67 protein-coding genes, 1 tRNA gene and 1 pseudogene (1 of these 69 cut by a window edge) are annotated in these 57,133 nt (G+C 32.8%); 58 read left to right on the top strand and 11 right to left on the bottom strand.

Annotation, left to right across the window (positions count from 1 at the left end):
• Positions 1 to 10, top strand: partial view of a helix-turn-helix transcriptional regulator gene (locus tag FOD82_RS08780; RefSeq protein ID WP_144356103.1) — the 3' end only. 230 nt of this gene lie to the left of the window's left edge; 10 of the gene's 240 nt are visible here — the last part of the coding sequence; its start codon lies off the left edge, out of view; the stop codon is at positions 8 to 10.
• Positions 11 to 333: 323 nt separating this feature from the next.
• Complete coding sequence (locus tag FOD82_RS08775; RefSeq protein ID WP_144356102.1) at positions 334 to 534, top strand: hypothetical protein; 201 nt, start codon at positions 334 to 336, stop codon at positions 532 to 534.
• A gap of 8 nt (positions 535 to 542) precedes the next feature.
• On the opposite strand, the gene FOD82_RS08770 is transcribed toward FOD82_RS08775, so the two are convergent.
• Positions 543 to 785, bottom strand: a complete 243-nt coding sequence (locus FOD82_RS08770) for a hypothetical protein (protein WP_144356101.1) — start codon at positions 783 to 785, stop codon at positions 543 to 545.
• A gap of 61 nt (positions 786 to 846) precedes the next feature.
• Here FOD82_RS08770 and FOD82_RS08765 point away from each other — a divergent pair, with 61 nt between their 5' ends.
• Entirely contained in the window at positions 847 to 1,074 is a 228-nt protein-coding gene (locus tag FOD82_RS08765; RefSeq protein WP_347337949.1) for a helix-turn-helix transcriptional regulator, read from the top strand.
• Here the strand turns inward: FOD82_RS08765 and FOD82_RS09835 are convergent.
• Positions 981 to 1,307 (bottom strand): hypothetical protein, encoded by a 327-nt coding sequence (locus tag FOD82_RS09835; RefSeq protein WP_186277757.1) that lies wholly within the window; start codon positions 1,305 to 1,307, stop codon positions 981 to 983. The genes FOD82_RS08765 and FOD82_RS09835 overlap by 94 nt on opposite strands.
• A 279-nt stretch (positions 1,308 to 1,586) precedes the next feature.
• Between FOD82_RS09835 and FOD82_RS08755 the strand changes: the two genes are divergently transcribed.
• Entirely contained in the window at positions 1,587 to 1,805 is a 219-nt protein-coding gene (locus FOD82_RS08755; RefSeq protein ID WP_144356099.1) for a helix-turn-helix transcriptional regulator, read from the top strand.
• Positions 1,783 to 2,535 carry a phage antirepressor KilAC domain-containing protein gene (locus FOD82_RS08750; protein ID WP_144356098.1) on the top strand — a complete coding sequence of 251 codons (753 nt, stop codon included), beginning with the start codon at positions 1,783 to 1,785 and terminating at the stop codon, positions 2,533 to 2,535. Before FOD82_RS08755 ends, FOD82_RS08750 begins: the two co-directional genes overlap by 23 nt.
• Before the next feature lie 184 nt (positions 2,536 to 2,719).
• Here the strand turns inward: FOD82_RS08750 and FOD82_RS08745 are convergent, their stop codons facing one another.
• Entirely contained in the window at positions 2,720 to 3,214 is a 495-nt protein-coding gene (locus tag FOD82_RS08745; protein ID WP_144356097.1) for a hypothetical protein, read from the bottom strand.
• Positions 3,215 to 3,331: 117 nt separating this feature from the next.
• Between FOD82_RS08745 and FOD82_RS08740 the strand changes: the two genes are divergently transcribed.
• The 15 genes from FOD82_RS08740 to FOD82_RS09820 all read left to right on the top strand — a co-directional run bounded on the left by FOD82_RS08740 (position 3,332) and on the right by FOD82_RS09820 (position 8,999).
• Positions 3,332 to 3,775 (top strand): hypothetical protein, encoded by a 444-nt coding sequence (locus FOD82_RS08740; protein ID WP_144356096.1) that lies wholly within the window; start codon positions 3,332 to 3,334, stop codon positions 3,773 to 3,775.
• Entirely contained in the window at positions 3,762 to 3,995 is a 234-nt protein-coding gene (locus FOD82_RS08735; protein ID WP_144356095.1) for a hypothetical protein, read from the top strand. The genes FOD82_RS08740 and FOD82_RS08735 overlap by 14 nt, the downstream gene beginning before the upstream one ends.
• Before the next feature lie 31 nt (positions 3,996 to 4,026).
• Positions 4,027 to 4,197 (top strand): hypothetical protein, encoded by a 171-nt coding sequence (locus FOD82_RS09830; RefSeq protein ID WP_186277743.1) that lies wholly within the window; start codon positions 4,027 to 4,029, stop codon positions 4,195 to 4,197.
• A gap of 233 nt (positions 4,198 to 4,430) precedes the next feature.
• Positions 4,431 to 5,408 (top strand): hypothetical protein, encoded by a 978-nt coding sequence (locus FOD82_RS08730; protein ID WP_144356094.1) that lies wholly within the window; start codon positions 4,431 to 4,433, stop codon positions 5,406 to 5,408.
• Positions 5,408 to 5,764 (top strand): hypothetical protein, encoded by a 357-nt coding sequence (locus FOD82_RS08725; RefSeq protein ID WP_144356093.1) that lies wholly within the window; start codon positions 5,408 to 5,410, stop codon positions 5,762 to 5,764. The genes FOD82_RS08730 and FOD82_RS08725 overlap by 1 nt, the downstream gene beginning before the upstream one ends.
• A complete protein-coding gene (locus FOD82_RS08720; protein ID WP_144356092.1) occupies positions 5,751 to 6,080 on the top strand; it encodes a hypothetical protein in 330 nt (109 codons plus the stop codon). The genes FOD82_RS08725 and FOD82_RS08720 overlap by 14 nt, the downstream gene beginning before the upstream one ends.
• Complete coding sequence (locus FOD82_RS08715) at positions 6,073 to 6,417, top strand: hypothetical protein (protein WP_144356091.1); 345 nt, start codon at positions 6,073 to 6,075, stop codon at positions 6,415 to 6,417. Before FOD82_RS08720 ends, FOD82_RS08715 begins: the two co-directional genes overlap by 8 nt.
• Complete coding sequence (locus tag FOD82_RS09825; RefSeq protein WP_186277742.1) at positions 6,411 to 6,581, top strand: hypothetical protein; 171 nt, start codon at positions 6,411 to 6,413, stop codon at positions 6,579 to 6,581. The genes FOD82_RS08715 and FOD82_RS09825 overlap by 7 nt, the downstream gene beginning before the upstream one ends.
• Before the next feature lie 3 nt (positions 6,582 to 6,584).
• Positions 6,585 to 6,839 carry a hypothetical protein gene (locus FOD82_RS08710; RefSeq protein WP_144356090.1) on the top strand — a complete coding sequence of 85 codons (255 nt, stop codon included), beginning with the start codon at positions 6,585 to 6,587 and terminating at the stop codon, positions 6,837 to 6,839.
• Positions 6,832 to 7,113 (top strand): hypothetical protein, encoded by a 282-nt coding sequence (locus FOD82_RS08705; RefSeq protein WP_242450222.1) that lies wholly within the window; start codon positions 6,832 to 6,834, stop codon positions 7,111 to 7,113. Before FOD82_RS08710 ends, FOD82_RS08705 begins: the two co-directional genes overlap by 8 nt.
• On the top strand, positions 7,100 to 7,396 hold the full coding sequence (locus FOD82_RS08700) for a hypothetical protein (protein ID WP_144356089.1): 297 nt from the start codon (positions 7,100 to 7,102) through the stop codon (positions 7,394 to 7,396). The genes FOD82_RS08705 and FOD82_RS08700 overlap by 14 nt, the downstream gene beginning before the upstream one ends.
• A gap of 5 nt (positions 7,397 to 7,401) precedes the next feature.
• Entirely contained in the window at positions 7,402 to 7,623 is a 222-nt protein-coding gene (locus tag FOD82_RS08695) for a hypothetical protein (RefSeq protein ID WP_144356088.1), read from the top strand.
• A gap of 8 nt (positions 7,624 to 7,631) precedes the next feature.
• The gene (locus tag FOD82_RS08690) at positions 7,632 to 8,183 is read left to right on the top strand and encodes a helix-turn-helix domain-containing protein (protein ID WP_144356087.1); all 552 of its coding nucleotides are present in this window, start codon (positions 7,632 to 7,634) and stop codon (positions 8,181 to 8,183) included.
• A 68-nt stretch (positions 8,184 to 8,251) separates the two neighbouring features.
• Positions 8,252 to 8,704, top strand: a complete 453-nt coding sequence (locus FOD82_RS08685) for a hypothetical protein (protein ID WP_144356086.1) — start codon at positions 8,252 to 8,254, stop codon at positions 8,702 to 8,704.
• Positions 8,705 to 8,931: 227 nt separating this feature from the next.
• Positions 8,932 to 8,999 (top strand) — tRNA-OTHER (locus FOD82_RS09820).
• Positions 9,000 to 9,152: 153 nt separating this feature from the next.
• On the opposite strand, the gene FOD82_RS08680 is transcribed toward FOD82_RS09820, so the two are convergent.
• Both FOD82_RS08680 and FOD82_RS08675 read right to left on the bottom strand, forming a co-directional pair.
• Entirely contained in the window at positions 9,153 to 9,551 is a 399-nt protein-coding gene (locus FOD82_RS08680) for a type II toxin-antitoxin system HicB family antitoxin (RefSeq protein WP_144356085.1), read from the bottom strand.
• Positions 9,552 to 9,615: 64 nt separating this feature from the next.
• On the bottom strand, positions 9,616 to 9,798 hold the full coding sequence (locus FOD82_RS08675; protein WP_144356084.1) for a type II toxin-antitoxin system HicA family toxin: 183 nt from the start codon (positions 9,796 to 9,798) through the stop codon (positions 9,616 to 9,618).
• Positions 9,799 to 9,940: 142 nt separating this feature from the next.
• On the opposite strand from FOD82_RS08675, the gene FOD82_RS08670 reads away from it, so the two are divergent.
• The 31 genes and pseudogenes from FOD82_RS08670 (at position 9,941) to FOD82_RS08525 (ending at position 41,017) form a co-directional block, all read left to right on the top strand.
• Positions 9,941 to 10,507 (top strand): HNH endonuclease signature motif containing protein, encoded by a 567-nt coding sequence (locus tag FOD82_RS08670; RefSeq protein WP_144356083.1) that lies wholly within the window; start codon positions 9,941 to 9,943, stop codon positions 10,505 to 10,507.
• A gap of 130 nt (positions 10,508 to 10,637) precedes the next feature.
• Entirely contained in the window at positions 10,638 to 11,096 is a 459-nt protein-coding gene (locus FOD82_RS08665) for a phage terminase small subunit P27 family (protein WP_144356082.1), read from the top strand.
• A 254-nt stretch (positions 11,097 to 11,350) separates the two neighbouring features.
• Complete coding sequence (locus FOD82_RS08660; protein ID WP_144356081.1) at positions 11,351 to 13,261, top strand: terminase TerL endonuclease subunit; 1,911 nt, start codon at positions 11,351 to 11,353, stop codon at positions 13,259 to 13,261.
• On the top strand, positions 13,242 to 13,430 hold the full coding sequence (locus FOD82_RS08655; RefSeq protein ID WP_144356080.1) for a DUF1056 family protein: 189 nt from the start codon (positions 13,242 to 13,244) through the stop codon (positions 13,428 to 13,430). The genes FOD82_RS08660 and FOD82_RS08655 overlap by 20 nt, the downstream gene beginning before the upstream one ends.
• A 2-nt stretch (positions 13,431 to 13,432) precedes the next feature.
• A complete protein-coding gene (locus tag FOD82_RS08650; RefSeq protein ID WP_144356079.1) occupies positions 13,433 to 14,593 on the top strand; it encodes a phage portal protein in 1,161 nt (386 codons plus the stop codon).
• Positions 14,574 to 15,281 carry a head maturation protease, ClpP-related gene (locus FOD82_RS08645; protein WP_144356078.1) on the top strand — a complete coding sequence of 236 codons (708 nt, stop codon included), beginning with the start codon at positions 14,574 to 14,576 and terminating at the stop codon, positions 15,279 to 15,281. The genes FOD82_RS08650 and FOD82_RS08645 overlap by 20 nt, the downstream gene beginning before the upstream one ends.
• 9 nt (positions 15,282 to 15,290) lie before the next feature.
• Positions 15,291 to 16,586 carry a phage major capsid protein gene (locus tag FOD82_RS08640; RefSeq protein ID WP_144356077.1) on the top strand — a complete coding sequence of 432 codons (1,296 nt, stop codon included), beginning with the start codon at positions 15,291 to 15,293 and terminating at the stop codon, positions 16,584 to 16,586.
• An 18-nt stretch (positions 16,587 to 16,604) separates the two neighbouring features.
• Complete coding sequence (locus FOD82_RS08635; RefSeq protein WP_144356076.1) at positions 16,605 to 16,949, top strand: head-tail connector protein; 345 nt, start codon at positions 16,605 to 16,607, stop codon at positions 16,947 to 16,949.
• Positions 16,927 to 17,280, top strand: a complete 354-nt coding sequence (locus FOD82_RS08630) for a phage head closure protein (RefSeq protein WP_144356075.1) — start codon at positions 16,927 to 16,929, stop codon at positions 17,278 to 17,280. The genes FOD82_RS08635 and FOD82_RS08630 overlap by 23 nt, the downstream gene beginning before the upstream one ends.
• Positions 17,273 to 17,719 (top strand): HK97 gp10 family phage protein, encoded by a 447-nt coding sequence (locus tag FOD82_RS08625; RefSeq protein WP_144356074.1) that lies wholly within the window; start codon positions 17,273 to 17,275, stop codon positions 17,717 to 17,719. The genes FOD82_RS08630 and FOD82_RS08625 overlap by 8 nt, the downstream gene beginning before the upstream one ends.
• Entirely contained in the window at positions 17,716 to 18,087 is a 372-nt protein-coding gene (locus FOD82_RS08620; protein WP_144356073.1) for a DUF806 family protein, read from the top strand. The genes FOD82_RS08625 and FOD82_RS08620 overlap by 4 nt, the downstream gene beginning before the upstream one ends.
• A gap of 8 nt (positions 18,088 to 18,095) precedes the next feature.
• Positions 18,096 to 18,746, top strand: a complete 651-nt coding sequence (locus tag FOD82_RS08615) for a phage tail protein (RefSeq protein ID WP_144356072.1) — start codon at positions 18,096 to 18,098, stop codon at positions 18,744 to 18,746.
• Between the two features lie 98 nt (positions 18,747 to 18,844).
• Positions 18,845 to 19,207, top strand: a complete 363-nt coding sequence (locus FOD82_RS08610) for a phage tail tube assembly chaperone (protein WP_144356071.1) — start codon at positions 18,845 to 18,847, stop codon at positions 19,205 to 19,207.
• Complete coding sequence (locus FOD82_RS08605; RefSeq protein WP_242450221.1) at positions 19,197 to 19,421, top strand: hypothetical protein; 225 nt, start codon at positions 19,197 to 19,199, stop codon at positions 19,419 to 19,421. The genes FOD82_RS08610 and FOD82_RS08605 overlap by 11 nt, the downstream gene beginning before the upstream one ends.
• A 4-nt stretch (positions 19,422 to 19,425) precedes the next feature.
• On the top strand, positions 19,426 to 20,850 hold the full coding sequence (locus FOD82_RS08600) for a phage tail tape measure protein (RefSeq protein WP_144356070.1): 1,425 nt from the start codon (positions 19,426 to 19,428) through the stop codon (positions 20,848 to 20,850).
• Positions 20,851 to 20,922: 72 nt separating this feature from the next.
• Positions 20,923 to 22,131, top strand: coding sequence for a hypothetical protein (locus tag FOD82_RS08595; RefSeq protein WP_144356069.1), 1,209 nt, complete (start codon positions 20,923 to 20,925; stop codon positions 22,129 to 22,131).
• A 145-nt stretch (positions 22,132 to 22,276) separates the two neighbouring features.
• A pseudogene (locus tag FOD82_RS09930) lies at positions 22,277 to 22,792 on the top strand (phage tail tape measure protein); the annotation flags it as partial.
• 60 nt (positions 22,793 to 22,852) lie between these two features.
• A complete protein-coding gene (locus tag FOD82_RS09955; protein WP_347337950.1) occupies positions 22,853 to 27,979 on the top strand; it encodes a phage tail tip lysozyme in 5,127 nt (1,708 codons plus the stop codon).
• Complete coding sequence (locus FOD82_RS08585; RefSeq protein ID WP_144356067.1) at positions 27,966 to 28,739, top strand: phage tail protein; 774 nt, start codon at positions 27,966 to 27,968, stop codon at positions 28,737 to 28,739. Before FOD82_RS09955 ends, FOD82_RS08585 begins: the two co-directional genes overlap by 14 nt.
• Positions 28,739 to 32,050 carry a phage tail spike protein gene (locus FOD82_RS08580; RefSeq protein ID WP_242450220.1) on the top strand — a complete coding sequence of 1,104 codons (3,312 nt, stop codon included), beginning with the start codon at positions 28,739 to 28,741 and terminating at the stop codon, positions 32,048 to 32,050. The genes FOD82_RS08585 and FOD82_RS08580 overlap by 1 nt, the downstream gene beginning before the upstream one ends.
• A 9-nt stretch (positions 32,051 to 32,059) precedes the next feature.
• Complete coding sequence (locus tag FOD82_RS08575) at positions 32,060 to 32,281, top strand: hypothetical protein (protein WP_144356065.1); 222 nt, start codon at positions 32,060 to 32,062, stop codon at positions 32,279 to 32,281.
• Positions 32,223 to 34,934 carry a BppU family phage baseplate upper protein gene (locus FOD82_RS08570; RefSeq protein ID WP_144356064.1) on the top strand — a complete coding sequence of 904 codons (2,712 nt, stop codon included), beginning with the start codon at positions 32,223 to 32,225 and terminating at the stop codon, positions 34,932 to 34,934. The genes FOD82_RS08575 and FOD82_RS08570 overlap by 59 nt, the downstream gene beginning before the upstream one ends.
• 11 nt (positions 34,935 to 34,945) lie before the next feature.
• The gene (locus FOD82_RS08565; RefSeq protein ID WP_144356063.1) at positions 34,946 to 35,209 is read left to right on the top strand and encodes a hypothetical protein; all 264 of its coding nucleotides are present in this window, start codon (positions 34,946 to 34,948) and stop codon (positions 35,207 to 35,209) included.
• 79 nt (positions 35,210 to 35,288) lie between these two features.
• Positions 35,289 to 35,903 carry a hypothetical protein gene (locus FOD82_RS08560; RefSeq protein WP_144356062.1) on the top strand — a complete coding sequence of 205 codons (615 nt, stop codon included), beginning with the start codon at positions 35,289 to 35,291 and terminating at the stop codon, positions 35,901 to 35,903.
• Positions 35,903 to 36,085: an XkdX family protein gene (locus tag FOD82_RS08555; RefSeq protein ID WP_144356061.1), complete on the top strand. Its 183-nt coding sequence runs from the start codon at positions 35,903 to 35,905 to the stop codon at positions 36,083 to 36,085. The genes FOD82_RS08560 and FOD82_RS08555 overlap by 1 nt, the downstream gene beginning before the upstream one ends.
• Positions 36,036 to 36,440, top strand: coding sequence for a hypothetical protein (locus FOD82_RS08550; protein WP_186277741.1), 405 nt, complete (start codon positions 36,036 to 36,038; stop codon positions 36,438 to 36,440). Before FOD82_RS08555 ends, FOD82_RS08550 begins: the two co-directional genes overlap by 50 nt.
• Before the next feature lie 12 nt (positions 36,441 to 36,452).
• Positions 36,453 to 36,671 (top strand): hypothetical protein, encoded by a 219-nt coding sequence (locus tag FOD82_RS08545; protein WP_144356059.1) that lies wholly within the window; start codon positions 36,453 to 36,455, stop codon positions 36,669 to 36,671.
• Complete coding sequence (locus FOD82_RS08540; RefSeq protein ID WP_144356058.1) at positions 36,655 to 37,047, top strand: phage holin, LLH family; 393 nt, start codon at positions 36,655 to 36,657, stop codon at positions 37,045 to 37,047. Before FOD82_RS08545 ends, FOD82_RS08540 begins: the two co-directional genes overlap by 17 nt.
• Before the next feature lie 35 nt (positions 37,048 to 37,082).
• On the top strand, positions 37,083 to 38,204 hold the full coding sequence (locus tag FOD82_RS08535; RefSeq protein WP_144356057.1) for a GH25 family lysozyme: 1,122 nt from the start codon (positions 37,083 to 37,085) through the stop codon (positions 38,202 to 38,204).
• Positions 38,205 to 38,983: 779 nt separating this feature from the next.
• A complete protein-coding gene (locus FOD82_RS08530; protein WP_144356056.1) occupies positions 38,984 to 39,631 on the top strand; it encodes an NAD(P)H-binding protein in 648 nt (215 codons plus the stop codon).
• Between the two features lie 18 nt (positions 39,632 to 39,649).
• Complete coding sequence (locus tag FOD82_RS08525) at positions 39,650 to 41,017, top strand: FAD-dependent oxidoreductase (protein ID WP_144356055.1); 1,368 nt, start codon at positions 39,650 to 39,652, stop codon at positions 41,015 to 41,017.
• An 80-nt stretch (positions 41,018 to 41,097) separates the two neighbouring features.
• Here the strand turns inward: FOD82_RS08525 and FOD82_RS08520 are convergent, their stop codons facing one another.
• Entirely contained in the window at positions 41,098 to 42,453 is a 1,356-nt protein-coding gene (locus tag FOD82_RS08520) for a hypothetical protein (RefSeq protein WP_144356054.1), read from the bottom strand.
• A gap of 354 nt (positions 42,454 to 42,807) precedes the next feature.
• On the opposite strand from FOD82_RS08520, the gene FOD82_RS08515 reads away from it, so the two are divergent.
• From FOD82_RS08515 to FOD82_RS08505, 3 genes are read left to right on the top strand one after another with little or no spacing between them, the layout of a single operon-like run.
• Positions 42,808 to 44,037 carry a DUF3800 domain-containing protein gene (locus tag FOD82_RS08515; protein WP_144356053.1) on the top strand — a complete coding sequence of 410 codons (1,230 nt, stop codon included), beginning with the start codon at positions 42,808 to 42,810 and terminating at the stop codon, positions 44,035 to 44,037.
• 15 nt (positions 44,038 to 44,052) lie between these two features.
• Positions 44,053 to 48,477 (top strand): hypothetical protein, encoded by a 4,425-nt coding sequence (locus tag FOD82_RS08510; protein ID WP_144356052.1) that lies wholly within the window; start codon positions 44,053 to 44,055, stop codon positions 48,475 to 48,477.
• Complete coding sequence (locus FOD82_RS08505; RefSeq protein WP_144356051.1) at positions 48,478 to 50,811, top strand: hypothetical protein; 2,334 nt, start codon at positions 48,478 to 48,480, stop codon at positions 50,809 to 50,811.
• An 85-nt stretch (positions 50,812 to 50,896) separates the two neighbouring features.
• On the opposite strand, the gene FOD82_RS08500 is transcribed toward FOD82_RS08505, so the two are convergent.
• The 4 genes from FOD82_RS08500 to FOD82_RS08485 form a co-directional block, all read right to left on the bottom strand.
• Positions 50,897 to 51,307 (bottom strand): hypothetical protein, encoded by a 411-nt coding sequence (locus FOD82_RS08500; RefSeq protein WP_144356050.1) that lies wholly within the window; start codon positions 51,305 to 51,307, stop codon positions 50,897 to 50,899.
• A gap of 114 nt (positions 51,308 to 51,421) precedes the next feature.
• Positions 51,422 to 51,919, bottom strand: coding sequence for a hypothetical protein (locus tag FOD82_RS08495; protein ID WP_144356049.1), 498 nt, complete (start codon positions 51,917 to 51,919; stop codon positions 51,422 to 51,424).
• Between the two features lie 91 nt (positions 51,920 to 52,010).
• The gene (locus FOD82_RS08490) at positions 52,011 to 53,117 is read right to left on the bottom strand and encodes a glycosyltransferase (RefSeq protein WP_144356048.1); all 1,107 of its coding nucleotides are present in this window, start codon (positions 53,115 to 53,117) and stop codon (positions 52,011 to 52,013) included.
• 10 nt (positions 53,118 to 53,127) lie between these two features.
• Positions 53,128 to 53,817, bottom strand: coding sequence for a hypothetical protein (locus FOD82_RS08485; protein WP_144356047.1), 690 nt, complete (start codon positions 53,815 to 53,817; stop codon positions 53,128 to 53,130).
• 122 nt (positions 53,818 to 53,939) lie between these two features.
• Here FOD82_RS08485 and FOD82_RS08480 point away from each other — a divergent pair, with 122 nt between their 5' ends.
• From FOD82_RS08480 to FOD82_RS08465, 4 genes are all read left to right on the top strand, one after another.
• A complete protein-coding gene (locus tag FOD82_RS08480) occupies positions 53,940 to 54,551 on the top strand; it encodes a sugar O-acetyltransferase (RefSeq protein WP_144356046.1) in 612 nt (203 codons plus the stop codon).
• Positions 54,552 to 54,702: 151 nt separating this feature from the next.
• On the top strand, positions 54,703 to 55,116 hold the full coding sequence (locus FOD82_RS08475; RefSeq protein ID WP_144356045.1) for a hypothetical protein: 414 nt from the start codon (positions 54,703 to 54,705) through the stop codon (positions 55,114 to 55,116).
• 123 nt (positions 55,117 to 55,239) lie between these two features.
• Positions 55,240 to 55,530, top strand: coding sequence for a hypothetical protein (locus FOD82_RS08470; protein ID WP_144356044.1), 291 nt, complete (start codon positions 55,240 to 55,242; stop codon positions 55,528 to 55,530).
• 116 nt (positions 55,531 to 55,646) lie between these two features.
• Entirely contained in the window at positions 55,647 to 56,327 is a 681-nt protein-coding gene (locus FOD82_RS08465; protein WP_144356043.1) for an LPXTG cell wall anchor domain-containing protein, read from the top strand.
• 235 nt (positions 56,328 to 56,562) lie between these two features.
• Here FOD82_RS08465 and FOD82_RS08460 read toward each other — a convergent pair.
• The coding region (locus FOD82_RS08460; protein WP_144356042.1) for an MFS transporter at positions 56,563 to 57,133 on the bottom strand (571 nt) is incomplete at its 5' end.

The raw sequence follows: 57,133 nt of genomic DNA, 5'->3' as shown, positions 1-57,133 counted from the left end.
ACAAGATTAACAAGGGCACTTTTAAGTGACCTTGTTATAAAGGTGAATGTAGTAGTCAGATAAACTTAATACAATTTTTTATTGAGAATAACTTATAAGTTCTCTCAATAAACAAAAAACATATCAGGGACTTGGAAGCCTTAAAGTTTCTAAGTGAAATTAAGTAACTGTTTAAATTATAAAAACTCCAAAGTGTTCAAGATTTGTCATTTACAAATTAAATCCTTAAAAAGGTTTAAAAAATTCAGAATCAATTGTCCGCAGAACTTAAAAAGACTTGGAAGCTTTAGGGTTTCCAAGTCCCTGATATAAAGATTATGAAAGGAGTAAGTGATGTATAGAGTAATTTTTGATGAAGAAGAAAATAAATATCAGCTTAATAAATTAATTGATGAAGATACTGATATTAAAGAGATGGTTACTGAAATTAAAAAACTTGCTATTAATAACTCCATGTCTTATTTAAAAGCAAAAAAAGCACTCGATTATGCAAATCAAGTGCTTTTGAAGAAAACAATGGATACAACATATTAAAAGTCATCTTATAAAAATTCATCCCATTGTTTTTTTCCATCTGCTAATTCAGCTTTATATTCTTCATATTGTTGTTGAGTAGCACCAACAACATAAGCTGTTTCATAATCTGCTTGGTCATCAGTGTTGTTAAGAGTTCCAACACATTTTGGACCGACAGAAAGTAATATCCAGCCTTTTTGAAGATATTCATTAGCAAGTTCATTAGAGTTTGTACCAGCAAATTCTAATGTAAATACAATTTTGCTCATATTATTCACCTCCAAATTGTGAGATGTTTTTGATTATATCACGCTTAGAAAGGCACAACAAATGCAAAAGATGTTTAATTGGAAGTCCATTCAGGTTGAATTGGATAAGCGAAAATGGTCATTAAAAAAGTTGGCTACTGAAGCAAATGTTTCAATGTCAACTTTGGAAAATTATAAATATGCAGGTGCAAGACCTTACTTTGATACGATTTGCAAAATTGCTGACGCATTGGGTGTTAGCTTAGATGATTTGAGAATAAAAAACAAGGCAACTAAAAAGTTGCCTTGAAATTGAAAAGTATTACCGATTTGGTCCGCTTGAGTTGCAACATTAAATGCTGAATTTGCGGAGTTGAGCTTCTTGGCCATTTCGTTAAATTGTGCCATAGCGTTACCAACTCCTTCTACATTAACTGATTTGTTTAACTTGTCAATTGTACCAGTAATCTTAAGTGGTGAAGTTACTGAAGCACCAATATTGTATGAGTTAGTATCAATCTTAGCTGCAGGGTCAAGTTTCAATTTTGTTATCGTTAAAGTTTTTTATCTTTAACTTCTACTAGTTTCCTAGTAGTTCAGCATATCTTTTCAACTCAGTGAGTTGCCGAGCGCTCGTGGGATGTGTGAGATCCTATGCGTTGCACCTTCAATTAAGCTTGGCTCAGGGTTGCCATATTACTACTGTAACTTAGGTTTTCCTTGAATTCACTCGGTGACAGTCAGTACATCACTGTACTGATGGGCAATACTTTTAAAGTATACCACATTTTGTATGAAATATCATGAATTGGAGTGAAACACATGTTTTCATGGGAAAAAGTTCAAAAAATTTTAGATAGTAAAAGTTGGTCGTTACATCATTTTTCTATAATTGCAGATGTTCCAGATGCGACTTTAAGAATGTATAAATTTAAAGAAACTATCCCAAGCTACAGTAATGCTTGCAAGATTGCTGACGCATTGGGTGTTAGCTTAGATGATTTGAGAGGTGATAAAAATGGAAGAATTAATAAACATTAAAGTACAAAATGACCAGCAATTGGTTTCAGCAAGGGAACTTCATAAGGGACTGGGCTTAAAGAAAAAATTTTCAGATTGGGTTGGACAAAACTTCAAAGAATTTGTAGAAAATCAAGATTTTACTAGTGTACCTAAAGGTACGGTTGTTCAAATTGGAAATGGTGCACATAGATATTACGATGACTACTACCTAACCTTAGACATGGCAAAACAACTCTGCTTAATGAGTCGAACCAAAAAGGGTAAAGAATATCGTAAATACCTAATTGAAGTAGAAAAGAAATGGAACAGCCCAGTTGAAATAATCAAGCGTGGTTATTCACTTCTACTTGAGCAGAATCAGCAACTTAAGATTGAGAATAAGAACTTAAACACTCAGCTTGATGAAGCAAATAAGCGAGCGACTTATCTAGATATTATCTTGAATACCAAAGATGCAATTGCAGTTACTCAGATTGCTGCAGACTACGGTTATAGTGCAGTAAGCTTTAACAAATTATTGCAAGAAATAGGTATTCAGCATCGTGTTCATGGTCAATGGATCTTATATAAGGTTTATATGAGTGATGGCTATACTACACCGATTACTCATACTTATTTTGATAATCATGGCGAAATGCATAGTCGTGTGGCAACCTATTGGACACAAAAAGGGCGCAAGTTAATCTACGATGTTCTGAAAGAACATAAAGGTATCTTGCCGCTGATCGAGCGCGAAGACGTTCAATAATTAAAAGAATCATGTTGGGGACCTGAAAGCCTTAAAGCTTCTGGTCGAATTATCTGACAAGCACAAAAATTCGTAACACATTAGAAAATCTTCTTACGTTCGGTTAAAATATCAGAATTTCTAGCCTCATAACAAAAAAAGACTTGGAAGTTTTAAGGTTTCCAAGTCCCTAACATGAAAGAAATTATTTTTGTCTATGCTCTAGTGCTGCTATGAAATTATTTTGTTTAAGTTGCTTAACGTTCTTGAAAGTTTTAGTAATAGTTCTTCTATTCATCTTAAGAGTAAGAGTAGTTTCAGGTAATTCCATATCATCCTCACTTAAGTTAGGAAATGCAATTATAAATGTTTTAGCATTTCTTGCAGGGATATTTAAAGGGATGCAATCCGAATATGAAATTTTATCCTCATTCATATTAGAAGTTAATCTTACTGGATAGTATGAAGATTTGCTATCGGAGTATACAGTGCGAAGTCGTAAATCAGTAATGTTTGCTGCTCTTGATGACATGTTAGTAATCATTAAGCAAACGTTATATTGCGACTTTTCACCAAAATTAACTGTATAGATCCATTGAATTTGGACTTTTGGTCTTATTAACCATTCATAGAACGAAAAGAAGAATGAAGCAGCAGACACTAGAAATGATAGTAATGCGATTATTACGGAAGGAGTCATAATTCACCTCATGGATTTTATTGATGTTATGCGAGTAGTTACAGCAGTAATAGCTGTTGTTCTCGCTATTGCAAGTATTATTTTAGCAGTAATGGGTTATTAATAGAAGGAGCTTATATGTCATTAGAAACAGATTCCATCTTCAAAGATGAAAATGGCAATATCATTAAGCTTGATAAAACTATTTTTGATGAAAAGTTAAAAGGTCGGCGCATTGTCGTTGAAGAGCATTGGTTTCCACCTAAAAGGGATGACTTAGGTCTAAAAGGGACGCATTGGTTTTGCGGATATGTTGAAGTAAAGCCTACTGATAAAGCTTATAAGTTTGCTAAGAATCTTGAAGACTATTATTCACTAGTAAATATGATATTTCCTAGTGCAATTGGTGAAATAGATTTTGCAGATTCTTTAGACTGGCTTGGGGATGATGAAACATTATTTGTGGGTTTTTCTACCTTACATCCCTTCTGTAATTTAACTAAAAACGAAGTAATTAATGCTACTAAGCTGATGGTTATTAGCTTAATGCAATATGAAAGAAGTGAGAATGATGCTAAATGATTGGCGAACTGCTAAAGAAATTCAAAAAGACTATAGCATTCAGCCAAAAACTTTTGCAAAATGGCGTGCTGAATGTGAGGCATCCCCTTACAAAGATGCAATCATTCGTGTATCTGAAAGAGTAACTTACGTTGTTGAACCTAAATGGCAACAATTTTTGAAATATAAAGCTCAAGAACATAAACAAAAAACACTAGATCCTCATTTGAGGGCGCTCTAGTGTTGAAAAAAGTATTACGGAGGAAAAGAAAATGACAAGACCAAAAAATGTTCAATTTAACCGTCCACCAAAAGAAACAATTGAAACTAAAGGAAAAGATTGGTTTGGATTACCTGAACTAATTGTATGTGTAGGCGTAAGTGCTTTGGTATTTATGCTTTTCAGCTACATGTTCATTGATTTCCTAATTAAAATTGCATAAGGAGAAGTAAATGCTACAAACAGAAGCACAGATTAAGCTATGGCTTAATAGCAATTCCTTGTTCGACCGTAATAACAAGATTTTTCCAAAAGAAAGTCTGCTAGACAAAATAAAAAAGAGCAAGATTCAATCATTAGAAGAATCAAGCTCTTTAGAATGTTTACACTAGAACAAGTATATCACATAAAGAAGAGAAATGTTAATTAAAGAGAAAAATATAAGGGTGACATCACATGGACCTTAATCGCTATAACAACAATATGCTGAGAATCTTAGTGCACGAAAAAAATGAAAAAGAACAATTAACAAGCCAAGAAATCCAATTTCTCGATGCTTTAGCTAAAGCTGCTGATATGTGGCACTGGCCAGAAGAGTTTACACCACGCAATCAGCTGCTGCTGAATCTCACTGCTTGGGGTTCAGAATCCAAAATCAAGCGAGTTCGTGCATCCCTTGTTAAGAAAGGCTTTATCTATTTTACTGCAAGAAAGCGTAAAGCTGGCATTTACAAATTTACTGAAAAAATCACTGGTAAAAATGTCAAAACAGTAAAAGATAAAAAGAAAGATACTCAGATGAGTTATAGCAGTAGTGATGATTCCAATATCATTCAGATAGTTAATCAAGAAATGGATGAAGCTGTTAATGATGTTCAGTTCGGGAAAGCTGAACAACACGAAGTAGCAGCTACTCCAAGTAAGCAAACAGTTGACCCACAAGAGCAAGACAAAGCAGACCATCGCGAATGGTGGCCAAGTTTTGCAGCGCCAATTATGCCAGCATTAGAAGTGGCAGATAAAACACAACTAGATCGTATTCAAAGTTATTATCAGCAATTGAATTATAAACACGTGAGGGATTTCATCAACAGATTTTGGGAAGTTGATTGGTCCTCTAAGAGGTCACCAGTTGCTTATGTGATTGCTGCACTAATGAATGAAGTGGAAGCTCAAGAAGTAGACTTATCGCTACAAAGAAAAGAATGGAGAAAAATAATGAAAATTGAAGATGATAAATTTCATGACTTAATTGTTGATGATATAGCTGCATGTTTTTGTTTAGCGGTTAGTTCGATTCCAGGAATGAATAAGGGGCAACAAGATACGATAATTTCAGCATTATTTGGAAAGCTTGCTGAAGATTTAGGCATAGATCCAAATAATGTTTATGAAAGAGTTATCGAAAAATATGGTATTGAGGAGAATGATTAATGAGTACAAGATGGCACTTTAATAGTCACAAAACTAACAATGCATCCCATTTCAGCAATTATAAGAAGCTGGATACTAATCCAGATCACTATAAGAGTTTGGATAAGCAAGCATACAAGCTTAAGCCGGAGAAAAATCAGGATGATTATGTTGAAGGAACACAATTCAAAATGATTGATGGTTCTGTGTTTAGAACTAAAGATTATACAGTCAATGATGTTTATTCAGCATTACATGAATCTGGTGAGCGCTGGTTGGAATTAACAGGTGGCGGAGAAATAAATTTAGGGTATGTCACTTATTACAAGCCTTTTAGATTTTATAAAAATGGAGGTGCAGTTTATGAGAATCGCTAAAAAAGTTGACTTTGACTTAGACACCATTGATGGTGAAAAGCTGTTAAAGTCTTTGAATTGGGTGAAAGTTGCTGAACTTAAAAAGATTTTTCGTTCAACAATTCTTGAAGAGAACGGTTGGTATGAAAATGATTATGTTACGGCCGTTCAGAATGCAGAAGGCACTTTTACTACTTTACAGCTGAAATATGAGGGAATTTTTGGTAAGCAATCATATTCGGCAATAAAAAAATCAAATTTTGCTGTTAGATATTTGGGCAATCGCAGATGGGATGTGAAAGTTATAAGTCAGGAGGAAGATAAAAAGGATGACTAGTATTTTTGAAACACTTGAAGCACTTCAAGTGTTAGATTCTGATGCAAAAGTTGATATAGTTTGTGAACGTGATGAAAGTTATTTAGTTTCAAAGCAATTAGGACTAAAAACTTATAAAAGATTTTTTTATGCACCAAAAGCTAATTTTAGAATTAAAAATTGTTCTGCTTTCGAAGGTGTTGGTATTCTAGTGGACTTAAATACTAAATTAGGGCAAAAAATTCATAATAAAATGCAAAAGCATAAGGAATTACATTGTTTTAGATTTGAGTGCACACCAATGGAACTAAAGAAACTCATATTGGCCGCTAGAACTAGGAGGAAATATAAATGTTAGCAATTGGTAATAATGAAACAGTAACAGATGGCAAACGCTTAGGGATAATGACAATGGCTGGCTTAGTTGAACGAAATGTTTCAGAGCCAGAAAAATCATATTTAACTGAACTAGCAATGCACAAAGTTAGTCCTGAAATGTTTGATATTTTGAAAAGGATGTAAATAATGGCTAAGAAAAAGATTATATGGCACGCAAATATTAAAAGTTTTAATAGTGCCAGTAAAAATCAATTGAAGTTAACTTTAGAAGGAAAGGCTAAGGATTTTGATTATAACTTGCTTGACAAGATTCGTGATATTGCAAGTTGTACTGTGATTCTTTACAGTGATCAAGAAGAGTTGAATTTGGACGACAAGACTGCAGAAGGTCAAACAGAATTGTTTGATGAAAATAAGAAAGGTAAGAAAAATAATGAATAAAACTATTAAAGTGGTTTCTCATGACAAAAATGGCAGCCCTGTTTTTGCTGATTCTATTGTTAAATCTTCTGCAGTCAATGAATACTTCATCCCTACAAAGGAAAATGATGTTTATGGTGATTGGTTTATGGGTGACTTTTACCCTCTAGAAGGAAAATTAATAGAAGTTGTTAAAGATCACGCAACTATGAGCGACTTAAAAGAAATGATGCGTAATTCTACTGATAATACTGCAATTTTCAATGTAAAAGGAGACTTTAATGGCGCCAAGTGATATTATTTTTGGATTTATTTGCTTGTTGTTTTTTGTAATTCTAGCATGTTTAGCATTAATTGCTAGTCTTGCTGATAGAGTTAAGCATCTGGAGCAAATGAATCATAAAATTTCTTATAAACTTAATTCTGTGAGTCGTCAGCAAGAAACCTCAATTGATTTAATCGAAAAAATTAAGGAAGGGATGCATGAAAAAGGCAGTGACATTCAAGAAAAATTTAGATTTCACGATGCAATTCTTGCTGATTTACTAAAAAAAGATATTAAAAAAACAGAGGAGTAAAACTAATGATCAAATTGATTCCAGGAAAGAAATACATCCCTAAAGACTTATTTGAAAGATATAGTAAAGAAGACCTAGAAAAAGTAGGTCTTACTTTATGGAAAGATGGCAGAGCTGTTGCAATTAACACCGATCAAGAAGATTTTAAGATATTGTCACCAATCAATCATCCGTTAGTTTTTCAAAATCCTAATTGGTATATTCCTAACTATAATCTAGAAAATTAGGTGATTCTATGAGTAAGTATGATGAAGCTTTAGTACTTATAATCAAAATAGAACAAAAGTATGGTTCAATTGGGAATTGTCCTGAAACTGACACAGATTTGCAAAAAGTTAGATTTCTTCTTGGAGAAGATGGAAATCATAGTAAATCAAAAAAGCTTAACTTTGATGAACGGCAAAGAATTATTTCTTACATCGCTGATGGCTATCCTCCAAGTAGAATAGCTAAATTTGTAAAATGCTCTGATGTAGTCGTTAAAACTGTAGCAAATGAAGAAGGAGTATTTTTTAAGCCTACTTTCAATTACAAAATTGAACAGAAAGGAAAACCCAGTTATTATTTTGGAAGAATTAAGGATCTAACACCTATTTTTAGTGAAACTAAAACATCCGCAAAGTTTAGCACTGTTTCTTCTGCAAAAATCTATTTGCACAGATTAGGATGGAAATTAACAAGAGGAAAAAGATATTGGAAGAATATTGCTGATGGTGATTACTATAAAACTAGCCAGCATAAGCATTTTTATCAAAAACAAGGTGAAGATAGCTTTAAGTTTGAGTAATTGGTGAGATTGCTCTAATGCTGTCATAATAGAAGAGTCTGGATTTTGTTAATAGTGAGGGATGCAAAGTGAGACCAAAAATAATTGATAAAACTATGACAGCATTTAATGCGAGAATATTTCTTGATGCTGAACTGCCGATGTATATAAGCATGGCTGATAAAGACTTAACTTCTTTATCTAGTCCTCAGCTATCGAGTGAAGGTGGACATCAAAACGGAGTTAATCATCAAGAAAATAAACTAGATGATTATTGGGCGGCTAATGCGGTAGTTGAAGCAGTACATGCTGCAGCTCATAGAATTACTAAGCAAAATGATGAGCAAGATATATTTATCAAATATTATTTTGATAAGTGGCGAGATATTGAGATAGCTAGATACTATAATGTATCTACTGCTACTATTACTAGACGTAAAACAGATGCACTAGTTGACTTTGCAATAAGGTTAAATCATCAAAAGAATAATAGTAAACATAATTGCGATTGGCTCGACTCTTTGGTTGAGTATCAATCGTAATTATTTTTGCTCTTGACTGATTAATTGATGATTGAATTGTGATTAATTATTGATTGAATGTTGATTAACTGATGAGGGAGCTATCAGTGTATTATGTTATTGTGGATTTGATGAATGAGAGATCAAGTTCATGCTGATGGTTAATACCAATGGTACTAAAACCTAGTTTTTTTCTTTATGTGATATAGGTGATAAGCAATAGTATTTCACTATTACTTATCATTAATGAGAGCTTAGTGTAACAGGTAACACATCAAACATTGCGATAATGCTGGTTCAAGTCCAGCAGTTCTCTTAGCCTACTTAGTAGGCACGTTATCTTATAAGGATTATAGATAATAAAATACTTGTTTAACTTATGGAGCAGCGTGTGATGTCGCTGCTTTTTTACTATCAAAAAGGAATGCACTTTGATATGCATCCCTTATGAGTAAAATTATTTAAATGTTTATTGTAGATTTAGCTTTTCTTTCAATGCATCTGTAAGAGTTGCTGAAAAGTTAATATTAGCTTCTTTTGCTAATGTATTTACAAAAGCAGGTATAGTTAAAGTCTTTTTAACAAATTTATTTTGTTCCTTTTCTCGTTCAAGTTTTAAGTCAACTTGTACAGGAACTAAAAAGTCTGGTGCTACAATATTAAACTTATCTGGGTTATCGGTGGGTTCAGGAACTTCTTCATCAAAGTCTTCTTGAGTTAATAGATAACCAGTTAAAGAATCGTGTGCACTTTGCAATGCTTCTTCAAGGGTATCACCGTATGTTGCAGCATTGGGTTCCAAGTCGGGGAAAGAAACTTCATATTGATTGTTTTTATTCTTATGAAATTTTGCAAAATAAAGTACCATAGGTTAGCCTCCAAAATCATTTATAAAGTGATAGTCATTAATTCAAAGTACTAAAACAAACGGGTTATTTCCAACCCGCTTGCTTATAAATACTATTAAGAGTTCCTTTAGGAATATCTTTTCTCGGATGAGTAACTGTTACAATTCCTTTCTTGGTGGGATGCTTAAACTGATAGTGGTCACCAGTTACACGGGCAACGAACCAACCTTCATGTTTAAGTCTCTTAATAATAACTCTTGAATCCATTGGCTATCCTTTCTAGCAACACGTATTATAATACGCCTTACATATATTATAATAACACGTGCTTAAACACGTGTCAATGAATAAAAAGAAAAAATAATAAATTTATTTTTGTTTGAATAACTATTAGTTGGAGGGATGTACGATGCCCAGAATTAGACAATGCCGTTATCATGATTGCAAAAAGCCTGCTTATGTCCCAAAGCATTACTGCAGTGTTCATACAAAATATGAAGTTGAATATGAAAAGAAGCGTCAGCAAGTCTTTAATAAAAAGAATCCAAAGAAGACAAAATATTATAATCAAGTCATCCGCAAGCGCAATCCAATTAAAACTGAGCAAAATCGTTTTTATCACACTAAAGAATGGCGTACTATGCGTGAAGTAATCCTTAAACGTGACTACTACTTATGTCAGTATTGTAAGGCTATGGGACTACAGAATGAAGGCAATGTGGTTGATCATATTTTGCCAGTTGAAAAGTTTCCAGAGCATATGAGGGATGGTAAAAACTTAGTGACTTGTTGTAGAGATTGTCACTATTGGAAAACTCGCTGGGAAGAGCAATACTATGGAACAGGTTTGCACCATGAAGCTACAGATAATCCGGCTCTAAGCGATATAAAATTAATTGCTAAGCTTACGGCAAACCTAAAAAAGCAAACTCGTGAGAACGCAAATAAAAGCGGTGAGAAGAATTTTATTTTTTAAAGTTAAATTTATGCGCAATTGATGTTAAAAAAGCCCCCGCCCTATGTTTTCGCTGGCAGGGAGCCCACCAGTTGGCATCATCTTGTGTGAAAGACATATTTCTGAACTTTTTTGATAGGGGGGGTAAAAGTTGATAAAAGTTGATTTATCAACGCCGAAAGTACCTACTCAAGCTCCGAAATGGCTTGGAACTTACGGCAAATATTTGTATCCAAAGCTAGCAAATTATCTCAATAAAAACTCTAAAATTTTGCGTGCAGATGAGTATTTAGTTCAGCAGTACTGTTCAACTTATGACATCTACCGAATTGCTTACGATGACCTTCAAGAAAATGGTATTCAGCAAAAAATCTTTAAAACTACAATTTCTCCTGTTGATGGGACAATTGTATCTAAAGATTTTGCTGGTTATCGTAAGAACCCGGCTTATCAAATGATGTCTGATTCACTATCAAAGATGAATGCTATTGGTCGTGAGTTAGGATTAAGTCCAAAAGCACGGTCTGAGATGATGTCTTACAAGTCGCCTGATGAAGAAAAGAAGGGAACTTCTTTGAAAGAAGCAATGAAGAAGTTTATGGGAGAATAAAATGCTACATTTTTTAGGAAGCTTACTTTTTGTTTTACTTTATTTAATCTCAATTGCTAATTATAGGTATGGCTTGAATGGCTATAAATCATTGAGTAGAATCAGCTCTTTCTTTGCAGGTGTGGTAAATAGAACCATTAATATTGGCATAATTTATTTAGCTTTTAAGTTGTTTTATCAATAATGTTTCAGCAGATTTTGGCAATAGTTTTGCTACTTTTAGTATTAGAACTGATTATGAAGGGTGGGCAATAATGAAGATTGACTTAACACAGACTCATGATGTTGATGGAGCGTATAAGGACACAGATTTTAGTGAAATCAGAAAAAAGTATACTGATGATGGAACTGAATATTGTTTTCAAGTTTTAGATAAAAAAATTATGGCAGGTTACATGATGAAACTTGCTTGTTTTCGTCATTTACGTGATTTACAACGTCAGGGGGATGCAGATTTTCCTTATTGCTATGACTTAAAAGAAGTTAGAGGTACTTTTAAGTTTGCTGCAATAGTTCCAGACGTTGATTTACATAAGCCATTGCCGCTCATGCTTTGGCAAAAATTTACTTTAGCTATGATTAATGGTTGGAAAGATTTAAAAGGTGAACGTAGATTTACTGATAATCACATATCAGTAGGACGTGGCCAAGGAAAAACACAGATTGCGGGTATTCAAATGTGCAAGGCAGTTCTACTTGATACGCTTTCTTATACAAATAAAGACTTCTTGATTACTGCTAATACCAGTGACCAATCAACTAAGCTTTTTGGTTATGTTAAGAAGATGATGGAAGCAGTAATTAAAATTGAACCTTTTAAGACTTTGGCCAAAGAAACAGGTTTGGACTTACAAGCTAATCAAGTTATTGAAAAAGTTACCAACAATAAAATTTGGAAAATTTCTTATGAAGCTGATAAGTATGATTCAACTCACAACGTTTTAGCAATTTATGATGAAACTGGAGCACTTGATACTTATGATAGAATGTCTGATATTACTGATGGACAAGGGCAAGTAGTTCCATATCATCAATTTATTAAAATTTCTTCAGCATATCCAGATCCAACTAGTCCTTTTCATCAAGAACAAATTACAATGCAAAGAATCATGGAACAAGATTATAGCCGTGAAGGAGATAATTCTTTATGTTTAGTTTGGGCACAAGATAGTTTGGACGAAACTTACAAGCCTGAAACTTGGGGAAAATCTAATCCTTTAATTGGATTATCAGAAGAAGAGCAAGAACGTAGAACTGATAATTTGATTAAGCAGCGTGATCAAGCGTTACTGAATAATACACTTCATAAATTTCAAAATAAGAATTTAAATTTGTGGCTTAAGCAATCAACTGCAAGTTACTTAAACTTAAAAGATGTTGAAGATGCAGTTGACCCGGATTTCAATATTGATGGCAGAGAATGCTACTTAGGTTTTGACTATTCAATGTTTAGTGATAACACTGCAGTTGGTTTTGTTTTCCCCTATAGGGATGCTGATAGTGGTGCCCCACGTTGGCATATTAGACAGCACAGCTTTATTCCATGGCAACAAGCTGGTTCAATTGAAGCTAAAGAAAACCAGGATGGTCTACCTTATCGTGAGCTTGAAAAGAAAGGATATTGCACAATTACGGCACATCCTCAAGGTATTATTAATCCTGAGCAGGTTTATAAATGGATTTTAGATTATGTTCAAAAACATAATTTGAAAGTAATATTCTTTGGCTATGACCGTTTTGGTTCTTATCAAGTGAAAAATATTACTGAAAGTCTAAACACTAACACGAATTGGCTTATTCAAGATGTAGCACAAAAGACAAGCGAGCTTGGTAATCCTACTAAGTTTATGCAAGAAGCATTTACTACTGGTAAAATCACACGTCAAGATGATTTAGTGATGGAAAAAGCTCTGCTTAATGCAGTTATCAAAGAAGATAAAATTGGGATTCAGGTTGATAAAAATAAAGCTACTCTAAAAATTGATGTAGTTGATGCTTTAATTGATGCTTTTTATCGGGGAATGGATCACTTTGAAGAATATGGTTTGATTAATGATAAATCTACGGAAGTTGAGCGTATGACACAGCAACAAGTGCTAGATTGGTTTAATAATCCTGATTCAGGACTTTTAGGAGGTGATAGTGATGATGATTCAATTTTTTAAACAAATATGGCATTTTCTAGATGTGATTTTTTACTTTTTAGGGATGCTATTTGTGGTTATTGGATTATTTAACTGGAATTTTATTGCAGGTTTTATTGGATTAGGAATTTCATTTATTATATCGGCATTACTTATTGAGCTTATCCCGCAGGGTAAGGGAGGTGAATAATAATGCCGATTTTTAATTTAAGTTCCTCTAAGCAAGGAATAGGGTTAAGTGATGATGAAACTATCATTAATTTTTTGAATTCTGATAGCAAAGAATATGTTTCAGCAAGTGAAGCACTTAAAAATTCTGATATTTTTTCTTTAATTGCTCAGCTATCTGGAGATTTAGCACTTGTTAGCTATAAAGCAAGTAGAAGTCGTTTGCAGTCACTGATTGATGATCCTTCAACAACTAGTAACGGCTTTTCTTTTTGGCAAGCTATGTTTGCTCAATTGCTACTAGATGGGAATGCATATGCTTATCGCTGGCGAAACATTAACGGAGTTGATTTACGCTGGGAGTATTTAAGACCATCTCAAGTTGAAGCTCAGCTTTTAAATGATGGGTCTGGGTTAGTTTATAATTTAAACTTTGATGAACCTGATATTCCTTATAAACAAGGTGTTTCTCAAGCAGACATGATTCACTTGCGATTAATGTCTAAAAATGGTGGAATGACTGGTGTTTCACCACTCGAAGCTTTAACTAGTGAACTAAATATTAAGCAATCAAGTAATAAATTGACTTTAAATGCTTTAAATAAGTCAGTTGAAGCACCTGGAATTCTGTCGATTACAGGGGGTGGTTTGCTTGATTGGAAGAAAAAGTCAGCTAGATCACGTCAATTTATGAAGCAAGTTAGTAATTCTAGAGGTGGTCCGGTTGTTCTTGATGACCTTGAAACTTATCAGCCCCTTGAAGTTAAAGGTGATGTTGCTAAATTGTTGTCACAAGCTGATTGGACAGGTAAACAAATTGCTAAAGTTTATGGGATACCTGATAGTTATTTAAATGGTCAAGGTGATCAACAATCAAACGTGACTCAAATTAGTGGTCAATATGCTAAAGCATTGCATAGATATGTAAAACCAATTGTTAGTGAATTGAATTCTAAGCTTAACTGCAGTGTGACTTATGATATGCGCTCAGTTGTTGATGCAATGGGTGATGAATATGCTACTGCAGTTAATAATTTAACTAGTTCAGGGGTTCTGGCTAAAAATCAAGCAAGATATGTTCTACAACGAATGGACTTCTTACCAGATGATTTACCTGATCCTGAAATCAGTTCACCAATAATTCCAATGGAAGGAGGTGAAGAGAATGGTAACAATTCCAATTAAAGGGGAAATTATTCCAACTGACTATCAAGACGTTTATGATTTTTTTGGTTATGAGGGGTGTTCTCCAAAATCCGTCAATGATGCACTAGCAGAAGCTGGTGGACAAGATGTGACTTTAGAAATAAACTCACCTGGAGGGTATGTTGATTCGGGTAGTGAAATTTACACAGCTTTAAAAAATTATTCTGGAAAAATCACAGCAAATATTGTTGGTCAAGCTTGTTCAAGTGCAAGTTGGATTGCACTAGCTGCAGATCATGTAGCAATATCACCAGCTGCACAAATGATGATTCATAGAGCTTCAACAGCTTCTGCAGGTAACTCTGACGATATGGCTAGTGCATTGCATAGCTTAGATTCAATGGATTCAGCATTTGTTGATTTATATGCTAAAAAGACAGGTAAGTCTGCACAAGAAATTTATCAAATGATGTGTAAGACTACTTGGATGAATGCAAAAGAAGCAGTTGAAAATGGCTTTGCTGATGAAATCATGTTTGAAAATGAACTGGCAATGACAAATGCCGATGGTTCTTTATCAATCAGTCCAAGCATGATTAATAAAGTTAAAAATCTGATTGCTAAGAGCAAAATGTCCGGTGATGACAATAAACCCACACAAAACAAAAAAGATAATAGTAAAGAGGGGCAAGATAAAAATAACTTGTCTCTTTTGTTATGGAATTAAGGAGGAACTATGGATCCTAATCAATTACATGATGAATGGATTGAAGCAGGTAGCAAAGTCCAAGATCTTTTAGAAAAAAAGATTGCTTTAAATGAAAAGTATAAGGCTGACCCTGATTCAGTTTCATTAGATGAAATTAAAAATATTGCGGAATCATATAAGAAGGCAGTAGCGGCTCGTGATTTAGCAAAACAAAATTATGAAGATGCTCGAGAAGCATTGAATGCTGCAGAGAATGCTAAACCTCAACCGGTTGGACAATCACCAAAAGATAATGCTGATAAGCTTGCTAATTCTTTTAAGGATATGTTGCGTAATCCAGCTAAGTACATGGAAAATATGGCTACATCATCCCGTGACGATAATACTAAAGCAGGTTTAACTATTCCTGATGATCAACAAACTCAAATCAATACTTTAATGCGTCAATATGATGATTTGCGTGATTTAGTAACTGTTGAAAATGTTGGCACTGACCGCGGTACTCGTAATATTGAAAAATTTTCAGATATTAAGCCAATGGATCAATTGGATGATATTAAAGATGATTCTACTCAGAGTGCTACTTATGATTGGCAAGACCAAGAAATTAAGACGGGTGACAATCCAACAGTAAGTCAAATTAGTTATCAAATTCATGATTATGGTGATATTTTCTATGCACCTAACGACTTGATTAATGATTCAACTGCTAACATCAATGCTTGGCTAAATACTCATATTGCACGCAAGAACGTAGTTACTTATAACAATAAAATTGTTAATTTACTTCCAAATTCTCAAAAGAAGGCAACTATTACTAAGCTTGATGACATTATTGATGCTATGGGTCAATTGAATATGGCTCTTTGGGGCGGAGCAACCTTACTTACAAATAAGTCAGGTTTCTTGACTTTGGCAAAAGTTCGAATGTCAGATGGTTCACGTGCAATGACGGTTGATCCACGTACTAATCAAACACAATTTAATATGGATGGTATGCAATACTTCAATGTTAGAGTTGTTGAAGATATGTGGCTTCCTGATAATCAAACATCAGCCGGTAAGTATCAAAGTCATCCATTTTACTTTGGTAACTTCAAGGAATTTATTCACTTGTTTGATCGCCAGCAACTTAATTTGCTTACTTCAAATATTGCTGGTAATGCCTTTACTCGCAATCAAACTGCAATTAGAGCTATCAACCGCTTTGATACTAAGATTTGGGATAGTGAAGCTATTGTATCTGGTTCATTTGATAAAGTAGAAAGTCAGCCAGCTTTATTTCAAAGTGTAAGTGTTCAAGCAAATGAACAAAATAAGTAATTAAGGAGCTGATTTAATATGTCAGCAACTTATTTATCAATTGATGATGGTTTGAAAAGAGCATGTGGCTATCTTGATGATGATAGCTTGCTTGATGATGCTACTTTGAAAAGAATGACAGATGCATTAGTTGCAGCTGAGTTTTATGTTCAAGGAGCAATTGGTCAAGAAAATTCAGATTTCTATAAAAAAGATGAAATCAAAGATTTATATAAGCTAGCATGTAATGCAATTGCTGCCAATTGGTTCAATCATCCAACTAGTGCAGTATCAAGTACAACTGCTAAGCAAATAATTGGTCAATTACGTGGCTCTTATGACTTAAGTGAGGTAGAAGACGATGGTACAACTGCAAAACGCTGATAGATTGAACATGGTCATTGATTTTGGGTATCAAGGGATGTCCGAAGAAGATGAAAATGGTGTCAGCTTTCTAACTTTTGTATCAAAGTTTAAAGCTCGTGGAGGTCCGTGGCAACTAAGCTTACAAAACTTGATTGAATTAGCTGGTAATAACCAAGCAGGTACTGAAATTTATATTGTTCGACATAGACCGCAGAGCGATTGGGACGAAATACAAAATGCTAAAATTGGCAAACAAATTTATAAAATCATTCGAGTTGACACTGATCCTTATCGCAATCCTACGGCTTATGATCGAGTAACTTTAAGCAAGGTGATTAAAAATGGTTGACTTAGCAGAAGGCTTAGATAAGTGGATGAAAGATGTTGCTGAAACAATTAGTTTGACCACTAGTCAAAAATCAGCAATTACTGGAGCAGGGGCTGCAGTTTATGCAAAAGTTCTTAAAGAAAACACGCCACGTTCTACTGAGAGTTACAAGTCTGGTAGAAAAGTTGGTCGTGCTAATGGACGCAAAACTAAGCACTTGAATGAGTCCATTACATTTAGGCCTGGTTATACCAGTGATAAATTGCATACTGGTGATACTGCAGTTGGCTTTGACAGCCCTTATCAAGATTTGGTTGCAAGTTTCGTTAATAATGGGACAAGGGAAATGTCAGCTAAAGAAGTAAAAAATATGCACTTTAAGGACAGAGCTGAAATTGAAGCAAAAGATGCAGTTTTGAAAGCTAATGCAGCAATGTATAAAAAGGTAACTGGCTTATGACAGTAGTAGCTGAAGTAACTAAATTGCTGAATAACTGGGAAAAACTTAATTCTTTTGGAATTAAAAGAGTGTATTCATACTACATTCCACAAAGTGTTCCAGTAGCAATAGGAAATAATGAAATTTATGTTTCTGATGTGAGTTCTGAGCCGGCAGAATATGGAAGCAATGAATTTACAACTAGAAACAATGTTATTCAGTTGAATATTATGTATGGTTCACAGAACCATGTGTCACAAGATGAAGTAGAAAATTCTATTTCGTCTTTTTTATTACAAAAAAATTGGCGAGAGTTGCCTAGTGGTGGTCGGTATCCTGATCCAGAAACTGGGCAAATTACTAAAATTTTACAATTTAAGAAGGGATGAATTAATTCATGGAACTTGAAGGTTTAAGCGATTTTTTAATTTGGAGATATGATGCTTCAGGTAAGCTCTTAACAGACCCAGAAAATGGAGGCTTGCAAACTAATTGTGGTATTCCTGGTGTATTTAAAGTTGATTTGCAGTCATCTAAAGGTGCTACTCAAGCAAATATCACAGGGTTGGCACCTTCTGCGCAAAAGGTTTATGGTTCTGATGCAGTTGCTGAAATTAGTGTTGGTACGGCAAACCCACAAGTTGCTTTAGCTGCAAATGATATTCCTCATACTGTTTATGATAGTTTTGCTGGATTAGTTAAAGACAAGTTTGGGGGATATGCTAAAAAAGATAATTTTGCAGTTAATGGTGGATGTATTATTCACTCTAGAAATCCCAACAAGAATATTGACTTATATATGGCATTTCCTAACGGTACGTTTACGCCAGGCGAATTGAATCTTCAAACCAACAATGAAAACCCAAGTAAGGTTCACGATGCATTAACACTTCAAGCACAAGCTCGTGGCACTGATATGCTTTTGTATGAAAAGTTCTATTCAGATGAGAAGGACTTTGATTACACTAGTATGATTGGTTACATTACTGGTGCTCAAGTTGAAGATCCAACTCATAAGCAAGCTGACCCAACTCCTCAAGGTAAGTAATAGAAAGTTTGGGTGGTAGGGGTTGGTAAATAATTCTTAATAGCTATTTTTAAAGAACGGTCAATTATGGCCGTTCTTTTCTTTCGAAAGGATAAATTATGACAGTAGTAAAAATTGATGGTTCAAAAATTGGTTTAGGCGAATTAGAAGTTAAAGCAACTTTTAAGACGGTGCGTAGATCACTAGTTGCACAAAAACATTTTGCTGAGGCAAATGCAAAGCTTAAGCATACTGATACCGATGCTGATATTTTGGCACTTTTAAATTCTCAAGTTGAATTGCTTGATGAAGAAGTTGCTTATCTAAAAGACGTTTTAAAGCTAACTAAGACTCAAGTAGAAAAAGTTGAAGATTCTAATCCTGATGCTGTTACTGATTTCATTATTAAGTTGTCACAAGACTTAATGGGTGGACAAGACGAATCAAAAAGTAGCGACAGTGAAACAGGAGATGAAAAGTAGAGGGTATGACCCGATTCGTGAATGGAATCAAATGATTGAGGATTTCGATTATCAAGAACAGCAAATGATAATCAATGTTCATATGTCTCTAGATGAGTTAGAAAATACCGACTACTTTAGATTGATTGAAGTTATGAGTGCTAGATCTCGTGAAGACCGTCCAAAGACTCTTTGGGATTTAGCAGACATGGTAGATGGAGTAGGAAGGAGGTAAATAAATGGCAGGAAAAATTCCAGCAGGTAAAATTGTTACTGATATTGATCTTGATAATATCAAAGCTGTTAAAAGCTTACGCGAATTGCGTCAAGCAGTTAGCAGTGCAACTAGTGCTTGGAAAGCTCAACAAGCAGAACTTCGTTCAGCTGGCCAATCAACTGAAGCTGCAGTTGCAAAATATAAAGGTTTATCTGATGCAATTGGCAAGCAAAAAACATTAGTTGAAAAACTTCAAAGCGAATTAAAGAGATATACTCAAGTTCAAAGAGAAGCTGATACTAGAACTAAAGAAGGCAAGCACGATTATGAAAATGCTTCTGAAGCTCTCAAAAAGACAGAAACTCAGTTAAATCGTGCCACTACACGTCTTGCGTCCCTCACAAGTCAGCAAGAACGTGCTAAAAAGTCAATGGATTACTACAAGTCTGGATTAGCTGAAGCACAGAAAAAATTAAAAGCTAGTTCAGAAGTAACTCGTTCTTATGTTGAACGTTTAAAGTCAGAAGGTAAGGAATATGATGCTTTAAAGACTAAGCAAGATGGCTATAAATCTGCAGTTGCCAATTTGACTAAACAACAGAAAATTCAAGAGCAGGAACTACGCAAAATTGCCTCTGAATCTGGAAAATCTAGTCAAGCATATCAGCGTCAAGAAGTTAGAGTAAATAAGACAGCTACTAGTATCAATAGACTTAATCAAAAAATTAAGGCATCTCAAAGTGAAATCAATAGATTAAAGCCTACAGGCTTCAATAAAATTGCAAATGGAATGAAAAAAGTCACTACTGCTAGTGACAAGATGAAGTCAGGAATCCATAAAGCTTGGAACGGTATCAAAACTGGTGCAACTACTGCTGCAGCTGGCATTGCTGCAGTTGGTGCAGCTGCAGTGTCTGGTGCTAAAAAGTCGGCTGACTTGCAACAAAGTTATAAGGAAATTAATAACTTGCTTATAACTGGTGGTGAGCATCAGGCAGAAGTAACTAAAAATGTGACCAAGATGCAAAAAGAAGGTCGTGATATGTCGATTGAGTACGGCAAGTCACAGCAAGAAATTGCAGAAGGTTACGAAGATTTGGTTAAAAGAGGTTATACTTCTGCTCAAGCTTTAGGGGCTATGAGAACTGAGCTCCAAGGTTCTGTTGCGTCTGGTGATAAATTTGCTGATGTTGTTAAAGTTTCATCACAAACTCTTGAATCATTTGGCATGAGAGCTGATACAACAGCTAAAATGACAAGCAACACAAAGAGGGTAGTTAATGAACTTGCTTATGCGGCTGACATGACCTCAACTGGATTTAGTGATTTGGGTGTAGGGATGTCCTACGTTGGCTCTACTGCACACCAAATGGGTTTCAGTTTATCTGAAACAGCTTCTGCTATGGGGATACTTTCCAATAATGGGCTCTGGAAACTGGCCTCCTAAAAAGTAATTTTTAGGTAATTAAAATCCGTTAACTCGGGGAAGACTAAACGATTTAGTTATATAATTGTTAGTATGAAACGACTAACACAAGAAGAATTTGAAAGACGTGTTGATAAGATTCAGCATAGTCAATATAAAATATTAGAAAAATATATTAATAGAAATACTAAAATTAAAGTTAAGTGCTTAAAATGCTCAAAAATTATGTCCTTGTATTCAAGAACTTTAATGGAAAAGAGAATGGGCAAAGATTGTAACCATCATCTAACTTTAACTGAGAAAGAAGTTAAGGAAAGAATTAATAAAGCTTCTAACCATAAAATAGAAATGGTAGAAAGCTACCAAGGAGCGAGAACTAAAATAAAAATGCACTGCAAAAAGTGTAATTATACATGGAAAACACAGCCATACTTAGTATATAATGGGCATGATTGCCCTAGTTGTGCTAACAAAGCAAAGGTAACTGATGAAATTTTAAAAAATTATATTAAAGATAATGCCAATGGTTATGAACTGATTGGATCGATAGTTACATCACATACCCCAGTAAAAATATTACATAAAACATGTGGTCATATTTTTGAAATGACGCCAAAAGCTTTTATGCACAATAATCAAAGGTGTCCTTATGAGGCTCGTAAAAGGGCTGCTAAAAGTAATTCAATGCCTTTATCACAAATGAAAAGAATGTTACTTAAAGGTACTAATGATGAATACAAGTATGTAAAGGAATATAAAAGTGCGACGCACAATGCTGTATTTTTACATACGCTTTGTGGTCATATTTTTAAAGCAAAACCTACTCAACTAGTAAGATTAGAAACAGGATGCCCATACTGTTCAAGTTCTAAAGGAGAAAAAGCAGTTCGAGAATATTTAATTAAGCATGGTTTTGAATTTAAAGAACAAGTTAAATTTGATAGTTGTAGGAATCAAAGACCCTTACCATTTGATTTTGGAATATATCATAATAAAAAGCTTGAAGCTTTAATTGAATATCAAGGTGTACAGCATTATGAGCATAATGAGTTATTTGATAAAAATGATACATTGAATGAAAGAAAACATCGGGATGAAATTAAAAGAAATTGGTGTAAAGCCAACCACATTCCTTTAATAGAAATTTCATGTAAAAAGAAAAGATCTTCTTTTAATTCAGTAAAGAAGATAGTCAAATTCTATTTAGATCGCAAGTTGATCCCGAACCAAGTTTCAGTGAAAACTGAAAAAGGCGTAACGACTAGACAAAGTAATCTAAGTAATAAAAATTTAAATATCTAAATTTTTTATATTGATAAAATGTCCACGAAGACGGATAACTCTACCAAGTAATGTTGGGAGTTGAGAGATAGTCTGAACTATATGGAAACATATAGAAGTATGAGATAAAGAGCTTATACGATAACAAATTTGAGAAGCAGACAAGGCAGGTACAGGGTTACGTAAAGTACTTAACAGCCTTAATACTGCAATTGGAAATATTAATAGCAAGAAGTCACCGCTTAAAGCATTAGGAATCAAGAAATCAGATTTGATGGACTCCAAGGGTGAACTTAAAAGTATTTCAACTATCATGGGTGTCTTAGGTGACCATATGAAGGGTTTATCTAAGACAGATAAAGTTGACATCATGAACAGCTTGTTTGGTACTACAGGTCAGCAAGCTGGGTTAATTTTAGCTGAAAATGCTAAGGATTTAGATAAATTAAGTGCTAAAACCCTTAAAGCTGGTAAATCTGGTAAGTATGTCAGTGAATTAGCTTCTAAAAACTCACAAACAGCCAAAGTACAAATGGACCGTTTTAAGCAGACAATGAATGCATTTACGATGGATTTAGGGTCTGCTTTTTTACCAGCAATTAACGAAGCCGGTAATAAGATGGCAAAATTCTTAACTTCAAAAGATGGCCAAAAATTCCAAAAAAATGTAGCAGATGTTGTAGGTAAGTTTGCTAATGCACTGGTAGCTTTCATTGAATGGGCAAGCAAGCATACTGGTACAATGAAAGCTATCGGTATTGCACTTGCAGCTGGATTCAGTGTGGTTAAATTTGCTAAATTAGTTCAACAAATTAATGCAACTAGAATTGCCTTAAAAGAATTAGGATTAGCAGGTAAATTTTCAACACAATTAACTAATGGTTGGGATAAAATGCTAATTCGCCTAAGTAATGGCAAAACTAGAGCAGGCAAGATTCTTAAAGGTCTAGGTAAAGCATTTAAAGCTACTGGTCGAGGAATTGCTTTTGCAGCTAAAGAAATGGGAAAAGCATTCCTTAAGCAAATAAAACTTTTAGGTCAAGGAATTAAAGGTATAGGAAGCGGTCTTCTTAAAGCTGCAAAAACTGTTGGTAAGGAGGCAGCTTCTGCAGGGCGCTTTTTAGGTAGACAGTTAAAAGCTGGATTTACTAAATCAGTTGACTTGAGCAAAGGCTTATTCGGTAAAGGTAATGGAGCTGGTAAATTAAATGGCTTAATGCAGTCAGCTCACTCTGCTGGAGGTTTTAAAAATTTATCCACTGCGGGTAAAGTTGGAACTGTTGCAGCTGGTGCAGGTGTAGCAGTTGATACAGCAACTTCAATTGTTAAAGCAATTAAAGATAAAGCTGGATCACGTAAGCAGTATGAAAATATCGGAACTGCAGCAGGAAAAGGAATCGGTGGAGCTATCGGACTTTGGTTTGGTGGCCCAGCTGGTGCTGCTGTTGGATCTATGATTGGTGGCAAAGTTGGTAAATGGGCTGGCGATGCTGCTAAAAACTTTCAAAAAGGCTGGAATGCTAAAAAGCCACCAAAAAACTTTTGGTCTTTAGAAAACATGGGCTATTCTGCACATAATATGTGGAATGGCTTTACTAAAGGTGTTTCTAATACTATTAAATGGTTTAGGAAAAACTGGAAGGAAATTGGTGTTTATTTAATTAGTCCATTAGCCGGTGCGATTAATTCTTTATATAAACATAATAAAAAATTCCATAAGTGGGTAGATGGCTTAGTTAAAGGTTTTAAAAATGCTTGGAAAGGTATAGCTAAATGGTTCTCTAATTTAGGTAAATCGATTCAAAAATCTTGGAAGGGCATGACTAAATGGTTCTCTAAACTTGGCAAAAATATGGTTAAGGGTCTAAAGAATGCTTGGAAGGGTATTAAAAAGTGGTTTTCTAATTTAGGTAAATCAGTCCAAAAATCTTGGAAAGGCATGACGAAGTGGTTTACCAAATTAGGTAAAAATATGGTTAAGGGAGTTAAGAGCTCCTGGAAGCATATTACTAAGTTCTTTAGCACCTTGGCTAAAGGTGTTAAAAAAGCTTGGAATGTTCTTACAGGCTGGTTTAAAAAGATTGCTAAAGCAGAAGTTCGAGGAGTTAAAGTTGTTTGGAAAGGAATAACAAGCTTCTTTAGTTTAATTGCTAAAGGTGTTAAAAAAGCGTGGAATATCCTTACTGGTTGGTTTAAACGTATAGCCCAAATGGAAATTAGAGGCTATAAAGTTATTTGGAAAACTATTACTTCCTGGTTCTCTGGAATTGTTAAAGGAGTTCAAAAAGCTTGGTCAGGAATGACAAGTTTCTTTGGAAAAATAGGTAAAAATACTGTCGGTGCTTTAAAGGGAGCTTGGAAAGGAGTTACTTCTTGGTTTAGTGATCTTCTAGATGGCATTAAGAAGACGTTTGATAATGTTTTTGGTCCAATTGCTAAAACTATCGGCAAAATTTCTGATAGCTTGGGTAAAGTTGGCGATAATATTGGAAAAGTATTTAGTGGCGACTGGGGCGACATCCATTTTGCTACAGGTACTGACTGGAAATCACGTAGACCTATTCCTGCAATTCTTAACGATGGTCAGGATTCACCAGAAACTAATAACCGTGAATCTATTATTCATGCAAATGGAAGCTGGGAACTTTTGCCAAATATTCCTAACCTAAAGCGCGCTTTACTGCCAGGTGAAGATGTAATCAACGCTCGTGATACTGCTAAGCTTCTTAAACGTAATGTAGTTCATTTTGCAAATGGAACTGTAACTCTTAATAATCATCATGAAAAAGAACTTGTTACTCTTACTAGAAAACAATATGAGTTACTTAAAGATAATGCTGAAAAACGTAAGAAAAAATATGAGGAAGATAAAAAGCGTCATGATGAAAATAAGAAGCGTAAAGAGAAAAAAGACAAGAATCCTCATAAAGGTCAAACTTTAGTAGATAAAGGTCTACTAACTGGTGCTAGTCATCGAGTGGGGCAAGCTGTTTGGATTAGTAATGCGGTTTTCAAAAGATTAACTACTGCACCTAAAGCAGTAAGAATTACTAGAAAGACTAGACGTAAGAGGAAATCTTCAACTCGAAGAAAGTCCACTAGTTCAACTCGTAGGCGTTCAAGTAGTTCAAGGCGCAAAAGTTCTACTAGAAGACGAACAACTTCAAGAGCTTCAGTTACTAGACGTAGTGCTGTCGTAAGTACAACAGTTAAGGGCGGTAAATCCTTAACTGAGTTAGCTAAGTTATTAAAATACATTGCCGGTACTCACCATGCTACTGTAGCAATTACTAAGCCAAGTGGTACTAAAAACTTAGAAGGATTAAGTAAAGCATTTAAGAAAGTATCTGGGAGCCATAAAGCAAGCTTTAAAGTTACTTATTCGGGAACATATAAAGCTAAAAAATCAATCGATCGTTTAATCGGGTCAATTGGAAAGCTTAAAAGCAAAAAGTATAAAACTATCAGTTTAAAAGTTAAGTACTCTGGTACTTATAAAGCTAAACTTTCATTTGATAGATTGTCCAAGTCAATCAAGTCTACTTCAAGTCGATTTAAGAGTATAAAGTCTAGCAGCAATAGTGCTGGTAAAGCTCTTAAATCATTAGGATCTAGAGTTACCTCAGTCCATAGTAGAGTCAACTCGCTTTTTAAAGCATTGAAAAAGGAAAAGTTTGGAGATGCAATTAAAAAGCAAGCTGAGGAAGCCGTTAAATCTCTAAAAGGTAAGGGCAACTTTGCTAAGCAATTTGATTCAATGGTTAAGAAGTTTAAGAAAGATTTAGCCAGCATGGTTAATAATTCTAAAAAAGAATTTAAAGCCATGTGGAATAATATTGAAAAGACTTCAAGTACTGGCCAACATAAAGTTATCAGTGATTTATCTAGTTTTTCTACTAAGTTTAAACATGGATGGAATAATTTAAATTCTGGAGTTGAATCTTCATATAGCCATTTTTGGTCACATATGAAGAGTAAAGCTAGAAGTGGCTTAAATGATGTTATTGGAGTATTGAACTCTGGTATTAGTAAAATTGATACAGTAGTTGGTGAATTTGGCGGTAATAAAAATGCTGTCCATAAAGTTTCAAAACTGGCTACAGGTACCGGTGCACTTGGTGGTGTTCGCCGTGCTATTACCAAGCCTACTCTTGCTATTCTTAATGATGGTAATGATTCTCCTGAAACTAGTAACCGTGAAACTATTTGGGATACTAATACTGGAAAATTTGGTGTGGTTCAAGGCAGAAATGTACCATTCTTGCTTCATCCTGGTCAAGAAGTATTAAATGCTACTGAGTCCAAAATGTTAGGATTCACTCATTTTGCTACAGGTACTGGTGCACTTAAGCAACTTTATGAAATTGCTAAAAAGAATTGGAAGAATCCTTCTAAAACTGGTAATGCAAACTTTGGTAAAGTTACTGGCTTAAAGGGTGCAGTTAACTCTTTAGCTCAAGGGATGCAAAAAGAGGCTCAAGGTCAAGCTCTTGAATGGTGGGAGCAACTTTGGACTATGGTTGAAAATAAGGTTAATGATGATGACCTTGGACCTGCAACTGGACTTCTTAAAGAAGTTGAAAAATTAGGTAAAGGTAAAAAATATGTTTTGGGTACTTGGGGACCAAGTACTTATGACTGTTCTGGACTAGTATCTAGAGCTATTCAAAATCTTTATCATAAAGGTTGGGGACGTATGAATGTGGCTGGCCTTTGGACACATGCGACTGAAATTTCACGTTCTGAAGCTAAGCCTGGAGATCCTGTTTTTTGGTTGCCTGATGATCACGTAGGTATTTATATTGGTGGAGATAAGTACTGGTCAGCATTTTCACCAAACGCTCATCCTGACATTGGTATTCACTCAATTAAAACTTCAGTTCCTGGAGTTAAACCTACATTTGGTAGATTTAAAGGAATTAGTAGTTCAAGTTCTGATTCTGATAAAGATGAAAATGTCAAAGTCAAAACTAGTAATACACTTCAAAAATTTATTAAGCCACAAGTTGGTCCAGGATTTTGGAAAACAATTAAAAAAATTGCAGATAAATACGGTGACCAAGGTGGATTATTAGGTGCATTTAAGTTAGGGGCTACTGAAACAGCTAGAGTTAAAGCATTAGCTAAAGCCTTGAAAAAGGCAGACCCTAAAGCAACTGAACATGGTATTGCTGCAGTAATTGGTAACTCAATTGCTGAGTCTAGCTTAAATCCTGCTATTGTTAATGAAATTGGTGCAACTGGTTTATGGCAATTTGCATTTGGTAGAGCTGCAGCTTTAAGAAGTTATGCTAATAAGCATAATATGAGTTGGAAAAATCCAGCGGCACAAATCAATTATGCTTTAAATGCTGATAGCTCAAGTGGACTTTTTAAAGAGATTCTTGAAGGGCATGGTTCAGTTGCTTCTCTTGCTGGTAGATTTTCTAGAGAGTACGAAGTTGGTGGTCATGATGACGCTCACATCAAGGGTGGATTAACTGCAGCAAAGATCCTTGGCTATGCTAACGGTGGTATTGCCAACAAGCCATCAATTTTTGGTGAGGCAGGTCCTGAAATGGCAATTCCATTAATTCCAGGTAAATCTACCAGAGCCTATGAACTACTTGGTAAGACAGCAACAATTCTTGCTGGACAATCTGATTTGAATCAGCAAGTACAAACTCAGGAAGATAGAAAAGAAGAGCACGAATTTATGAAATCCGTGCTTTTACTTTTGCAACAAATTGCTGGTAAAGATGGCTCAATTGATATGAAAGTTACCACCCCAGAAGGTCGTGCACTTTGGGAAGTGGTCAAGCCATTCTCAAAGGCAGACCAAAGAGCAGATGAAATTAAAAGGAGGAAAGGATTAAGTGGAAGATTCTAATTTGGCAAATTTGATTTTTCAAAATTATAAATCTAGTGATTTTGGAATGATGGTTGAATATCCTTTTAATATTGTTCATGCAACTCCTGATATTGAACCCACTCATATTAAAGGACGTAATGGTGATTTTCTTCAAGATAATGGCTCCTATCAAAATGTCACAGAGACTTTTAATGTGATTGGCTATAGAGATGCTAATACTACTCAAAATGATTGGGAGCGCAAAGTTATTGACTGGCTAGCGCCACCTTTAATTGATGATGTTAGACAGTATGAATATCTGCAATTTGATTATGATCCTGATTATGCTTTTAGAGCTGTAGTAACTACACCACCCACTTTTACCTGGGATGCAACTGATCCATTTAAGGTAACTGGAACAATTCCATTTTATTGTGAGCCATATCAATATCGAATAGATGGCATTACATACAGTGACTTACCTAATAGCGGAGTTGTTTATAACACAGAACCTAGAACTGCCATACCTGATTGGCATTTCATCGCAAACGGGACATTTACTTTAAATATAAATAATTTGCAATATGAATTTGACAACATGGAAGGTGAATTTTGGCTTAGTGGTGATACTAGTGATACTTATGACTCACAGAATCACTACTATAATAATCAAACTCATTTCCCTAATTTGGTTGCTCCAGTTCTTTATCCAGGTAAAAATGACATTAGTATTACTGCAGAGTCAGGAACCACAATTTCTAAAGCAGAATATAAGCCTAAATGGAGGAGGTTGATTTAGTGGCAAGAATTGATATAGTTGGTAGAATTCCAGAAGTTGATTATCAAGTTTATACTGACTTGCTTGATTGTCCTAGATTATTTAAAAGCATTAATGATGACTTTACTACTCCAGGAATTCCATTAAGGGATGCGCTTACGTGTCAAGTAACATGGAGTGCTAACCAGTTCCCTACACTTAAAATGACGTATCCCCTTAATGGGGTACATATGTCAGAAATTGAAGAGAATCGGTATATTTTAGCAGATATCAATCGTAAATTTGTACATCAGATTTTTAAAATTACTCATACTCAAGATGAACTTGATAATGTAGTGGTTGATGCGGAACATATTGCAGCAACTTTAAATGATGCTACAGTTCCTGATGACATTCAGTTTGCTAATGGCTCAGCGCAAGATTTAATGAATCAAGTTTTGAATACGATGCAACCGCCCAAAGGTTTTAGCTTTGATAGTGAAGTTAGTTCTGTTCAAAATATTAATGTTCAGGGTGGCCAACAAGCAGGTGCAATTCTAATAGATCCAGACCAAGAAGGAGATACTGCAACGCAATCCGTTCTTGGTCTTTTTGATGGAGAATTAGAATTTGATAATTTTGATATTCATCATAGTAAACATGCTGGTAGTGATTCTGGCATTGTAGTTGCTTACGGTAAAAATATTCAGTCTATTACACAAGATCGTAATATTGAGAATATGTATACCGGTGCAGTATTTGTAGCAACATATACTCCGGGTCAAGCAATTGCTACTGAAACTAATGTTGATTGGAATAATTGGCCAACAACTTATTCTAATGTGGCCAAAACTTATTTAGCTGGTGGTTCAGTTTCAATTTATGATTCTCCAGTTGAAGGACAGCATCAAATTGCAACTTTAAGAAATGGTCAAAAAATTCATTTAGGTCAAGCTGTTGCAGACCAAAGTTTTACTCCAGATGGTAAGCTTCAAATTAACACTGTTAATAGTGATACTTGGTATCCCATTGCTCCAGAAGATGGTGGCGGCTGGATTGATGCTAATTGGCTTAATTTTGATGCTACAGGCACTTATTTAGTTACTAATGTTCAAGGTCATGTAACTGTTAAGGCTGCAGATCCACATGATGAAAGTGGTGCCGGAAGTCGTGTAAGCATTTCGGGTTATGCAGTAGTTGCTTATAAAAAAGGTGGTTCGATTCATGGATACTATTCTCCAGAAGTAGGAGAAACTCATTATCGTAATGGCAAAACTTATAAAAATGGTGAAAGAATCCATTATGACATGGTTGAACGAAATCAAAATGGAGATTTGTGGTATCGAGTAAGTAAACATAATTGGCTTTATGGTCCACACCTTTCAGTAAGTCAAGACGGTTCATATCAATCATTCAGTAACTCTGGCTGGGGCTATCTTACTGATAAAGCTGTTATCTATCACATGAATAAAAAGCATGAGATGGTAGCAACTACTAAAACGGTTAATGTAGCAAGCAAGTCTAAAAAGGCTTATCGTTATGTTGGAAAAGGTAAAAATCGACACAAGGTTGCTAATAAGGCTTACTGGAAAGAAACTCAAAAAAAGGTCAAAGTTAAAGCTAAAAAAGGTATGGCCACGATTGATAAGACAATCGTCCAAGGTGGAATAACTTATCATCATACTAAGTATGGGTGGGTTAGGTCTAGTTCAATCAGCTATAAAAAAGATGGTAGTGTTAAGCCACAATTTTCAGCAAGTTCATACTTAAAGAGTCAAATCAAAGACCACTCTAAAGTGGAAATTTATGCTACTCCTGATAAAACTAAAGCGCTCAATTGGTCAATTCCTAATGGTGAAAGTTTTGATATTGTTAATGGTCATGAAGCTAAAGGCGGAGATGGTAAGACTTATGTTCAAGTAACTTATCATGGTAAAACCGGTTGGCTTCCAGAAGAAAATATTGACTCTAATAAATCAAAATTAAATGCTCCAGATTCGTCAGATAATGCTCCAGAAACTAGTAAAGCTAGTGTTGACCAATCACAAAAAGAAGTAAAAGTTGTAGTTGGTCCTCTTTATGCAGAGGGATATGGTATTGACCCTAACATTGATAAAGTTAATACAGTTGACATTAGTTCTTATTTTAAGCATGATGACCAAGATTTGTCTGGTCAGCAAGCTGATGGTTCATTTGTAGCTACTCAAGCTGATATTGACCAAGCTACTCAAATTGGTAATAACTACTTGATTGAACATAAATATGGCCATCCTCAAGTAAGTTGTACAGTCGGTTATCAGGAGATGTCAGGAATTCATGCTGATTTTACTCAATTAAGCATGTATGACTATGTAACTGTATTCTTTCCGAAATATGGTATTCAGGAGCAAGCAGAAGTGAATGCTACTGTTTGGGACTGTTTAGCACAACATTATGCAAGTGTAACTATTGGTGATTTACCTGAGACTTATGAACACCTACTGCTTCAAGCTGCAGATAAAAAGAGCAACGAACGAGTAAGTGGTGCAACTAATGCTCTTAAGGGTCATATGAATGGCTTGCTTAATCAATACGATTATATGTTGAAGCAAGAAGGGGCAAGTCGAAAGCAAGCTGAAAAGAAGCTTATGGATGATTTGGGTCTAGTTCAACATAGAGTTGATAAAAATGGAAAGGATATTGCGACACAACTAGTTACTAATAAAAATTTTGAAGAGCGAATGAATAGTATTGCTCAGTCTGCTCAAGAAATGAAGGATTGGGTGACCAATGGTAGTTCTGGAGTTATTAGAGCTGTTCCTAATTGGCAAAATCCTACAGAACTAACTGCAAAAACTGGCGATGGTGGAACTATGGCTTTTACTGGTAATGGGTTGGTTTTCTATGATGAATGGGGTAATCAACGCCCTAGGGCTGGAATAGACAGTCGGGGAATGATTTATGCTGATTCCATTAAAGCTGGAACAATTGAAGCAGTTAATATTCGTTCCTGTTTAGTTGAATCCGCCTTAACTATTGGCACTGAAGGTGGAATGAATATCTATATTGGTACTAATCAGCCATATGGTACTAACCTTACTCCTGATAATGGAGGTAAAGTTATTTGGTTGACATCACCTTCATACAGCTCGATGTTATCTTCTGGACAACTAGCAGTTTCAGATAACGGATGGCAAAGAACTGAAATCAGGCCATCAGGAATTACAGTTGGTGGTGCAGTTGTTTTAAGAGCTGATAACTGGGATACACCTTTAAGTAATGGTCAACATTTAATAAGTTCAGGAAGCCAATATACAAATTTAACTGATTTTATAAAGGCTCACTTTAGTTCTAAGTATTATCACGGATTGTAGGTAAATGATATGAATCAAAATCAAGAAGCATTAAATATAGCAACCAACATGGCTAATATTATTGGTAGTTGTAATGTAACAATTGCAAAACTACAAGTAGAAAATGAACAATTGAAAATTCGTAATGCAAAATTACAAGAAGCATTAGATTCACAAAGAAAGGAGGATACAAATGTCACTGGAAATGATTACGCTACCAACAAACAAGTCGGTTACAGTGGTAAACAATAATATTAGAACTTTACGTCAATCTGAAAAGGGGTTAATTTTGCCAGTGACTTTGATTGACGCTAATGGATCTGCCTATGATTTAACTAATAAAAAAATAGTCTTTTCAGAGAACAAAGAAGAAGGCAAAGTAATAATTGATGATGGTTCTGGTGAACATTCTGGTCAAATCCAGATGATAGATGAAAAAGCTGGTCGATTCAATTACGTTTTACAGGCTGATATCTATAGCGCTAGTGGGGAAGCTTGGTTTGAAATAGTATCTGGTACAACTGTAGTTGATACTACTAAAAATTTTAAATTTAAGGTTCTTAAACAAGCTAATATTCATATTAATAATGATAACTACGTTTCTACTCTTGAAGCACTAGAAAATCATTTTAGAGGCGTCACTCAAAAAGCAGAACAAGATATTAATGCATTATCAAATGATTTGAGAAACACATCTAATAAAGCAAAGCAAGATGCTATTAATGCTATTAACGAATCAAAAAATAATGCTGTTAATACGTTGAATCAATTGAGAAATCAATATAACGATTATCAAAAGAAATATAATAATCTTCAGAATGAATGGAACGCTCAAAAACAAAAAATTCAACAAGATGCAGACAATCAAAAAGCAGCTTTAAAGAAAGCTGCTGATGATCAAAGAAATGCAGACAAAGCCGCTGATGATAAAGCTCGTACTGATGCTATTAACGCTATAAATTCTGCTAAAGATTCTGCAATTAAAAATGCTAATGATAATTTCAGCAAAAAATTGCATGATTTACAGGTAGATTATGATGCTTGGAAAGTTAAAACTATTGATGATTTTAATTCAAAAGCTAAACAAATCACTGATAGTATTAATGCCCAAAATCAGAATATTGATGCAGTTAAAAAACAGCTTACCGATACTCAAGCACAAATGACTAATTTGTTAAAGCAGTTTAGTGGCATTGATTTTACAAATTTTGTTTCTGAAAGCAATTTAAGTATAAGTGGAACAAACTTATTGCCTAATACTCGTTATTTAGTTGGCTGGAAAAATTGGGAATCTGGTATTAAGGATGATGGTCATGGATATTCCATTGAAGATGTGACCAATCATCAAAAAGACAATAACTCTAATTTAATTAGAACCAAGATTTTTCATGCTTGGGGAAAAACGTTAAAGTCAGCTGGTATTTCTTTGGTTGATTCTCTGTATTTAGTACCTGGAAGTTATACTTTAAGCTTTATTGCAAGAGCAAATGGTCCTATTTCTGGTCATCAATTAGGATTATTTAGTGATATTTCTGATAAAAATGGAGGAATACCATTAGCCAAAACAAAAGATTATAGTAATCAGTGGCAAGAATTTAATTTCAATTTCACAGTAAAAGAAGCAGGAAATTATGGTGGATGGCGCATAGTAGATTGGTCAGATACATCTACTCCAGGAGGATCAATGTATTATGCTAATCTTATGCTAGAAGCAGGAAATATTGCTAGTGGTTGGGCGCCTAATTTGGACACCGATTTATCTCCATTAGCTAAAATAAATAGCGTTCCAAATAGTGATATTGATTTAAATAACTATAAAGAAGTGGGAAACTATGATTTGTCATTTGCAAAAAATGTAATTAATGCTCCGTATTCTGACCATGTTGCAATTCTGCGTGTAGTTCCATTAAATAATTGGCACGGTACTACAAATGGGTACCAAACTTATACTGACACTAATGATGGAGCTATATTTGTAAGAGGATGGTCAACTACTAATAGATGGAGTTCTTGGAAAAGACTCGACTCTTACACTAAAGAAGAGATTGATCAAAAAATAGCTACTGCTGGTCAAGTTAAACGAGTTCAAGGAGTTAGTCCAGATCCTAGTGGCAATGTAAATTTGCCAATGCAAACTGTTACGTTAGGATATGATTTTATAAATAAAAAGCCTACAAATGGAAGTAGAGCTTTTAGCAATTATTGGATGGTTGATCAGCAAGTTTTAGGACAAATTGCTGATCATATCAGGAATTTATCTGGTGTTATTTGGAAAAATAAAGTTGATGCTAACACTTTAACTGATAGTGGCAGTTATATTGTTCAGCCTAATGGAGCCCCCAACTATCCTGCTCAAAACTGGGGTGTACTGGTAGTAAATGGTTCTGGTAGTCGAATAACTCAAACATATATGGCGGATAATGGCAACTCAATGTATTGGAGAATTAAAGTAGATAATACATGGAGACCATGGAAGCAGCTAATTAATGCTGATACCGTTAATTTAAATGGGCCCCTTTTCCATATGGCTTCAGCAGGAAATAATTGGGGAGATATCTTAGGCTTTGGAAACAATAGTCAAGCTTTAGTTGCATTTAGGGGCAATACCAATAAAGCTATGAATAACCTATTAGGAAATTACAGCGCAGGTGTTGCATTTGGTGGTGCTGACACTAAGGGATTTTTGGAAGTATCATATGGTAATCATACAGCTAGAATTGGTGGAGGAAATGGTAATGCACCAACATGGCATGAAGATATAGCATGGAAGAGTGATACAAATAACCTCCAAAATCAACTAAATGCACTAAGAAATCAGACTAAAAAGACTTGGACTGGAACAATGGCTCAATATAATACTATTGGTAATAAAGATGGCAATACTATTTATTACATTACAGACTAGGGGGAATAATTGTGACGCTTAAAATTGGTAATAAAGAAGTAACTAAGATTGCTATAGGTAATACAATTTTTGGTAAAGAATATTTCCCAAGAAAAATAAAAATAATTAGATCCGCTTCAATTACTCGCCCAAGCGATGGCATGCAGGTAACTAATTATTATCCCGGAGAAATTCATGTTTTAACTGGAATACAGTGGCGTGAAAATGGAAATATTACTTATTACGTCGGTGATGGTTTAATCATAGATAAATACGACTTTGAAGAAATAAGCTGACCTGGGCAAGTCATAAAACCGCCCTAATAGTTAGGCTCACTCAAAAAGAGTGGGCTTTTTTGATGGAAAGGAAATTGTTATGGATAATAACGAAAATACACAAACCACTGCAATTACTGCAGCAAATGCTCAACTAACTACGGAACCTGTAGCAAATACTACAGATAATAATCAACTCATTAAGTCTGATATTTTTCACACTTATTATTTAAGTAATGATGATCATCCTTGTGAAGAAATTATCACTACTTTGACTTTTGAAGGGGAAACCTACTATCCATTTATTAAAGAAAAGCCAGATACGAGTTTAAAATCTCCAAAGTATGATTGGAAAAACATGGCTTGGATTGAAAATGAAGCTACAGCTATTGGAAGACAATTTACTGCAGTTAATAAGAAAATTGAAGAAGTTACTAAATCAGTAGATAAAATTACTACGACTCAACAAACTCAAGCTAAAAGTGTTGCTGATAATGATGCTAAATTTGATAATTTAGTTAAGATGATAACTATGACTAATATGAATACTGGTAAAATTACAGAATCTGTAGCTAAATTAACTGCTACTATTAATCAACTTAATAAACCTACTCAACCTGAAATCAAGGATACTAAGTCAGATGATTCATCTGATTCTAAGCCAGAAGATGCAACACAGGCAGCTGACAATGTTAAGGAAGGAGATGGTAGATAATGTTAACTTTTGATTTAGATATGACTCCAACTTATCAAATGGAATATGAATTTAGCATGATTACTAAGCAAGACCTTCGTTCCTATGTGACCATGGGAATTCTTACTAAGGCTGGTTATAAGAGAATCTTGGGTGAAGACTATGATAAAGCTGATTCACAATTTATTAACCAAGAACAGTAAGTACACTAACCTTGGATTGGCAATGCTGTTAATGGGACTAGATTTGTGGTCAGAACCTGATTACTTTTTTTGGCCACCTCAATATGCATTTTTAATGAATGACAATGGCATTGATGGTATTGCTGTAATTGTTGGTATTGGTTTGCTTGTATACGCTGGTATGAATATTCATGATAATCAAGTAGCGGGAATTCTTTTAGGTATTTCCGCTGCTTTTGTCACTATGATTACCGGAATAGAAATTATGCATATGATTTTTGCAGGTCAATTAAGAATGGGAATTCCAGCAATATTAGGCTTTTATATGGTTTTAAATATCTTACAAATTGCAAGGGATAGGAACACAAAGCGATAGGAGGTGGCACGCTTGCACGAATGGACTAATCTACTGCAAGTGCTACTAACCTTCGTAATGGGAGTACTGACTTGGAGACTGAGCAATAAAAAGACAGATCATGATAAAACCAAAGAAAGTCATGACTATATCAAAGAGGAAAATAATCGGTTAAATGATGAAAACAAACGTTTAACTGCAGAAAATGAGAAATTAAGAGAGGAATTAAACAAAAATGAATCAAGTAATTGAGTTTGCACAAGCTTTATGGCCATATGTTTTCTTAGTAGCAGGAATCATTGTCTATGCTTATCAATGGGCTCAAGCTCACAACAAACATCTTGCTGAAAAGATGGAAGGTTTGTATGAAATTGCTAAAAATTTAGAAGCTCAAGAAGCAGTTTTGGACAAGTCTAATGATGAAAAGAAGCTTTCAGCAACTTCTAACTTAGTTAAAGCTGCTAATGCATATAATATTAAAGTTAGCCATGAAGCTGCAGCTGGTATGATTGAGCGTGCGCATAATGAAGCTAAGGTAACTGAAAATGGGGATGAAGGCTCTGAAATTCCCACTCAAGTAGGATTTTTAGCAAATGATAAAGAAGTAAATGATGCAACAGAGGATTAGTTATAATGCCTTAGTTTTTAATTCATTTGAAAGGAATGATAAAATTGATAGAAATTCCAAAAATGTCTTACGGAATCGACGTAGCAAGCTATCAATCAACTAATCTAGCAAGTTACATTGTGAATGGAACAAAGTACGCAATCGTCAAAGTGACACAAGGAACTAACTACATTAATCCAAATGCACAAAGTCAAATTTCAAGTTCTAAAACTCAGGGTCTAATGACTATGGGGTACTTTTATGGAACGTTTAGTGGTAATAGCAGTGTAGCGATTTCTGAAGCAAATTATGCAGTTAAATATGCTAAAGCTTATGGAATACCTAAAGGTAGCTATTTCGCTGTAGATTGGGAAAGTGGGAGCGGCAATTATACTGAAGGCTCAACTCTTGCTAATACCAATGCAATTATTGAAGCAATGAAAGTTATTAAGCAGTCCGGATACCAGCCGCTCCTATATTCTGGAGAAGCGGTATTAAATTATCATGTTGATATTCACAAAATCATTAAAGCTTTTGGAAATTGCTTATGGGTTGCTAAATATGCAACTATGGATAGGGTTGATATTCCTGATTTTACTTGGTTTCCATCAATGGATGGAGTGGCAATCTGGCAATTTACTCAAAACTGGAAAGGGTTAAATGTTGATGGAAACATTAATGTTTTGCCTTTAAAAAGTGAAAGTAATAATTTAAGTGATAGTAGAGAGGATGATTGGGAATTGACATTACATCCAATTGTAAAATGGGATGTCCCACGTGTGTTTATTGTGTCTAATTTAAAGGGATGTAATCTATATAGTGATTCTGATTTAGCTAAAGTTATTGGCCATCTTGATCGTAAATCAAGTTATAAAGTTCTTGACGAAAAAGATGGTGCGTTAAAATTAGGCAAGAATCAATGGGTTGATGGGCGTGCTGGCGTTACTAAATCAAATCCAATTTTTTATAATTCTAACTTATCAGGTCGTGTAAAAGTTGTATTGGACCATACTCATGCTTTGGCTAGTCCTGATGCAGATGCAACAAAAGTATATGCATTAGAAACAAACAAAATTTACCATATAACAGGTAGAAAAGGACGCTTCTTTGCTTTGACGGATAAGTATAAAGGAAAAACAGTTTGGGTTACTGGTAATCGTGCTTACGTAGTTTTATAAGTAAGTTATTTAAAATTTTCCGTAATATTATAAAAGACCACTCTAGGGGTTCATATCAATGCTAGCCCTGGAGTGGTCTTTTTTGTGTTTTTACTATCTATAGAAAATTCAAATCAAATAAATAACCGCCTATTTAAATAATAGACGGTAAGCACTAGTAACTTTCGTATCATTAATAATTGTGTAGTCAGATACTGAGGACTCACACAATCGCAATAGGCTCCTTAGAGTATCTACCACTTAGATAAGTTATAGTATAGCATGAAAAAATTAAAAACTAAAACTATTAGTAAATTATAAGTTTTCAGAACATTTTTGACTTTAGTTTATAAAAATCCGTAAAAAATCCGTAAAGCTCATAGAAAATGGGAGAATGAGAGGGAATAAAAGTAATTTTTTGATTTTTTAAATTTTTAAGAAATAAGTTATTACGGCTTCGCATAATTTTCTAAAATAAAATTAAAAATCTCTTTAAACCCTTGCAGGAGTAATAAAAGGAAGGTCACATAGGCCTTCCTTTTATTTATATGAATATGAGTGATATAACTTTTAGCAATATTTAGAGGTGAATCTTGCTAAAATAAATATGAATTAAATAAAAATATGGAATATATCTGAAAAGATATGGGAATTGAGGAGTTACTATATTAGTAGCTCCAGTTATTATTTTAACACCTTTTTTAATAAATGGTAACGCTTTTAAGGCTTATTATTAAAAAAATTGATAAATTAGTGTTATGCTGAAAGTGTATTCAAGACGTTAACAAAAGGAGATTATTATGAAAAGAATAGGTATTATTGGTGCCTCAGGCATGGCAGGCAGCGCAATCTTCAAGGCTGCTCAAGAAAATTCAGATTTAACTCCGGTTGGAATTATTAGAAATGAAAAGAAAGCTCATGAAATATTGGGTGATGATGTTGACTTAATTGCTGGTGATATTCTTGATATGCCAGAAAGTATGCTTAACCAATTCGATGTAATTGTTGATGCTTTTGGAACTACTCCAGATAATGCAGCAGCGCATCTTCGTTTAGCTGAAAAATTGATTAGTATTGCTAGAAGAAACAATATTAGAGTAATTTTCATTTTAGGCGCAGGTAGTCTTCACACTGGTGAAGATCATCATAGAGTAGTTGAAGATATTAAGTCTCTTCCTGGATCAGATGCTTGGATTAATACTCCGGTTCAACAATTAAAAGAGCTTGAATATCTTGAAGGGATTAATGATGTTGATTGGTTAGGAATTTCTCCAGCAATGCAATTTGAAGCTGGTCCAGCAACTGACTACATTATAGGTAAAGATGAATTACTTTATAATAACTCAGGTGATTCTAAGTTAACATCTGGAACTATGGCTGAAGTTGTAATTAAAGAAATAGTTGATCCACAACATTCAAGAGAAAGAATTACTGTAGCTAACAAGTAGATAGAAGGGGTAACTTTTATGGAAAAGCGTAAAGTAGTTATTGTTGGTGCTTCACATGGTGGTCATGAAGCCGCATTTGAAATTTTAAATCATTATCAAAATGTAGATGTTACATTATTAGAGCAATCGGATTATGTCTCATTTATGTCTTGTGGAATGAAGCTCTATTTAGAAGGAAAAACTACTGGCATTAATGATGTACGGAATTTTAGATCAAATCAATTACAAAATAAAAATGGACACCTCTATAACAATACTAAAGCAGTAAGTATTAATACCTTTGAGAATACGGTCACTGCTAAAAATGTTAAAACTGGTGAAGAAGCTAAATTTCCATATGATAAGCTAATTATTTCATCCGGTGTAAATCCTGCCAAACTATCCTTACCAGGGGCAGATTTGGAAAATATTTACTTAATGCGTGGATATGACTGGGTTAAAAAAATAGATGCTGCTCAAAAAGATGACTCAATTCATAATGTAGCAATTATTGGTGCAGGTAATGGTATTGCTGCTGCGGAAGTAATGGCTAAAGCCGGTAAAAATGTAACCTTGATTGATTCAGGTAAGAAGCCACTTGAGAATTATTTAAATAATACATATACAGATGTATTCGAAAAAGTTTTAACTAAAAATGGTGTTAACTTAGCCATGGAAACTAAGGTTGTTGGTTTTGGCGGTGATAAAAAAGTAGATACAGTGAAGACTAATAATGGTGATATTAAGACTGACTTAGTAATTATTGCTGTTGGTGTTAGTCCTAATACTCAGTGGTTAGATGGCACAGTTGAATTATATGATAATGGATATATTAAAACCGACGAATACTTTAGAACAAGTGCTCCTGATATTTATGCAATTGGGGACGCTGTCTTTCCATTTAGTATTCCTGCTAACCGTCGTGTTCCAATTCCTTCAGCAATTGCAGCTCGCCATGAAGCTCAATATGTTGTAGAACATTTATTTGAAACGACTCCGTCTCGTCCTTTTGCAGGAATTGTTGGTGCGCAAGTATTAGAAGCTTTTGATATGCATGCGGTTACAACTGGCTTAAGTGAAAAAATGGCAGAACGTGCTGGTATTAATGCATGTGAAGTAGTCTTTAAAGACCACCTCAGACCAGCCTATATTCCTGAAAAAGATAATCCAGAAGCATATCTTTCAATTGTATATAATGCTGAAAGTCACCAAGTTCTTGGTGGATCAACTTTATCCAGCTATGATATTACTGCACAAGCTAATGTACTCAGCTTAGCAATTAGAGAAAAACTGACCTTGGAAGATTTAGCTGAAGCCGATTTCTTCTTCTCACCAAGTTTTGATAAACAATGGAATATAATTAATTTAGCTGCTCAAAAAGCATTAAATTATAATCAAATAGTTTAATTAATGCTCTGAACAAAAATATATATGAACTTTGAGGTTGAAAACTCAAGGTTCATATTTATTTTTCAGTAAAAATGATTTTAGTTTGCTTTTTTGAGCCAATTTTTAATGTCGGTCAAAAGATTATAATGAACAGCATAATTATTTTCATAATTATTTGATTCTCGACCAAAAAAATACGGACCGTTTTCATTTGGAATTTGGCGAATTTTAGGCAGCTTGTGAAGATTAGGATAGTTATCTTTTCCTACTGGATAAGGAATGTGAAAATTAAAATATATGTTTGGATTTAATGAAACTTCAAAATTATAGCAAGCATAATAATCTTTAATTATTTCAACATGACAGTTGTGACAATGATCAATTTCTTGATAATTGGCAAATAGATAGTCTAATAAAGAAGTTTTACTTAAATGTCGGTCAGAATTATGTATATCACAATAGTGTACAAAGTATTTATTAGCTTTTTCAGGACGATATGCACATAGTTTTAGATAATGAGAATAATTATTGAAAATTTTATTTAAAACTTGATTTTTTAATTCATAAATTTCAGAAGAATTGTATTTTTCAGTTAATATTTTAATCATTTTACTAGCACTTTTTTGATGACTTTTTTCAATAATTTTCCAGTTTTGAAGAGATTTTGCTAAATGATTTAAAACTTGTAATTTTGCCAGAATAAGAGCGAGCTCCCGTTCAAAGTCAGGAAGAAAATTATAAGTAGCTATCATTTTTTCGTTATATTGTTCAGCCAGGTGCTTTTCTTTATTAAGGATAGTTTGTTGACGCTTTTTAGCCGATTTTTTTCGTTTTAATTTAGCTTCAGGACTTCGTTTTTTGGCTAAAATAGATTTAATTGGCTCTTGAGCTTCTAATTTTTTAATAATATATATCGACCATACATCAGACATTACAGATCCATATTGAAAGTTAAATTCTTTACGTTCATGAGAAGCTGGTAAATAGGTTAAACATTTGTCAGTCCAATCACGTTCACGTTTTAAAGCTGTTTTAGTGAAAGTTTGATGAGGAAAAAATTCACGATAGTCAAATAAAACATTACTTTTATTAACTATACGTATTTTGCTAAAATCATAATACTCAAGATGCCCTTGCTTAATACCTTTAGTTAATCTAATAATATTATTGGCTTCTAAATTTTCAAAGGAATTATGTAAGTATTTAATAATTATGTTCCTTTCTTCAAACCAATCAATAATTTTTTGCTTAGTAAGCTTATTTTTAAGCTTTAAATAGATAATAAAATGTGGATCCTTTTTATTGCCTTGCGGAAACTTTATTGAAGGCTTAGTACTACAATTAGTATGTTTTGGTCCAATAAAAGCATAATCTAATTGTGGAAAGTTAATTAAATCTTTTGAATATAAATGTTTAGAATAAACCGTTCCATACCAATATTTTGAAGATTCCATATAATTACTCCTTTTTATTTATTGCTAATTGTAATTACGAAAAATATTATAAATTGTTTTTGATAAAATGATTTAATTATTTATTTTCTATGTAAAAAATCCAATGACTCAAGATATTTATTTACAACTATTTTGAGTGATTGGGTTATTTTTTTATAAAAAGAAGGATTTAAATACTATATTTTTAAATTGTCTATATTTAGTATTTTATAGCAAATTAGCAAATATATATGACTCCTGAAAACTTGTTCTATATATCAGAAACAATATTGAATGTCTAGTCTAGTAAAACAAAAACTTATTTGTGATAATTTAAGAACGCGATAAAGCAAACATACATTTGAGGTTATAATCATGGCAATAAAATTATTAACTACCACATTGAAACAGCCCCTACTATTAATGCGTTCTGAAGAATATAACATTTATATCGATGAAAGTATTACCTATCGTCATATAGACGAACATGCTTTTCCAGAACAATTTATTACGGCTTTTTGTGTAATTCCTGTTTGTAATATAAAAAAATTTAATAAATATTATTTTCAATATGTGTATAAATCGAGAAAAGGTGCAGAGATAAAAAGTACTAATGTATCTGATAAAGAAAATCGAAATATTTTAAAAAACAGTAAAAAATATTTGACTAAAAGTTTGATCTTTTCACGCCCGGCATATATGTTAGATTCTTTTGAACATAATAAGCAAGCTTTATCTTTAGCGTTGGATCTAAGATCATATATTGCACCTGTAAAAAGGTTAGTTAAAGCGATAAAAGTTGATGCAACTACACATTATGTGAAATTTAATATTTTGATAGATCAGACGAGCCGGAATGGAATTAATCCGTATGTAAGTTATAGTCAGGAGTTGCTTGGAAAAATGGCAAATGAAATTTCGACACAAAATTTAAAATATATTTTTACTTATCATGTGCTTGACAGCAAGCAATCTTATGGAATCCAACTTGCAGATATGTTAGCTGGAGCATACAGGAAAGAGTGCAGCTATATTAAAACTAATGAAAAAGTAAAGATTATTCCTTTTGCCTATTTACTAGAAAAAGGTCCAGAAAAGTTAAAACAAGATCAAATATTTTTAAAACTATTTGGATACGTGGCTTACACGAGATTGTTATTAGGACCTGACGCAGAAGAACTCCCAAATCTCCAATATTCTCAAAAATGGTATTACAATATTAAAAGTTTAAGAATAAAAATAAATAGATTCTATAAAAGAATAATAATTAATCATAATTTATCGTCGACGATTTCTTTAGCATATAGAATCTTAACAGATTGTAATAATGTAACTCTTAGTTCGAAAAGAAAGCGGATTTTAGAAGAAATTAATATGCTAAATAAAACTTTAAAGCCGCTTGCGTTAATTAATGGGTTGAACGCTAATGAGTTTATTTTGCAATTTAGTAATAAAGTCAAAGATAAAAACTATCACAAAACAATTATTCAGATCACCACAAATATTGAGAGTGTTCAAAAGGTCGTAAAAAAAGAAGAGTATGACACTTTTAATCGTGGATTGAAGTATTTTAATAGAAATATTTTACAAATATTAAATAAGTAAAGGAGAAAGGCAAAAATGCTATTTAGTCAAAAAGAAACTAGTAATGAGATGCTTAAGTTATATAACAAAGAGGAAGGATATTTAAATTCTCTTAATACAAATAGTTTGGGAAGACATTATGGACAAATATGTTTTGCTGCTCCAACAGGAATTGGGAAAAGTTATTCTGCAATAAGCTTTGGAGAAGAAAAAGTGAAAAAAGCACTTTCTCAAGGTATCTCGGTACCACAAGTAATTTATGTATCTAAAAAGAAAAATAATTTAGTTAAAAAAACTGATTTTACTCCAGAAATACAAAAATATGTTACAGAAATAAAAAGCAAAGATGATGCCAGCATTAATTTTATAAAAAATACCCATTCAGTATTATCAAGTGGTAAATATGATAATCCAAATCTCACTTATTATTTAAAAGATTTTGAGCAATATGTGGATTTTGGTAATGAAAATGACAGAGATAAACCCATATCTAATAATTTAGAAAATTTAAATTTAAAAAATCAAGCTACATATCAGAAATTTGAGGATATATTATCTGAATTTGACTTTGCAATATTTCGTAAGCATTTTGAAATAGGACAATATAGTAAAGAATTAAAAAACTATACTAAAGAACAATTTGATAAAAAATACAAAAAATTAACTCATATTCTACGTGATCTTATGTATAAAATATTAATATATGAGCAAAAAAAGAATCCTGAACATATCTATTTTAAAATAAGTAAAAAATATTTAGCTAATATAAGTTATGCGCATATTAAGCTGGGACTGAATGGTAGTAAACTTATATATCTGCGGAGTAAGCTGAATTTAACTAAAGCATATAAATTTATTTATAATAATTTTCAAGTTATTCGAGATCTGTATAGTCAAATTGCCATTAATTTTAGTCCAATTAGTATTTTGACAACCCAAAAATTATTTTTACCATCAAATTTAATTTTACAAACAAAATCTTCTTTATATGAAGCTATAGAAACTGAAGCTGATCCAGTAATTATTATAGATGAGTTTACAGAAACTAAAGAAACTTTAAATGAAATTTTGGCTGAACAAGGAACAGCAACTATTGATTTAATAAATGCTTCTGCACCTTTAGCTAATCTATCTTTTAATAATATTGCAGATGGGGTCATAGGAGAAGACGAAAGCGAAACTAAAGCAGTAGTTAAAAAGGCTACCAAAAGGCTACAAGAAGTATTTAAAAACTATAAATTAATAAATAAAATCTTTGCTGGTCCAAGTATGTTGGTAGGAGCCAAAAGAAAACAGACGATGTTTATAACAACAGGATACAATATACCATTATCTACTAATAAAATAAAAATAGAAATTAATGGCAAAAAAAGGTATGTTTCACGATTTTGGATTGATACAAGAGATTCTAAAAATAAGCATAGACTTATTTTACGTGATATTTGTTATTACAATTTCAAAACTAATAATTTAGTAGATAATAAGCAATCTGATAAAGAAATATTTAAACAAGCTGAGCAATTAAATAGAATTTATAAAAAAGGTAATTATTCTATTTATCCTTTTGACCAAATGGTATGGGAGCTTAATAAGGCTACTCGAAGTACTATTATTAAATTATCTCAAGCAGCCTTTGGATCGAAGTTCCGTAAATTAGAGAAGATATTGCCTCCAAATTTACAGTATGATGATAATTTAGAATTATTTAAACTTTTAATTGATTTAAATTTAAATGATAATATTTATAATTTTTATGCTAATACTGCTAATAGTAATTTGAATAAAAATTATGCATATAGAACGACAAGTAAGTCTTTAGATAATCAGGGCTTTTCAGTATTTTCTCTTTATGTATACACCACGCAAGCTATTTCAATTCAATGGGGTTATATTCCAAATAGTGCTGAACGTTTATGGCTTGATATTACAAGTAAATATAAAGTATTTAGTATTGATGCATTAGGAGATTTAAGAGATAATCCTAAAAATTTTTCAATGGAGTATTTAAATACAAACTTGTTTAATCATTTTAAAATAGCGAAAAGTAAAGAACTTTATAAAGCTATTAAAGCTAAAATGAATTATGAAAAATCTCTTTTATCTCCTAAAGTTATTAAAAACAATCCTATAATGCCTACCATGTTAGAAACTATGAATAAAGTTTTTATGTTGAATGAAAAAGAAAACTTTATAAATTCACTTTCAAAAATTAATGAAAATAAGCGGACTAAGTTATTAATGGCGCTAGCACAGTTATTTTATGGGAAAGAGACCGTCAATATTTTTACTGAAAAGCTAATAAATATTGATTTTGATTTAAATAAGAATGGTGAGTTTGAAGAATTGAGGTGGATTAAGAGAATAAATGTACTTTTAAGATGTTTAGATCAAATGGCCCAGCATCCAGAATATCGGTCTGCAATTTTCTTTATTAATAATTCATTGACCGAAGTACAAATTCAATCTATAAAAACTATTGCAAGTATCTATAGTGAAATAAATAATTATGAGTTTTTAAATGAGTGGATTGAATCATGGACTGCAAAGGATTTTAAACTGCAATCTTTTGAACTCTTAAGTTCTGATAACATTCCTCACTATCAAAAAGTATTAAATAACGAGTTATCACAAGGAAAAAACAAAATAATTTTTACCACTTATGCAACAATGGCAAAAGGCCAAAATGTAAACTATCATATTCCAAACGATTCTACTATAGAACAAAAATTAGTTTCATTAGCTGTTGATAAGGAAAAAGATACAACTAAGGATTGGGATATGGTCTATTTAGAACAACCCACAAGTATAATAAATACTTATAATCCTAAAGAACCAAAAAGTTTATTTTTATTGCTTTTAGACTTAAAAAGTTTACATGATGTTGGTGGAATTACGTATAAAGAAATCAATAAAATTTTAATAAACAGCTTGTTAAAACAAGATGTACAGTTTCAGCAGTATAATAGACAAGCTATCCAATTAGTTTTGACAACGATTGTAGCTCAAGCTCTAGGACGACTAAATAGGACAAAGAATAGATTAAATCAAATAGTTTTTCTAGATCAAGAGTTATGTTCTAAAAAAGTTGGGACTAATGATATAAATCTGTTACAATTCAATTCATTCAAAGATTTTCGACGCGCTTTACCCTTTTTAACTACTTTAGAAGATGCAATTTTTAAAGAAACAATGACAGAAAATGATTTTAATCAGGATATTTCTAATTTATATAAAAAGGATGTAGATTACGATAAAATTCAAAGACTAAATGCTGCTGAGCGTACTAGTGATGAAGTTAAACGCTTAATTCAAAATGAAGATTATGACTATCTAGTAAAAGAAAAATGGGTTGCAAACTCTTTTAAGCGTGCTTTTATATTAGCTAATCCGATGCTTTCAAAAAATGAATTTTTGAAATACCAAAACTTTATGAGTATGATGAGTAATTCAAGCCTAACAAATAATAGAGGTGTGGATATTTTAATCGCAGATTATCTGAAACATGCATATTTGAAAGTAGGGAACAATAATAATACAGTTCATGAAAATAATCAATATTGGATTTTGAAAAATAAAGTAGATAATCTTATAACAGATCTTACATTTGGTGAGCCATTTACTAAGGACCAATATTCTAATAATAAACAATTACTGCATGTCAATTTAACGAATAATGGTATGATAGCAAGCTTACTAAAAATACCCGGCTTTTTAAACTGGCTAAATATAAATCGACCTACTATAAAAAGTTTGCTTTCAAGAGATGAGATTAATACTTTAATTCAGGGTAGAGCAGATATTGAAAACATCCCACAAAACAAACTAAAGATAATTCAAGATACTCGTAAAAGCTTTTTGATTCCGATTTTAAATAAAAAAATAAATTGGGATAATTACGTATCTTCTCAATCCTATTTACCTACACATGCTTATTATTTAGATTTACAGGGATTTCTTGGAGAGCAAGCAGCAGTATATATTAATGAAAATATTAAAAAGCTTAGTGGTAAAGGATACAATCTTCAGCTTATAAATTATACTGATGACATTTTTTTAGATGGAATACTGAAAGAGTTTCCAGAAGTAGCAGATTTTGCAACTTCTAATTCTACTACAAGTAATATCACTCTTGTTGATATAAAAACCTGGAAATATGCGTTTGAAACTAGAAAACTATATCTTAACAAAGGAAGAAAAAAGAAAATAGCAAAAATAGCATCCATTGACGGTGTAGAACATGTTAATTACATATTTATGAATGTTTTACGTAGTGCTGATATACAACCTAAAATCCCACTTCCATATACTGTTTCAGACTTACCTAATGTTACTTTTTATGAAATACCATTTTTGTATGATTTAGGGAATAACACTTTCTTAGGAAACTCTGGATATGAATATCAACGCTTGAAGTTAATGAATCTATTAAATGAGAATAACTTGAAAGGACAAAATATATAAATGGAACAAGCAATAAGCTTTCCAACTAATAGAGTAAACGGTAAAGGCATTTTGATAGATGTGTTATTGGAAGAATTTAAAATTTTTTCAGTAAAAATAAATGAATCAAAAAAATTGCCTAGTTATTTAAGTTGGTCAAATCAAGATTTATTAAGCGATTTGATAACTTTGTATACATATTTTGATAAAGATGGTAATAGAAATACTTTATTTGTTTTTGGTAAAGAAAATATTCTTTCTAAACATAAGTTAGAAATAGCGATAAAAAATACCATTAATTCTGGAGTAGAAATTGAAGAATTGGATAATATTTCATTACTTGTCATTGTAGATAATATGACTCTAGCAAATCAATATAATTTTTTATTGAATATTATGCCAAATTATTTGCGTAAAAAAGAATTTTCAATGGACTCATTAAAGACATATGGTACTGCATTTGGAAGTAACTTTTATATTCAGCGGTCTAATCTTCAATCTAGAAAAAGCTCTAGTTCTGCGTTGACCGATAAAAATGGAGCATATCACTTTTATAAGGTATATTTTATTAATGATGAGAGGGATGATAGCAAGTCTGCTTTAATACAAATTACTGAGACAGCATTTTATCCTATAAGGGTAGGCAAATTATCTAAAAAACTATCTAAAAAAACAGCATATCAAATTCTTAGCTCTCGTTTAACTGCTGTAGATATTTCTAATCTAAATAATGATGAAATTGTATATTTACAAACTCCTGTTGCCGTAGGAAAAGCTTCAGGTAGTAAACCTGATAACCTCGCTAAAGCAGCCACTTTATCTGTGGAAACAGATACAAGAATTAATATGATTTATAAGATTTTAAATTTACTTAATTATAAATTGGCTAATTTTTTATCGAGCTCTATAAAATTAAGTAAATTAAAAATGAAACATATTACAAAATATTCTGAAGTAAAGCAAGAAATAACTACTTTACCTAATTTTAATTTTGATATTGATTTAGGTGCAATAAAAGCCTTTTTGCCTCAGAATTTTGATCTAGAACAATTTAAAAGGTTGTTTAGTGAAGCATTGCAAAAGGCAGATAAAAAATTTGGAAAAAATAAAATGTGGAATAATCTTAATTTTAATTTTATAACACGTGATTATAGTACTAAAATTAAGAATCCCACACTAATGATTGTTCCTAATCGATATGATATTGAAGAAAATCAGTGCGATCCATATGATTTAGATAAGAGTTTAAAAAATTCAAATTTATTACAACATATTGATATAAGAAATATGTTGTATCCTACTAAAAAAGATAGGCATGTTTATAATTTTAAGTCTAATAATAAGCTTCGAACTGAAGAATTAAAAAATGTATTGCCAAGTTCCCTTATTGAATTATGGTACAAATATTTACGAAATAAAAATGAATTACCTGCCTTTGCAAGTAATAATTTTAAAAATTGGGGATTTATTCTTTTGAGTTTACAGTCAAAATTATCACGTAATCCTACAATAAAAGAAATACATGATAAGTCATGTGTTGTGGGAGGATACATTGATAATGAAATGGCTTGGCATGAATTCAAGAAAGAAGAATTTAGTAAAAACGTGCAATTACAGCAACTTGCTATTGAGCTATATCGAAAATATTACACTAATCGTAATACACAATGGTTAATTTATGATATTAACGATGTGTCTAAATATGCTTTTATTACTAAAACTAACGAAAAGCCAATGTATGAAAAAGATTATTTTGAAAAACAGCTTAAATTAAATTCTAAACGATTTAATAAAGAAGATGTGTTGAAATTAATTAGTAAGATAAATTCTTATGATCAATGGGAACTAGTTCCCAATGTAGAAACCTTTAAGCAAGAGCTAATATCTTATATTGGTAATAAAGAAATAACTATTACTGAGTTGGGAAATATTATAAAAGGAAAAACTAAATTAAAAAGTAAGATAATCTCAACTTCATCTGGAAAAAAGTTATCTAAATTAAATCTAACATTTAATCATATTTCAGAAGAGTTATTTGATTTGCCACTTTTTATTTCTAAAAGTAATTCTGAGGGACAATTCATTAAAACTTTTGGAGGATTGTTGGATATAAACTATACTTATATTAATCAAAGCCTTTTATATTGTTCAGGTGCTTTGAATCCTCAACTTGATATAGGTACCCAACCAACTATTTATAAAGTTGAAGGGGATATTGACATTATTACTAGATATAAAGAATTACTTTCAAGTTTGTTATCTGGATTAATAAGATTCTCTCAAACTTCCGTTATTAATATTGCTCAAAAATACTTACTTCAATTATTAAGAGAAGAAGAATATGAAAATCAGTAACATAGTTTTGGTTTTTCACAATTATTCACTTCTTAAATTTATAAAATTGCATTATAAAAGCCCTCTTAACAACAAGAGGGCTTTATTAGTATACTGGGTCTGGACTGGTTAGAATAAATTGATATGGCATTTCACCTGATAAAACAAATTTTTCATAAAGCATTCTAATTGCTCGTGACATAGATAATTTTACTCTAGAAAGTACTTCTTTCGCTTTCATATATGCAGTATCGTTTACTGATTTTTGAATTTTCTTCTTTTTATCATATTCACAAACATTGTTTTCTAAAGCAGTAAGAGTTGCAATTTTTTGTGCAGTTTCTTCTTCTGTTTTAGTTAAACGTTTAAATGGCAAAATATGATTATTTGCTAAGAAATGGATAAAGCCATTAATAAATCCTCCCTGACTTAAACCGATTTTTGCTAGTCGCTTTTTCACGGCAAAAACTAAATCGGAATTGAGTGTTACATTGATCATTTTAGTAATTATCTGCATCCCGGTAGTCCTTTCAAAGTTTTGCTATATACTATTTTGGCATATACAAATGCAAAAATAAAGGACGTAATGAAACTTTAATTTGTGTAACAATTGTGAAATAAAATTTAATATTTAAAAGACCATTTTGTGAGTTAATTTAAATTTATATGGCTTAATTTTAGCTTCTTTAATTTCTTGAAGTAATTTTTTATCTGTTACAACTCCTAAACGATTATTTTTACCTTTAATAGCCATCAGATCTAATGAAAAATTATTACCAGCTTTTAAATTTCCATTACTAATTGAAGAGAGCTCAGCACTCGGAACTATAACTTCAAACTTATTATTTTTTACTTTTGCGGCTTTAGCTTTACCAATGTGTGAAGAATAGCCATGGTTCATAAATTCTCCATCACCATCAGCGGGTTGTTTAACTACAATTTGTGAATCGTTTGGAGCTGTACTAGTTCCATTAATTATAATATCTCCTCGATGACCGTGAACTTGTGTTACCTTGACTGGATAAACATGATGACTGGAAGAAACTTTTTTATTATTTTTTTGCTGAGAACATCCTACTAAAAGAACAGCTAAAATTGGCAACCACAATAATTTATAAAACTTTGTCATAATTTCATTCCTTATCTTATTTTATATTTTCAGTATAAGATAATTCATAAAATCTGTGTACCATTATTAAATTTTTGTATGAAGTATCTAGTTATTTAGATATATCTTCCATCATAGAAATTGTTTTTTGGGCGGACTTTTTAACAGTTAAATTTTTAGCAAACTTGCGATATTTTATTCTGCACGCTTTTAATTCTATAGGATGGAGCAGCCAATAATTAATTCTTTTTGCTAAAATTGTGCTGTTACCCGCAGGAAATTTGTTCATTTTAGATAATGCATAACTAACAGTAGAAGATAAAGGACTGTCGGCAATAATTGGTACACAACCACCTGCAAAAGCTTCCATACAAGCCATTCCTTCTACTTCAACATCTGCGCAATGAACTACAAGATCACTATGAGCAATAAGGTGACGCAATTGTATTGGAGTATAAAATTTCATAATAACTTTTATAGGTAATTTAGCGGCCTGTTTGCGGAGTATCTTTTCTAATGGACCTTTTCCAGCCAGAATTACACGAATATTTTTACAATTTGGCAGTTTGTTTAAAGCTTTTAATAAAACTTCTTGATGTTTTTCACGAGAATAGCGTCCAATACAAAGAATGGTAAAAGGATGACCAACTATTTTTTTATGAGGATTATCAATAAATTGCTCATTGATTCCATTAGAAATTACAAATAGCTTTTGTTTAAAATGATATTTTTCAAGTTGGTGCTTAACCTTTAAAGTAGGACATTGTAGAGCAACACAATTTTTAAATGATATATTACGAAAGAAAAGCATAAAAAATGAATTAAATAAATGATTATTTATATGAAGAGATTCTGTAATATTTCCAGGAAAAATATGGAAAGTTCCATATACTGGTTTTTGTCTTTCTTTTGCAATTTTTGCTGCTTTCCATGAAACAGGAAAAGGAGTTTCAATAGCTACAATATCAGCCCATGATATTGCTTCATTAAGAATCTTTTTCTTTGGGAGTGCTAAATGATAGCCTTCTTTAGCGATTATTTTTTTAAAAAATGGAACAATTAACTCTGGTAGCGGATAATCAGGTGTTCCATCAATTGCACAAGAAATGATTCGTACTTGATGGCCTAATTTTTTGAATTCTTGAGCAAAACGTTGCGTAGAGATACACATTCCATTGCTTTGATTGAAGTAGTCATCAATAACAATTAGAATTTTCACTGTAATCACCTCATAACTTAAAGAGAAAAATCAGAATAAGTAAAATTATAATAATGATTAAGCATGTAAGAATGTAGTTTTGTTTATTAGAAGATGGCGCACTCTTTTTTGCTTCATGGATTGGCTTTACATCTAGATCTCTATGTTTTTTCCGACTAGAGCGAAATTCATAATCTTTTCCTTGATGAGGTATGATTCTCATTTCATCAGTAGTATACAGATTGTGTTGATGGTCATAGATATTACTTAAATACGTAAGAACATCATGAAAATGATTCAGACCTAATAAAACCATTTCTTTTTGTTTACTTTTGGCTAATTTTTCAAAACGATGACCATGCGTAGCATCATTACCCCAGTAACGTGTATAAGTCATAAAATCTAATATTTTATTTGGATAATTTAAGTTATGAATTTTCCTTAATGATTCAATTTTTTTATATGAAGGCCAATTTTTCCATTCATTCCATGTGATATAAGGCTTTTTACCATAGCCTTTTAACAAAGGTTCCACATTATAAAGTTCATTGAGAACAGATTCTTGTTCATTGCGCAGTCTTCGATATGCGTCTGAATAATCTTGAACATGATAGATTTTTATAATTTCTTGAATTTCATCATATAAAACAATTCCATCTTGCAACTGATTAAAGTTCCAGCTGTTTTTAATAAATTTAAAACTAGGTATTTCTATTTTCATGTTATCAACTCGATTAAAAATATTATCAACTTAATTATAACTAATTAAGAAGTAATAAGTAATGTTTTAGTATTTATGTTACAATTATGGAAGCGATTTCTAAAATAAAGAGAGGAATAATAATGGATAAGAATATGGAAAATATGTTAGCAGGAAAACCGTATATTCCGAGCCAAGCGCAAGGTAAAATTTCTCATAAAGCTCATCGCTTGTGCCAAGAATATAATGCTATTCCAGATACTGATAAAATAGCGCGGGATACAATTATTGATAAACTTTTAGGAAAGCATGGTAAAAACACTTATTTGCAAGGACCTATTCAAATTGATTATGGAAAATTTACTGAAGTGGGAGACAATTTTTATTCAAACTTCAATTTAACTATTCTTGATACTTGTCCTGTGAAAATTGGAAATAATGTTATGTTAGGTCCTAATATTACGCTAGCTACTCCGCTTCATCCTTTACTTGCTGAACAAAGAAATGATCGAGTTCTTGCAAATGGAGAGATAGGACATTATGAATATGGCGCTTCAATAACAATTGGGAATAATTGCTGGCTTGCAAGTAATGTAACTGTTTGTGCTGGAGTTACAATTGGCAATAATTGTGTAATTGGTGCTGGTGCTGTTGTGACTCATGATATTCCTGATAATTCCTTAGCAGTCGGAGTACCAGCTAAGGTTATTCGTAAACTCAGTGAAAAAGATAGAATTAAAGATTGGCCATACTAAATAATACATAAATAACATTAGAATAAAATCTTTAGAATATTTTAATTGCTTGTTTGTATCACTAATTAAGCTTTGTGGTATTATACATGTGTAGGGATAGTTAATAAGGGAGCTATTCTAATATAATATATTTTAGTGAGTAGGTAAGCGATTGAAATTATTTAAAAATAAAAGCAACCCTATTAAAAAAGGCTTGCAAAAATTTTTAGCTGTAATTACTGGTCACGCACCTAAAGTAGAACCTGAGTCAAAGCAGGCATCTTCTCACTCTTCAAAAGAGAGTTATGTTAATCATGAATTTCATAATAATTCTCAAGAACAACGTCCAGGTCATTTAAATGTTCATAAGCAATATACTTTACATGACATTGGGCTTGCCGGTGATATTCATCGACAAGTAGTAGGAAGCGTGAGTCAAGAAGGCAGTGTGCGTTATCATCAGCAAAAAAAGCGTCCCCAGTCCACTCATGATACTAGCAGCGAATTAATTGATGAAACTGCTGCTAAACTAAGTAATATTGGTTTGGCTGGGGTGAAAAAACAGAACAATATTAATGAAAAGTGATATAGATGGATATTTCGAAAGAAATATCCTTTTTTATATATTCTTTTGAATATGTTAAGTGTTAATGATATTATATGTATAGATAAAAACATTTTCAGAAAGCATAACAGGAAGGTAGAGCAGATGGTTAAAAATGGTCAAATCATTCGTAATTTAACGTTTGGATTAACTTCAGTATTGGCAGGGATGTTAATTGCAAACATGAATAAAGAAAAAGTAGAGGCAAAAGAAAATACTAAATCTAATTCTGCAGATGAGTATACTAATTCAAATTATCGAATGCAAAAAGGTTCAGTCAAAAATATTAATAAAGTAGTGGTCCAAGCTGACACGGCTTTATCTAAAAATGATCAAGACTATGTGGCAGATCCATCATTAAAAATGATAGGACTTAATGGTCTTAAAGAAAAATAAAACATAAACTGGTGTTTTTTATAGAAAATACCAGTTTTTTAGTATTTATACTTGAAATAATAATAACGTTTGTTATTATTATTTTTATAAAGAAAACATAATTTGAGGATATAGAGATGAAAACAAACAGAGTATACCATGGTGTAGTAGTAGGGATTACATCAGCAATTATGGGAAGCACCTTTTTTACCAATAATGTTTTAGCTGATGAGACTGAGGAAAACCAAAATCTTTCTAGTAAAGATTCAACCATAGAAAATTCTTCTAATACTAGTAATGTTGATAAAGTGATTGTTGAGCCAAATCAAAGTGATGGAGAAGCCCAATTAGAAGATGCATCTACTGAACAAACAAAGTCCGATGATACCAATGAGGATGTTGTTTGGGAACCTGCACCTCCTCTTACTAAAGCCCAAGATCGCGACTATGATGAAACATCCGGTAATCAAACTAGTAACGGAATTGTAAAACCTCACGCTCAAAAGGAAACAACTCCTAAAGCTAAAAAATCTGCTCATAATTATTCCAGAAAAGCTGTTAATCATGCTCATGCTTCTATTAGTTCAGGTCAGTTTTCTAATAAAGCAGCTGTTAATCGCTTAAAAACAAATTCTGCTACTTCTTCACTGAATCGTGATAATGATAAGCATATAATGAAGGTTAGTACTAAAGAGACTGAATACAAGATATTACCAGAAACAGGTGAAAGAGATGATGAGAGTATAGTAATTGGAACAGCTCTCTTTCTAAGTAGCGTAGGTTTATTAGGCGTTAAAAGACGTAAAAAAATTGCATAAAAAGTTTGAAAAAATTCTGGAATATTTTAAGGAGTTTGGTATAATAAAAGTGCCCTGTGTGGGGCATCATAATACACACGAAGGCTATGATGATGGTGGAAAAGGATAAGGCTAATGTTTGAAATTAACAGGAGTGGTGTCCTGTTAATTAGTTAGTCTATGGCTTTATGGTATGGTGAAGAATCATACATAAGAAAGCAGGAGTTAGGCAATCAGCTTAACTCCTGTTTTTTGTTTACTCTTTATTTTTCTGAATAGTTAAGAACATAACTATAAAGCTTAATATATAAGCAGCTGTATTAATCATCCATCCCAAGTTGTATGAGCCTGTTTGATCAAAGAAAAGACCGACAAGATATACTGAGGCTGACATAGCAAATGCGCCTAGCATATTAATAATGGATAAAATATTACTGTAATCTTTTTCACCAAATTCTTGCCGAATAATATATGGAAGAGCAACTAAACAAACTCCTTGTCCTAATCCTAAAACAAATGCTGAAAAAATTAGTAAAGAACTAGATTTAAAACCAATTAGTCCACTCCAGCCAATTACGCCCATAATACAATAAACTAGTAAAACTAAGCGCGTTTTAAATTTGTCTAAGAAATATCCGATTGAAATTTTACCTACTGCTGCTCCAATCATTACTCCAGATACTACAGTGGCTGCTGTAATAGGAGAAATTCCAATATTAGTAATATGTCCGGAAATGTGCTGTACGCTTCCTGAAACAAATTGAAGGGCAAGCATTGCAAATGCTAATGCATAAAATACTGGCATTTTTAAAGCTGTCTTTAAATCA

The organism is Lactobacillus sp. LL6 (assembly GCF_007570935.1).
GTDB lineage: Bacteria > Bacillota > Bacilli > Lactobacillales > Lactobacillaceae > Lactobacillus.
The sequence above is the reverse complement of the archived record's forward strand: the minus strand, read 5'-3'. Positions and strand labels throughout refer to the sequence as shown.

Excerpts from the sequence above, each read along its gene's own strand:
- FOD82_RS08530 (WP_144356056.1), top strand. The coding sequence starts at position 38,984 with ATGAAAAGAATAGGTATTATTGGTGCCTCAGGCATGGCAGGCAGCGCA.
- FOD82_RS09825 (WP_186277742.1), top strand. The coding sequence starts at position 6,411 with ATGTTAGCAATTGGTAATAATGAAACAGTAACAGATGGCAAACGCTTA.
- FOD82_RS08485 (WP_144356047.1), bottom strand. The coding sequence starts at position 53,817 with ATGAAAATAGAAATACCTAGTTTTAAATTTATTAAAAACAGCTGGAAC.
- FOD82_RS08690 (WP_144356087.1), top strand. The coding sequence starts at position 7,632 with ATGAGTAAGTATGATGAAGCTTTAGTACTTATAATCAAAATAGAACAA.
- FOD82_RS08745 (WP_144356097.1), bottom strand. The coding sequence starts at position 3,214 with ATGACTCCTTCCGTAATAATCGCATTACTATCATTTCTAGTGTCTGCT.
- FOD82_RS08700 (WP_144356089.1), top strand. The coding sequence starts at position 7,100 with ATGGCGCCAAGTGATATTATTTTTGGATTTATTTGCTTGTTGTTTTTT.
- FOD82_RS08505 (WP_144356051.1), top strand. The coding sequence starts at position 48,478 with ATGGAACAAGCAATAAGCTTTCCAACTAATAGAGTAAACGGTAAAGGC.
- FOD82_RS08680 (WP_144356085.1), bottom strand. The coding sequence starts at position 9,551 with ATGGTACTTTATTTTGCAAAATTTCATAAGAATAAAAACAATCAATAT.
- FOD82_RS08615 (WP_144356072.1), top strand. The coding sequence starts at position 18,096 with ATGGAACTTGAAGGTTTAAGCGATTTTTTAATTTGGAGATATGATGCT.
- FOD82_RS08515 (WP_144356053.1), top strand. The coding sequence starts at position 42,808 with ATGGCAATAAAATTATTAACTACCACATTGAAACAGCCCCTACTATTA.
- FOD82_RS08500 (WP_144356050.1), bottom strand. The coding sequence starts at position 51,307 with ATGCAGATAATTACTAAAATGATCAATGTAACACTCAATTCCGATTTA.
- FOD82_RS08525 (WP_144356055.1), top strand. The coding sequence starts at position 39,650 with ATGGAAAAGCGTAAAGTAGTTATTGTTGGTGCTTCACATGGTGGTCAT.
- FOD82_RS09830 (WP_186277743.1), top strand. The coding sequence starts at position 4,027 with ATGACAAGACCAAAAAATGTTCAATTTAACCGTCCACCAAAAGAAACA.
- FOD82_RS08600 (WP_144356070.1), top strand. The coding sequence starts at position 19,426 with ATGGCAGGAAAAATTCCAGCAGGTAAAATTGTTACTGATATTGATCTT.
- FOD82_RS08555 (WP_144356061.1), top strand. The coding sequence starts at position 35,903 with ATGTTAACTTTTGATTTAGATATGACTCCAACTTATCAAATGGAATAT.
- FOD82_RS08775 (WP_144356102.1), top strand. The coding sequence starts at position 334 with ATGTATAGAGTAATTTTTGATGAAGAAGAAAATAAATATCAGCTTAAT.
- FOD82_RS08535 (WP_144356057.1), top strand. The coding sequence starts at position 37,083 with ATGATAAAATTGATAGAAATTCCAAAAATGTCTTACGGAATCGACGTA.
- FOD82_RS08730 (WP_144356094.1), top strand. The coding sequence starts at position 4,431 with ATGGACCTTAATCGCTATAACAACAATATGCTGAGAATCTTAGTGCAC.
- FOD82_RS08675 (WP_144356084.1), bottom strand. The coding sequence starts at position 9,798 with ATGGATTCAAGAGTTATTATTAAGAGACTTAAACATGAAGGTTGGTTC.
- FOD82_RS08715 (WP_144356091.1), top strand. The coding sequence starts at position 6,073 with ATGACTAGTATTTTTGAAACACTTGAAGCACTTCAAGTGTTAGATTCT.
- FOD82_RS09955 (WP_347337950.1), top strand. The coding sequence starts at position 22,853 with ATGAAAGCTATCGGTATTGCACTTGCAGCTGGATTCAGTGTGGTTAAA.
- FOD82_RS08495 (WP_144356049.1), bottom strand. The coding sequence starts at position 51,919 with ATGACAAAGTTTTATAAATTATTGTGGTTGCCAATTTTAGCTGTTCTT.
- FOD82_RS08575 (WP_144356065.1), top strand. The coding sequence starts at position 32,060 with ATGAATCAAAATCAAGAAGCATTAAATATAGCAACCAACATGGCTAAT.
- FOD82_RS08570 (WP_144356064.1), top strand. The coding sequence starts at position 32,223 with ATGTCACTGGAAATGATTACGCTACCAACAAACAAGTCGGTTACAGTG.
- FOD82_RS08725 (WP_144356093.1), top strand. The coding sequence starts at position 5,408 with ATGAGTACAAGATGGCACTTTAATAGTCACAAAACTAACAATGCATCC.
- FOD82_RS08560 (WP_144356062.1), top strand. The coding sequence starts at position 35,289 with ATGGATAATAACGAAAATACACAAACCACTGCAATTACTGCAGCAAAT.
- FOD82_RS08735 (WP_144356095.1), top strand. The coding sequence starts at position 3,762 with ATGATGCTAAATGATTGGCGAACTGCTAAAGAAATTCAAAAAGACTAT.
- FOD82_RS08620 (WP_144356073.1), top strand. The coding sequence starts at position 17,716 with ATGACAGTAGTAGCTGAAGTAACTAAATTGCTGAATAACTGGGAAAAA.
- FOD82_RS08655 (WP_144356080.1), top strand. The coding sequence starts at position 13,242 with ATGATGATTCAATTTTTTAAACAAATATGGCATTTTCTAGATGTGATT.
- FOD82_RS08695 (WP_144356088.1), top strand. The coding sequence starts at position 7,402 with ATGATCAAATTGATTCCAGGAAAGAAATACATCCCTAAAGACTTATTT.
- FOD82_RS08645 (WP_144356078.1), top strand. The coding sequence starts at position 14,574 with ATGGTAACAATTCCAATTAAAGGGGAAATTATTCCAACTGACTATCAA.
- FOD82_RS08650 (WP_144356079.1), top strand. The coding sequence starts at position 13,433 with ATGCCGATTTTTAATTTAAGTTCCTCTAAGCAAGGAATAGGGTTAAGT.
- FOD82_RS08610 (WP_144356071.1), top strand. The coding sequence starts at position 18,845 with ATGACAGTAGTAAAAATTGATGGTTCAAAAATTGGTTTAGGCGAATTA.
- FOD82_RS08670 (WP_144356083.1), top strand. The coding sequence starts at position 9,941 with ATGCCCAGAATTAGACAATGCCGTTATCATGATTGCAAAAAGCCTGCT.
- FOD82_RS08630 (WP_144356075.1), top strand. The coding sequence starts at position 16,927 with ATGGTACAACTGCAAAACGCTGATAGATTGAACATGGTCATTGATTTT.
- FOD82_RS08740 (WP_144356096.1), top strand. The coding sequence starts at position 3,332 with ATGTCATTAGAAACAGATTCCATCTTCAAAGATGAAAATGGCAATATC.
- FOD82_RS08595 (WP_144356069.1), top strand. The coding sequence starts at position 20,923 with ATGAAACGACTAACACAAGAAGAATTTGAAAGACGTGTTGATAAGATT.
- FOD82_RS08540 (WP_144356058.1), top strand. The coding sequence starts at position 36,655 with ATGAATCAAGTAATTGAGTTTGCACAAGCTTTATGGCCATATGTTTTC.
- FOD82_RS08625 (WP_144356074.1), top strand. The coding sequence starts at position 17,273 with ATGGTTGACTTAGCAGAAGGCTTAGATAAGTGGATGAAAGATGTTGCT.
- FOD82_RS08605 (WP_242450221.1), top strand. The coding sequence starts at position 19,197 with ATGAAAAGTAGAGGGTATGACCCGATTCGTGAATGGAATCAAATGATT.
- FOD82_RS08640 (WP_144356077.1), top strand. The coding sequence starts at position 15,291 with ATGGATCCTAATCAATTACATGATGAATGGATTGAAGCAGGTAGCAAA.
- FOD82_RS08520 (WP_144356054.1), bottom strand. The coding sequence starts at position 42,453 with ATGGAATCTTCAAAATATTGGTATGGAACGGTTTATTCTAAACATTTA.
- FOD82_RS08480 (WP_144356046.1), top strand. The coding sequence starts at position 53,940 with ATGGATAAGAATATGGAAAATATGTTAGCAGGAAAACCGTATATTCCG.
- FOD82_RS08710 (WP_144356090.1), top strand. The coding sequence starts at position 6,585 with ATGGCTAAGAAAAAGATTATATGGCACGCAAATATTAAAAGTTTTAAT.
- FOD82_RS08510 (WP_144356052.1), top strand. The coding sequence starts at position 44,053 with ATGCTATTTAGTCAAAAAGAAACTAGTAATGAGATGCTTAAGTTATAT.
- FOD82_RS08765 (WP_347337949.1), top strand. The coding sequence starts at position 847 with ATGCAAAAGATGTTTAATTGGAAGTCCATTCAGGTTGAATTGGATAAG.
- FOD82_RS08470 (WP_144356044.1), top strand. The coding sequence starts at position 55,240 with ATGGTTAAAAATGGTCAAATCATTCGTAATTTAACGTTTGGATTAACT.
- FOD82_RS08750 (WP_144356098.1), top strand. The coding sequence starts at position 1,783 with ATGGAAGAATTAATAAACATTAAAGTACAAAATGACCAGCAATTGGTT.
- FOD82_RS08465 (WP_144356043.1), top strand. The coding sequence starts at position 55,647 with ATGAAAACAAACAGAGTATACCATGGTGTAGTAGTAGGGATTACATCA.
- FOD82_RS08705 (WP_242450222.1), top strand. The coding sequence starts at position 6,832 with ATGAATAAAACTATTAAAGTGGTTTCTCATGACAAAAATGGCAGCCCT.
- FOD82_RS08720 (WP_144356092.1), top strand. The coding sequence starts at position 5,751 with ATGAGAATCGCTAAAAAAGTTGACTTTGACTTAGACACCATTGATGGT.
- FOD82_RS08635 (WP_144356076.1), top strand. The coding sequence starts at position 16,605 with ATGTCAGCAACTTATTTATCAATTGATGATGGTTTGAAAAGAGCATGT.
- FOD82_RS08660 (WP_144356081.1), top strand. The coding sequence starts at position 11,351 with ATGAAGATTGACTTAACACAGACTCATGATGTTGATGGAGCGTATAAG.
- FOD82_RS08770 (WP_144356101.1), bottom strand. The coding sequence starts at position 785 with ATGAGCAAAATTGTATTTACATTAGAATTTGCTGGTACAAACTCTAAT.
- FOD82_RS08755 (WP_144356099.1), top strand. The coding sequence starts at position 1,587 with ATGTTTTCATGGGAAAAAGTTCAAAAAATTTTAGATAGTAAAAGTTGG.